Origin of the sequence: Pseudomonas sp. NS1(2017) (genome assembly GCF_002269425.1) — a bacterium.
Taxonomy (GTDB): domain Bacteria; phylum Pseudomonadota; class Gammaproteobacteria; order Pseudomonadales; family Pseudomonadaceae; genus Aquipseudomonas; species Aquipseudomonas reactans.
On the sequence record NZ_CP022960.1, the window covers coordinates 6,092,114 to 6,148,813 of the forward strand.

Annotated in this window: 54 protein-coding genes (1 of these 54 running past the window's edge); 15 read left to right on the forward strand and 39 right to left on the reverse strand. The window is 60.2% G+C overall.

Annotation, left to right across the window (positions count from 1 at the left end; translation table 11 throughout):
* Positions 1–103 precede the first annotated feature (103 nt).
* The 25 genes from CI807_RS28270 to CI807_RS28390 form a co-directional block, all read right to left on the reverse strand.
* Positions 104–448, reverse strand: coding sequence for an Hpt domain-containing protein (locus CI807_RS28270; protein ID WP_028617322.1), 345 nt, complete (start codon positions 446–448; stop codon positions 104–106).
* Between the two features lie 30 nt (positions 449–478).
* The gene (locus CI807_RS28275; protein ID WP_095017114.1) at positions 479–2,197 is read right to left on the reverse strand and encodes a fused response regulator/phosphatase; all 1,719 of its coding nucleotides are present in this window, start codon (positions 2,195–2,197) and stop codon (positions 479–481) included.
* Complete coding sequence (locus tag CI807_RS28280; protein ID WP_016975641.1) at positions 2,194–2,499, reverse strand: STAS domain-containing protein; 306 nt, start codon at positions 2,497–2,499, stop codon at positions 2,194–2,196. Before CI807_RS28280 ends, CI807_RS28275 begins: the two co-directional genes overlap by 4 nt.
* Before the next feature lie 65 nt (positions 2,500–2,564).
* The gene (fliJ, locus tag CI807_RS28285; RefSeq protein WP_016975640.1) at positions 2,565–3,014 is read right to left on the reverse strand and encodes a flagellar export protein FliJ; all 450 of its coding nucleotides are present in this window, start codon (positions 3,012–3,014) and stop codon (positions 2,565–2,567) included.
* Positions 3,015–3,017: 3 nt separating this feature from the next.
* Positions 3,018–4,376 (reverse strand): flagellar protein export ATPase FliI, encoded by a 1,359-nt coding sequence (gene fliI, locus CI807_RS28290; RefSeq protein ID WP_038847746.1) that lies wholly within the window; start codon positions 4,374–4,376, stop codon positions 3,018–3,020.
* Positions 4,366–5,130 (reverse strand): flagellar assembly protein FliH, encoded by a 765-nt coding sequence (fliH, locus tag CI807_RS28295; protein WP_095017115.1) that lies wholly within the window; start codon positions 5,128–5,130, stop codon positions 4,366–4,368. The genes fliI and fliH overlap by 11 nt, the downstream gene beginning before the upstream one ends.
* Positions 5,131–5,140: 10 nt before the next feature.
* Entirely contained in the window at positions 5,141–6,160 is a 1,020-nt protein-coding gene (gene fliG, locus CI807_RS28300; RefSeq protein ID WP_010208743.1) for a flagellar motor switch protein FliG, read from the reverse strand.
* Positions 6,153–7,931 (reverse strand): flagellar basal-body MS-ring/collar protein FliF, encoded by a 1,779-nt coding sequence (gene fliF / locus CI807_RS28305; protein ID WP_016975637.1) that lies wholly within the window; start codon positions 7,929–7,931, stop codon positions 6,153–6,155. The genes fliG and fliF overlap by 8 nt, the downstream gene beginning before the upstream one ends.
* Positions 7,932–7,947: 16 nt before the next feature.
* Positions 7,948–8,277, reverse strand: coding sequence for a flagellar hook-basal body complex protein FliE (fliE, locus tag CI807_RS28310; RefSeq protein WP_015885194.1), 330 nt, complete (start codon positions 8,275–8,277; stop codon positions 7,948–7,950).
* 132 nt (positions 8,278–8,409) lie between these two features.
* Complete coding sequence (locus CI807_RS28315) at positions 8,410–9,786, reverse strand: sigma-54 dependent transcriptional regulator (RefSeq protein WP_095017116.1); 1,377 nt, start codon at positions 9,784–9,786, stop codon at positions 8,410–8,412.
* Between the two features lie 7 nt (positions 9,787–9,793).
* Complete coding sequence (locus CI807_RS28320; RefSeq protein ID WP_095017636.1) at positions 9,794–11,005, reverse strand: PAS domain-containing sensor histidine kinase; 1,212 nt, start codon at positions 11,003–11,005, stop codon at positions 9,794–9,796.
* A gap of 110 nt (positions 11,006–11,115) precedes the next feature.
* Positions 11,116–12,591, reverse strand: a complete 1,476-nt coding sequence (locus CI807_RS28325) for a sigma-54 dependent transcriptional regulator (protein WP_016975634.1) — start codon at positions 12,589–12,591, stop codon at positions 11,116–11,118.
* Positions 12,592–12,759: 168 nt separating this feature from the next.
* A complete protein-coding gene (locus CI807_RS28330) occupies positions 12,760–13,056 on the reverse strand; it encodes a flagellar protein FliT (RefSeq protein ID WP_095017117.1) in 297 nt (98 codons plus the stop codon).
* Between the two features lie 25 nt (positions 13,057–13,081).
* Positions 13,082–13,486, reverse strand: a complete 405-nt coding sequence (gene fliS / locus CI807_RS28335) for a flagellar export chaperone FliS (RefSeq protein ID WP_095017118.1) — start codon at positions 13,484–13,486, stop codon at positions 13,082–13,084.
* A 138-nt stretch (positions 13,487–13,624) separates the two neighbouring features.
* The gene (fliD, locus tag CI807_RS28340; RefSeq protein ID WP_371857989.1) at positions 13,625–15,031 is read right to left on the reverse strand and encodes a flagellar filament capping protein FliD; all 1,407 of its coding nucleotides are present in this window, start codon (positions 15,029–15,031) and stop codon (positions 13,625–13,627) included.
* A gap of 78 nt (positions 15,032–15,109) precedes the next feature.
* Positions 15,110–15,460: a flagellar protein FlaG gene (locus tag CI807_RS28345; RefSeq protein WP_095017120.1), complete on the reverse strand. Its 351-nt coding sequence runs from the start codon at positions 15,458–15,460 to the stop codon at positions 15,110–15,112.
* Between the two features lie 75 nt (positions 15,461–15,535).
* Positions 15,536–16,987 carry a flagellin gene (locus CI807_RS28350; RefSeq protein ID WP_095017121.1) on the reverse strand — a complete coding sequence of 484 codons (1,452 nt, stop codon included), beginning with the start codon at positions 16,985–16,987 and terminating at the stop codon, positions 15,536–15,538.
* A gap of 273 nt (positions 16,988–17,260) precedes the next feature.
* Positions 17,261–18,190, reverse strand: a complete 930-nt coding sequence (locus tag CI807_RS28355; RefSeq protein WP_010208730.1) for a ketoacyl-ACP synthase III — start codon at positions 18,188–18,190, stop codon at positions 17,261–17,263.
* Positions 18,191–18,465: 275 nt separating this feature from the next.
* Complete coding sequence (locus CI807_RS28360; RefSeq protein ID WP_095017122.1) at positions 18,466–20,070, reverse strand: flagellar hook-associated protein 3; 1,605 nt, start codon at positions 20,068–20,070, stop codon at positions 18,466–18,468.
* A gap of 14 nt (positions 20,071–20,084) precedes the next feature.
* Positions 20,085–22,139, reverse strand: a complete 2,055-nt coding sequence (gene flgK, locus CI807_RS28365; RefSeq protein WP_095017123.1) for a flagellar hook-associated protein FlgK — start codon at positions 22,137–22,139, stop codon at positions 20,085–20,087.
* Between the two features lie 10 nt (positions 22,140–22,149).
* Complete coding sequence (flgJ, locus tag CI807_RS28370) at positions 22,150–23,421, reverse strand: flagellar assembly peptidoglycan hydrolase FlgJ (RefSeq protein ID WP_061449189.1); 1,272 nt, start codon at positions 23,419–23,421, stop codon at positions 22,150–22,152.
* A 4-nt stretch (positions 23,422–23,425) separates the two neighbouring features.
* Positions 23,426–24,514 carry a flagellar basal body P-ring protein FlgI gene (locus tag CI807_RS28375; protein WP_033901075.1) on the reverse strand — a complete coding sequence of 363 codons (1,089 nt, stop codon included), beginning with the start codon at positions 24,512–24,514 and terminating at the stop codon, positions 23,426–23,428.
* A gap of 27 nt (positions 24,515–24,541) precedes the next feature.
* Positions 24,542–25,237, reverse strand: a complete 696-nt coding sequence (gene flgH / locus CI807_RS28380; protein WP_033900737.1) for a flagellar basal body L-ring protein FlgH — start codon at positions 25,235–25,237, stop codon at positions 24,542–24,544.
* A 53-nt stretch (positions 25,238–25,290) separates the two neighbouring features.
* Positions 25,291–26,076, reverse strand: coding sequence for a flagellar basal-body rod protein FlgG (gene flgG, locus CI807_RS28385; RefSeq protein ID WP_005790105.1), 786 nt, complete (start codon positions 26,074–26,076; stop codon positions 25,291–25,293).
* A 62-nt stretch (positions 26,077–26,138) separates the two neighbouring features.
* Positions 26,139–26,879, reverse strand: a complete 741-nt coding sequence (locus tag CI807_RS28390) for a flagellar basal body rod protein FlgF (RefSeq protein ID WP_015885209.1) — start codon at positions 26,877–26,879, stop codon at positions 26,139–26,141.
* A 585-nt stretch (positions 26,880–27,464) separates the two neighbouring features.
* On the opposite strand from CI807_RS28390, the gene CI807_RS28395 reads away from it, so the two are divergent.
* Entirely contained in the window at positions 27,465–28,253 is a 789-nt protein-coding gene (locus CI807_RS28395) for a hypothetical protein (protein WP_095017124.1), read from the forward strand.
* A gap of 77 nt (positions 28,254–28,330) precedes the next feature.
* On the opposite strand, the gene CI807_RS28400 is transcribed toward CI807_RS28395, so the two are convergent.
* Positions 28,331–29,896, reverse strand: coding sequence for a sigma-54-dependent transcriptional regulator (locus tag CI807_RS28400; protein ID WP_095017125.1), 1,566 nt, complete (start codon positions 29,894–29,896; stop codon positions 28,331–28,333).
* A 257-nt stretch (positions 29,897–30,153) separates the two neighbouring features.
* Here CI807_RS28400 and phhA point away from each other — a divergent pair, with 257 nt between their 5' ends.
* The 3 genes from phhA to CI807_RS28415 all read left to right on the forward strand — a co-directional run bounded on the left by phhA (position 30,154) and on the right by CI807_RS28415 (position 32,622).
* A complete protein-coding gene (gene phhA / locus CI807_RS28405) occupies positions 30,154–30,945 on the forward strand; it encodes a phenylalanine 4-monooxygenase (RefSeq protein WP_095017126.1) in 792 nt (263 codons plus the stop codon).
* 97 nt (positions 30,946–31,042) lie between these two features.
* Positions 31,043–31,399: a 4a-hydroxytetrahydrobiopterin dehydratase gene (locus CI807_RS28410; RefSeq protein ID WP_010208721.1), complete on the forward strand. Its 357-nt coding sequence runs from the start codon at positions 31,043–31,045 to the stop codon at positions 31,397–31,399.
* Positions 31,399–32,622: an amino acid aminotransferase gene (locus CI807_RS28415; protein ID WP_095017127.1), complete on the forward strand. Its 1,224-nt coding sequence runs from the start codon at positions 31,399–31,401 to the stop codon at positions 32,620–32,622. Before CI807_RS28410 ends, CI807_RS28415 begins: the two co-directional genes overlap by 1 nt.
* A 78-nt stretch (positions 32,623–32,700) precedes the next feature.
* Here the strand turns inward: CI807_RS28415 and CI807_RS28420 are convergent, their stop codons facing one another.
* Positions 32,701–33,510, reverse strand: coding sequence for a UDP-2,3-diacylglucosamine diphosphatase (locus tag CI807_RS28420; RefSeq protein WP_016976547.1), 810 nt, complete (start codon positions 33,508–33,510; stop codon positions 32,701–32,703).
* A 137-nt stretch (positions 33,511–33,647) separates the two neighbouring features.
* On the opposite strand from CI807_RS28420, the gene CI807_RS28425 reads away from it, so the two are divergent.
* From CI807_RS28425 to CI807_RS28435, 3 genes are all read left to right on the forward strand, one after another.
* A complete protein-coding gene (locus tag CI807_RS28425; RefSeq protein ID WP_095017128.1) occupies positions 33,648–34,397 on the forward strand; it encodes an AraC family transcriptional regulator in 750 nt (249 codons plus the stop codon).
* A gap of 99 nt (positions 34,398–34,496) precedes the next feature.
* Positions 34,497–35,381 (forward strand): DMT family transporter, encoded by an 885-nt coding sequence (locus CI807_RS28430; RefSeq protein WP_095017129.1) that lies wholly within the window; start codon positions 34,497–34,499, stop codon positions 35,379–35,381.
* A gap of 132 nt (positions 35,382–35,513) precedes the next feature.
* Positions 35,514–35,795, forward strand: a complete 282-nt coding sequence (locus tag CI807_RS28435) for a hypothetical protein (protein WP_016976544.1) — start codon at positions 35,514–35,516, stop codon at positions 35,793–35,795.
* Between the two features lie 33 nt (positions 35,796–35,828).
* Here the strand turns inward: CI807_RS28435 and CI807_RS28440 are convergent, their stop codons facing one another.
* Complete coding sequence (locus CI807_RS28440) at positions 35,829–36,116, reverse strand: SelT/SelW/SelH family protein (protein ID WP_038849162.1); 288 nt, start codon at positions 36,114–36,116, stop codon at positions 35,829–35,831.
* Between the two features lie 84 nt (positions 36,117–36,200).
* On the opposite strand from CI807_RS28440, the gene CI807_RS28445 reads away from it, so the two are divergent.
* Entirely contained in the window at positions 36,201–38,390 is a 2,190-nt protein-coding gene (locus tag CI807_RS28445; RefSeq protein ID WP_095017130.1) for a patatin-like phospholipase family protein, read from the forward strand.
* Between the two features lie 134 nt (positions 38,391–38,524).
* Here the strand turns inward: CI807_RS28445 and CI807_RS28450 are convergent, their stop codons facing one another.
* Together CI807_RS28450 and recQ are read right to left on the reverse strand one after the other, a co-directional pair.
* On the reverse strand, positions 38,525–38,959 hold the full coding sequence (locus CI807_RS28450; protein WP_028617350.1) for a MarR family transcriptional regulator: 435 nt from the start codon (positions 38,957–38,959) through the stop codon (positions 38,525–38,527).
* Positions 38,960–39,080: 121 nt separating this feature from the next.
* Positions 39,081–41,207, reverse strand: a complete 2,127-nt coding sequence (recQ, locus tag CI807_RS28455; RefSeq protein WP_016976542.1) for a DNA helicase RecQ — start codon at positions 41,205–41,207, stop codon at positions 39,081–39,083.
* A 275-nt stretch (positions 41,208–41,482) separates the two neighbouring features.
* On the opposite strand from recQ, the gene CI807_RS28460 reads away from it, so the two are divergent.
* The 3 genes from CI807_RS28460 to CI807_RS28470 all read left to right on the forward strand — a co-directional run bounded on the left by CI807_RS28460 (position 41,483) and on the right by CI807_RS28470 (position 46,042).
* Positions 41,483–42,070 (forward strand): YecA family protein, encoded by a 588-nt coding sequence (locus CI807_RS28460; RefSeq protein WP_016976541.1) that lies wholly within the window; start codon positions 41,483–41,485, stop codon positions 42,068–42,070.
* Positions 42,071–42,090: 20 nt separating this feature from the next.
* Complete coding sequence (locus tag CI807_RS28465; protein ID WP_095017131.1) at positions 42,091–42,498, forward strand: YbaN family protein; 408 nt, start codon at positions 42,091–42,093, stop codon at positions 42,496–42,498.
* Between the two features lie 73 nt (positions 42,499–42,571).
* A complete protein-coding gene (locus CI807_RS28470; protein ID WP_095017132.1) occupies positions 42,572–46,042 on the forward strand; it encodes a PAS domain-containing hybrid sensor histidine kinase/response regulator in 3,471 nt (1,156 codons plus the stop codon).
* Positions 46,043–46,153: 111 nt separating this feature from the next.
* Here CI807_RS28470 and rmuC read toward each other — a convergent pair whose 3' ends face one another.
* Positions 46,154–47,518: a DNA recombination protein RmuC gene (gene rmuC / locus CI807_RS28475; RefSeq protein ID WP_177409647.1), complete on the reverse strand. Its 1,365-nt coding sequence runs from the start codon at positions 47,516–47,518 to the stop codon at positions 46,154–46,156.
* A 175-nt stretch (positions 47,519–47,693) separates the two neighbouring features.
* A complete protein-coding gene (locus CI807_RS28480) occupies positions 47,694–48,017 on the reverse strand; it encodes a hypothetical protein (RefSeq protein ID WP_095017134.1) in 324 nt (107 codons plus the stop codon).
* A gap of 457 nt (positions 48,018–48,474) precedes the next feature.
* On the opposite strand from CI807_RS28480, the gene CI807_RS28485 reads away from it, so the two are divergent.
* The 4 genes from CI807_RS28485 to CI807_RS28505 all read left to right on the forward strand — a co-directional run bounded on the left by CI807_RS28485 (position 48,475) and on the right by CI807_RS28505 (position 51,653).
* Positions 48,475–48,780 (forward strand): hypothetical protein, encoded by a 306-nt coding sequence (locus CI807_RS28485; RefSeq protein ID WP_095017135.1) that lies wholly within the window; start codon positions 48,475–48,477, stop codon positions 48,778–48,780.
* A gap of 443 nt (positions 48,781–49,223) precedes the next feature.
* Positions 49,224–49,448: a hypothetical protein gene (locus CI807_RS28495; protein ID WP_005790139.1), complete on the forward strand. Its 225-nt coding sequence runs from the start codon at positions 49,224–49,226 to the stop codon at positions 49,446–49,448.
* 280 nt (positions 49,449–49,728) lie between these two features.
* Positions 49,729–50,211: a hypothetical protein gene (locus tag CI807_RS28500; protein WP_095017136.1), complete on the forward strand. Its 483-nt coding sequence runs from the start codon at positions 49,729–49,731 to the stop codon at positions 50,209–50,211.
* 146 nt (positions 50,212–50,357) lie between these two features.
* Complete coding sequence (locus CI807_RS28505) at positions 50,358–51,653, forward strand: OmpP1/FadL family transporter (RefSeq protein ID WP_095017137.1); 1,296 nt, start codon at positions 50,358–50,360, stop codon at positions 51,651–51,653.
* Positions 51,654–51,718: 65 nt separating this feature from the next.
* Here CI807_RS28505 and CI807_RS28510 read toward each other — a convergent pair whose 3' ends face one another.
* The 7 genes from CI807_RS28510 to cobU all read right to left on the reverse strand — a co-directional run.
* A complete protein-coding gene (locus CI807_RS28510; protein WP_095017138.1) occupies positions 51,719–52,270 on the reverse strand; it encodes a glutathione peroxidase in 552 nt (183 codons plus the stop codon).
* A 150-nt stretch (positions 52,271–52,420) separates the two neighbouring features.
* Positions 52,421–53,620, reverse strand: coding sequence for an MFS transporter (locus CI807_RS28515; RefSeq protein WP_161630248.1), 1,200 nt, complete (start codon positions 53,618–53,620; stop codon positions 52,421–52,423).
* A gap of 63 nt (positions 53,621–53,683) precedes the next feature.
* Positions 53,684–54,088, reverse strand: coding sequence for a MarR family winged helix-turn-helix transcriptional regulator (locus CI807_RS28520; protein ID WP_038847945.1), 405 nt, complete (start codon positions 54,086–54,088; stop codon positions 53,684–53,686).
* Between the two features lie 42 nt (positions 54,089–54,130).
* Positions 54,131–54,859 (reverse strand): adenosylcobinamide-GDP ribazoletransferase, encoded by a 729-nt coding sequence (locus tag CI807_RS28525; RefSeq protein ID WP_095017139.1) that lies wholly within the window; start codon positions 54,857–54,859, stop codon positions 54,131–54,133.
* Between the two features lie 2 nt (positions 54,860–54,861).
* The gene (cobC, locus tag CI807_RS28530; RefSeq protein ID WP_095017140.1) at positions 54,862–55,437 is read right to left on the reverse strand and encodes an alpha-ribazole phosphatase family protein; all 576 of its coding nucleotides are present in this window, start codon (positions 55,435–55,437) and stop codon (positions 54,862–54,864) included.
* Positions 55,434–56,489 (reverse strand): nicotinate-nucleotide--dimethylbenzimidazole phosphoribosyltransferase, encoded by a 1,056-nt coding sequence (gene cobT / locus CI807_RS28535; protein ID WP_095017141.1) that lies wholly within the window; start codon positions 56,487–56,489, stop codon positions 55,434–55,436. Before cobT ends, cobC begins: the two co-directional genes overlap by 4 nt.
* Positions 56,486–56,700: the end of a bifunctional adenosylcobinamide kinase/adenosylcobinamide-phosphate guanylyltransferase gene (gene cobU / locus CI807_RS28540; protein ID WP_016976526.1), read on the reverse strand. Its footprint extends 307 nt past the window's final position; only the last 215 of its 522 coding nucleotides appear in the window; its start codon lies off the right edge, out of view; its stop codon occupies positions 56,486–56,488. The genes cobT and cobU overlap by 4 nt, the downstream gene beginning before the upstream one ends.

Consider the following 56,700-nt stretch of genomic DNA (forward strand, 5'->3'; position numbering starts at 1 on the left):
TGGGGCGAAGACCTTTTGCTTACTTTTGGGTCTTTCCAAAAGTGAGCCGCCGTAAGGGCGGAACCATAAGCCGCCGTTACATAAAAAACGGATATGTACTCAATCAAATCTGAAACCGCTGCCGCTCCGTCTCATACAACGGCTTCACCAACGCAAACTCATGATCAATCTGATCCACCAACGCCCCCAAATCCGCATTGGACTCAACAGACTCAACCTCCAACCGCTGACACAACTGCGCCAACCGCACCGCCCCAAGGTTCCCACTGCTCCCCTTGAAACTATGCGCAATCCGCCCCAACGCCTTCGCATCATCCCTAGCCTTGCGCAGCGCCTCGACACGCTTCTGGGAATCATCGAGAAAGGTATCCAGCAACTTCGGATACTCGCCTTCCATGACTTCCTGCAAACCCGACAACACCGCCGGGTCCAGATGTAGATCAACCACTTGCTCGCTCCTTGATCAAGAATCGGCGGATTATGCCAGAGCCTCCCAGCAAAACTCCACGCAGACACTACGCCCGCCATCCGACCAGCCTACATGGCTACTCAACTGACGGACCAGGCTCAAGCCCCGGCCAGACAAACGGTCCATATCCAGCGGCCGCGCCAGCACCTGTTCCACATCAAACCCCGGACCGCTATCCTCAAGGCGCAGGGTCATCTTCCCACCCGCCCCAACCGGCACCACCTGCACATGCACCCGTATATACCCACTGTTCAGGTGCGCGAGGCGGTCATTACGCTGACGGTAATACTCGGCAAACCCCTGGGCATCGCGCTTGAGCCGCGAATCCAGCCCCAGCACGCCATGCTCCAACGCATTCGAATACAGCTCGGCCATCACACTGTAGAGCGCCCCGCTCTGTTCACGCAGGCCATGGATCTCCAACAACAGTTGCAGCAGATAGGGCAACGGGTTGTAACGCTTCAAGGTTTCAGCCCGGAATTCGAAACTCACCGACCAATCCAGCGGGCACGACTGCCCGCTGTCAGCATACAACGGCCCAGCGGCACGCAGTTGCTGGCCAGACTGCAAGGTGATTTCCACCATGCTCACGTCATCGCGCACTTCACCGCGAAACGCCGCCAGCGCCTGCTCGATCTCTTCAAATAAACGATCAGGCTCGCGATTGGCGGCAAATACCTGCTGTAGGCGTTCGGCACCGAACAATTGATCGTTGGCATCGGCGGTATCCAGCACGCCATCGGACAGCAGGAACACCCGATCACCCAGGGCCATGGGCCAGACTTCAGTGCGATCATCAAAAGCCTCGGCCGACAGCACCCCCAACGGCAAATGCCGCGATTGCAGCGGCGTGCGTTTGCCGGTGGCGACTTCATGCACATAGCCTTCCGGCATGCCGCCGTTCCACACTTCCACCACCCGCCTCTGCGTGCTCAGGCACAACAGGGTGGCGCAGCAGAACATGTCCACCGGCAGGATGCGTTTGAGCTTGGCATTCATCTCCCGCAGGGTTTGCGCCAGGCCGTAGCCCTTGGCGGTCATGCCGTAAAACACTTCCGCCAGGGGCATGGCCCCCACCGCCGCCGGCAAGCCATGGCCGGTGAAGTCGCCGAGCAGCACGTGCATGTCACCGGACGGTGTATAGGCCGCCAGCAGCAGGTCACCGTTGAACAGTGCGTAGGGCGATTGCAGGTAGCGGATATTCGGCGCGGCATTGATGCAGCCCGAATGCGCGACCTTATCGAACACCGCCTTGGCCACCCGCTGCTCATGCAGGAGGTAGTCGTGATGCTTGGCGATCAGGTCGCGCTGCTGCAGGACCGTGGCCTGCAACCGGCGCAGGCGGTCCATGGCGTTGATTTTCGCCGCGAGAATCAGCTGGTTGTAGGGTTTTGGCAGGAAGTCATCGCCGCCGGCATCCAGGCACTGGGCCAGGGCTTCGCTCTCGCGCAGGGAGGTGAGAAAAATCAGCGGCACCAGCTCTTCACCCGCCAACTGCTTGATCCGGCGCGCCGCTTCAAAGCCGTCCATCACCGGCATCAGCGCATCCATCAACACCAGTTGCGGGCGCTCACGGGTAAACACCTCGACCGCCTCAGCGCCGTTGGTGGCCGTGAGTACCTGGTGACCCTGGCGCCGCACGATGGTCGACAGCAACAGCAAATCGGCGGCGCTGTCTTCGGCGATCAGGATCGTCAGCGGCTCAAGGACCGGGGCCAGGGCGCTCAACTGATGTCGAACAGTTTGTCGAAGTTGGAGATGGCGAGGATCTTGCGCACGTCGGAGTTGCTGTTGACCACCCTGACCTCCGACTCGTCGCCACCGGCGTGGTCACGCAGGAGCAGGAGCATGCCCAAGGCCGAACTGTCCATGTAGGTAGTGTCCTTCAAGTCGACCACGTACAACTCGGGCACCTTGTAGAAACGCTCGTAGGCATCGCGAAACGTCTGGTGGCTGCCGAAATCAAACCGGCCCTTGACGGCGATCGTCAACTTCTTCCCATCCAGGGATACTTCTGACTCGACTGACATGCGACTGCTTCCTTGTCATTGGCAATGACACAAGGTTTAGCAGGAGAAGGCGCCGCGGGCAACTTTCAATAGACGTCTTTGCGCGGCATGCGTTGGGACAATTCGTCGAGCAACTTCTGCTCACGCTTGTCTTCAAGCGCCCGCGCCTCGTCGATGTAGCGCTGCACCAGCTTGCGCAAACCTTCAACCCGGGCAAACGCCGCTTGCCAGCTTTCGCGGGCTTTATCGAGGTTGTTCTGGTGCCAGGCCAGGCTCTGGCGCTGCTGCCCGACGGCGGTTTCCAACTGGTTGAGAAAGCCTTGGTAGCCCATCAGCCATTGGCCCGACACGCCTTTGCTGCCGCGCTCGATCCACTGCTGCTGGTACTCACCGCGAAAGCGCTCCAGGTCGCCCAGCTTGCTTTCGGCCAAACGGACTTGCCCCTGGAAATAACCCAGGCGCTGCACGGCGGTTTTCTCGGCCTTTTCGGCCATGTCCACCACCGGAGCCAGGCGTGCGGCGCGGCTGTTGGCCATGGTTTAGCCGCCCGGCGCCGGGGCGAAGATCGACTGCAGGTGCGCTTCGCTTTCGCCCATGCTGATCTTGTCGTTGAGGCCCTGGCGCAGGTAGGTTACCAACTGCGGTTGCAGGGCGATGGCCAGGTCGGTGTCGCGATCGCCGCCGGCCACGTAGGCGCCGACGCTGATCAGGTCGCGGCTCTGTTGATAGCGCGACCACAATTGCTTGAACTGTTGCGCGCGGATCATGTGTTCCGGCGTCACTACCGCCGGCATTACCCGGCTGATGGAGGCTTCGATATCGATGGCAGGGTAATGCCCCTCTTCGGCCAAACGCCGCGACAGCACGATGTGACCGTCGAGCACGCCCCGCGCCGAGTCGGCAATCGGGTCTTGCTGGTCATCGCCTTCGGACAGCACGGTGTAGAACGCGGTGATCGAGCCGCCACCGGCTTCGGCGTTACCGGCACGTTCCACCAACTTGGGCAACTTGGCGAACACTGACGGCGGATAGCCCTTGGTGGCAGGCGGCTCGCCGATGGCCAGGGCAATCTCCCGCTGGGCCTGGGCGAAACGGGTCAGCGAGTCCATCAGCAACAGGACGTTCTTACCCTTGTCGCGGAAGTATTCGGCAATACGCGTGCAGTACATGGCGGCGCGCAGGCGCATCAGTGGCGCATCGTCCGCCGGGGACGCGACGACGACCGAACGCTTGAGCCCTTCTTCCCCCAGGCTGTGCTCGATGAATTCCTTTACCTCGCGGCCCCGTTCGCCGATCAGCCCGACCACGATGATGTCGGCCTCGGTAAAGCGCGTCATCATGCCGAGCAGTACCGACTTACCCACGCCGGTACCGGCAAACAGGCCCAGACGCTGGCCACGGCCGACCGTCAATAATCCGTTGATGCTGCGAATGCCCACGTCCAGCGGCACGCTGATGGGGTTGCGGTTGAGCGGGTTGATGGTGGGGCCATCCATCGGCACCCAGTCTTCGGCCTTCATGCCGCCCTTGCCATCCAACGCGCGACCGGCGCCGTCGAGTACACGACCGAGCATGCTCATGCCCATCGGCAGGCGGCCGGTGTCGGCCAACGGCACCACGCGGGCGCCGGGGGCAATGCCCGCCAAGCTGCCCACGGGCATCAGGAAAATCTTGCTGCCCGAAAACCCCATCACTTCGGCTTCGACCTGCACCGGGTGGTAGCTGTCGTCGTTGATCACCATGCAGCGGCTGCCCATGGCGGCGCGCAGGCCTTCGGCTTCGAGGGTCAGGCCGACCATGCGCAGCAGGCGGCCTTCGAGGATCGGCTGGCCAGGCAACTCAGTGGCTTCGGCGTAACCGCTCAAACGCTTGGCGAAGCTAGTGCGATCAAGGCGCATCGGGGGCGTCCAGGTCCACGCTCAGGTCGGGCTCGGCGGGGTTCAACACCTGCTCATGGGCCTGGTCCAGCAGCTTGGCCATGATCTGGCTGATGCGGGTTTCCACCGTGGCATCGATACGGCTGTGTTCGGTTTCGACGCGGCAACCACCGGGCTGCAACGACGCGTCCTCGACGATGCGCCAGGTTTCTTCATGGCGCTCGCGCAGGGCTTTGACCTGTTCGAAATCCTGCGGGTTGATGTACAGCCGTACATTGCCGACGCCCAGGGGCAGCAGCTTGAGGGCTTCGCGCATCACGCTTTCGATATGGCTGGAATCCAGCACCAGCTCGCGCTGAATCACCTGGCGGGCGATGTGCTGCACCAGCTCGACCATGGCTTTTTCGATCTGCGAGTCCTGCTCGGCGATGGGGTCGAACAGCCCGCCCATCAAGCGCTCCAGGCTGGCCAACTTGACGCTCAGCGTCTCCTCGGCTTCCTGGCGGACCTTGAGGGTGGTGCTGCGAAAACCATCTTTTTCACCGGCCGCGAAGCCCTCGTTGTAGGCCTCCTGGCGGATGGCTTCCAACTCTTCGAGGGTCAGTGGCTGGACTTCCTCCAGCGGCACTTCTTCCATTTCCGCCGGTGGCTCTTCAACCGGTTCCGGCTCGGGCTCGGGCACATGCGGATCGAAGCTGGGCAACGACCAGATGTCGAACCCACCGACGTCCCGCGCGCGAATCAGATCGCTGGGCGCCTCATCTTTGTTCGACATGAGAGGCGCCTTAGATCATTTCTTCGCCGCCCTTCCCGCCGAGAACGATTTCTCCGGCTTCGGCCATACGGCGGGCAATGGTGAGGATTTCTTTCTGCGCGGTTTCCACGTCGCTGACGCGCACCGGGCCTTTGGCTTCCAGGTCGTCGCGCAACAGTTCCGAGGCACGCTTGGACATGTTCTTGAAGATCTTCTCCTTGACGTTTTCGTCCGAACCCTTGAGGGCCAGGACCAGCACGTCGGAGGACACTTCGCGCAGCAACGCCTGGATGCCACGGTCGTCGACATCGGAGAGGTTGTTGAACACGAACATGAGGTCTTCGATCTGGCCGGACAGGGTGTCGTCGATCTCGCGGATCGAGTCCATCAACTGGCCTTCGACCGAACTGTCGAGGAAGTTCATGATATCGGCCGCGCGCTTGATACCACCCAAGGTGGTGCGCGAAGCATTCGAATTGCCGGAGAACTGCTTCTCCAGAATCGTGTTGAGTTCTTTCAGGGCAGCCGGCTGCACGGTGTTCAGCGACGACACGCGCAGGATGATGTCCAGGCGCACTTTATGGTCGAAGTGGCCGAGCACTTCACCGGCCTGGTCCGGGTCGAGGTAGGCCACCACGATCGCCTGGATCTGCGGGTGCTCGTAGCGGATCACGTCGGCAACCGCACGCGGTTCCATCCATTTGAGGCTGTCGAGGCCGCTGGTGTTGCCACCGAGCAGGATGCGGTCGATCAGGCCGTTGGCCTTGTCTTCGCCCAGGGCCGAGGTGAGCATCTTGCGGATGTAGCTGTCGGAGCCGACACCCAGGCTGGTCTGGTCGCCGACGATCTCGACGAACTCGCTCATCACCTGCTCGACTTGCTCGCGGTGCACATTGCGCATCTGCGCCATGGCCACGCCGACACGCTGAACCTCTTTGGGGCCCATGTGGCGCAGCACTTGGGCGGCGTCGGTTTCACCGAGGGACAGCAGCAGGACTGCGGCTTTGTCGACCTTGGTGAGCTTGGCAACAGCGGCTCGATTATCACTCATCTGCATTGATCCACTCTTTCACGACCTGGGCCACACGGCCCGGGTCTTCTGCCACCAGACTCTTGATTGCGTTCAACTGAGCGTCATAGCCTTCGCTCGGGCTTGGCAACAGGATGCTTTGCGGGCCGCCGAGACTGACGCGGTCGTTGGCCAGTTCGCCGTCGAGGCCGCCCATGCCACCCAACTCCACGTCGCCGCCGGCCAGGGCCAGCTGTTTCTTGCCGTTGCCGGTGATGTTGTTGAGCACCGGACGCAGCACGCCGAACACCAGCACCAGGATGAACAACACACCCAGCACTTGCTTGACGATGTCCCAGAACCACGGTTGCGAGTAGAATGAAGGTTCAGCGATCACTTCGCCACGCTCGGCGGAGAACGGCATGTTGATCACGCTGACGCTGTCACCCCGGCTGGCGTCAAACCCGACGGCGTCCTGCACCAGACGGGTGAAGCGCGCCAATTCATCGGCGGTCCATGGGGCACGGGTAACGGCGCCATCGGCGGCATTGACCTTGACCTGGTCATCCACCACCACCGACACCGACAGGCGATTGACGCGACCCTGTTGCTGCTTGGTGTGGCTGATGGAACGGTCAAGCTCGAAGTTCTTGGTGGACTGGTTACGTTTATCCGCCGGGTACGGGGCGAGCATCGGCTGGCCAGTGGCCGGGTCCATGATCTGTTGGCCGTTGGCATCCAGCAGTGGCTGGCCTGGCTGAATCGCACCCGCGCTGGCAGCAGTGCCACCGGTGGTTTGCGGCGCCGAAGCCGGGGCTGGCGGCTGGTTGCTCAGGGCGCCCGGCACACCTTGCGGCGGGCCATTGGCAGCGGTGCGTTGTTCGCTGGTGGACTGCTCGCTGCGCAGGGCAGGCTGGTCCGGGTTGAATTGCTCGGAGGTCGACTCGACGGCGCTGAAGTCTACGTCGGCGGACACTTCAGCCTTGTAGCGGTCGTTGCCCAGCACCGGTTGCAGGATGTTGTGCACACGCTGGGTGAGCATGCTTTCCACGCGACGGCTGTAGTCGAACTGCTTGCCGGCCTGGGTAAGCGCGGAGTTTTCCGCCTGGTCGGACAGCAGGTTGCCCTTCTGGTCCACCACGGTAATTTGCGATTTGCTCAGTTCAGGCACGCTGGTGGCGACCAGGTTGACGATCGCCAACACCTGGCCAGGCTCCAGGGAGCGACCGGCAAACAGTTCCACCAATACCGAGGCACTTGGCTTGCGCTCATCGCGCACAAACACCGAGCTTTTCGGAATGGCCAGGTGCACGCGGGCGCCCTTGACGTTGTTGAGGCTGGAGATAGTGCGCGCCAGTTCGCCTTCCAGGCCGCGACGGTAGCGGGTGGCTTCCATGAACTGGCTGGTGCCCAGGCCCTGGTCCTTGTCGAGGATCTCAAAACCGATGTTGCTGTCGGATGGGGTCACGCCAGCGGCGGCGAGTTTCATGCGCGCACGGGCCACGTCGTCGGCCTTGACCAGCAGGGCCCCGGAGTTGGGCTCTACGGTGTAAGCGATGTCGGCGGCGGCCAGGGTTTCCATGATCTGCTTGGAATCCATGCCCGCCAGGCTGCCGTACAGCGGCCGGTAATCAGGTTGCTGCGACCACAACACCACGGCAAAACCAATCGCCACGCTCGCTGCCAGGCCGACCATCAGGCCCACCTGACGCAGCATGGTCATTTCGGAGAGGTTTTCCAGGAACGACAGGCCAAACAGCGGCGGCTTGCCGTCTGCCTTGGCGGGTGCGTTGTCCACGACTGCTTCTGCCATGACTTAAATCTCGTCCTTAAACCGGCATCTGCATGATGTCTTGGTAGGCCTGAACCAGCTTGTTACGCACTTGGGTCAGGGCCTGGAAGGAAACGCTGGCCTTTTGCGAGGCGACCATCACATCGGTGAGGTCCACGCCGCTTTTGCCAATTTCAAAGGCGTTGGCCAACTGGCTGGAGGCTTGCTGGGTGTCACTGACTTTGTTGATGGCCTGGCCGAGCATATCGGCGAAGCTGCTTTGGCCCAGTTCCGGTGCTGGCGCGACGGATTTCGGTTGAGCCATGGCATCCATTTGCATGGAGCGCATATCCAACATCAACCGATTGAACTCAATACCCTGGCTCATGAACTTCTCTCTCCGACAACCCGCATGTTTTTTGACGCTACGCCGCAATTACTAGGGGAGGTAGCAACAAGGGTGCCAGCTCTGTATCAACTCGTAAGAAAAGGCGACAAACCTTGTCGACCTTGTTACCGGTTATGTGGCGAACAGATACGCTTCCACATCCATCCCGGCGTCGCGCATCTGCGCCAGCTTGTAGCGCAGGGTACGCGGGCTTATCCCTAAGCGTTCAGCAGCCTCTTTGCGACGGCCGCGCTCGGCGCGCAGGGTGTCGATGATCATCTGGAATTCGCGGCGACGCAGGTCGTCGCCCAAGGCTCCGGCGGTCTCGGTTTCGACCACCACGGGTGCGGGAGCCAGAGTCGGCAACGGCGCAGCACCGCTGCCCATCGCCAGGCAGAAATCCTGAGGCTGGATCAACCCGCCCTGCTGCAGGATCAGCGCACGCTGGATGGCGTTGTCCAATTCCCGCACGTTACCCGGCCACGGGTAGTCGATCAGGCAGGCCTGAGCCTCGGCCGACAGGCGTGCCTGGGCATGCTTCATTTTTTTGACGTGGTTGTTCAGCAGGCGCTCGGCCAGCGGAATGATGTCCGCCGGGCGCTCGCGCAACGGGCGCCAGGCCAGCGGGAATACCGAGAGCCGGTAGAACAGGTCTTCACGGAAACGCCCCGCCGCCACTTCGCCCGCCAAGTCGCGGTTGGTGGTGGCAACCACACGAATATCCAGCTGGATCGGCTTGCGCGCGCCGACGCGCTCCACTTCACGCTCCTGCAGCACCCGCAGCAACTTGGCTTGCAGGCCCAGGGGCATTTCCGAGATTTCATCGAGCAGGATAGTGCCGCCGTCGGCTTGTTCGAACTTGCCCGCCTGGGCCGCGATGGCGCCGGTGAAGGAACCCTTTTCATGACCAAACAGCGTGGCTTCGAGCATGTTGTCGGGGATTGCCGCGCAGTTGATCGCGATAAACGGCTGCTTGGCGCGGGTCGATTGCTGGTGGATGTAACGCGCCAGCACTTCTTTGCCCGTACCGGACTCGCCGGAAATCAACACAGTGGAATCGCTGCGCGCCACGCGGGCAGCCAGTTCCAGCAATTGTGCGCTGGCTGGCTCGAAGGCAATCGGGCCTTCGCCGTCACTAGCCGAGATCACGCCCAAGGCATGCCGCGCGACCAGTTCGATCAGTGCTTTAGGTTCGAACGGCTTGACCAGGTAATCCGCCGCGCCCTGGCGCATGGCGTCGACCGCACGCTCGACCGCACCATGGGCGGTCATCAGCAACACCGGCAACTGCGGCTGGCGCGCACGCAGCAGGCCGAGCAACTGGTGGCCGTCCATGCCGGGCATGTTGACGTCGCTGACCACCAGGCTGAAGGCCTCCTGCTCCACCGCCTCCAAGGCGTCCTCGGCAGACCCGACCGCCCGGTGGTCATGGCCCGCCAACAGCAGCGTGTCAGCCAATGCTTCACGCAGGGCGCGATCGTCTTCCACCAACAGAACCTTGATAGCCATAACCTTTCTACTCCGCGCTTGCCGCGCTGGAAAACAGCGGCAAGGTCATCAATGCACAGGTGCCACGCCCGACACGGGAATGCAGTTGCAATTCTCCCTGATGGGCACGTGCCACTGCCTTGACCACGGTCAGGCCCAGGCCGGTACCGTTGGTCTTGGTGGTGAAAAAGGGTTCGCCCAGGCGCTGCAACACGGCGGGCTCGATACCACTGCCGCTGTCGCTGATGCACAGGCGCAGGTTTTGCTCGCGGCTGTACAGGTGCACCTTGAGCCGCGCACCGGGGCCACTGGCCTGGGTGGCGTTTTCGATCAGGTTGAGCAGCGAACCCACCAGCGTGTCACGGTTGCACAGCAGCTCACCGAGGTGGCTGTCGCACTGCCAACGCACCTGGACATCCTGAATATGGGTAGCGGCCGCCGCTTGCAGGGCCTGCATCAGCTCGGCTGGTTTGATGCGGTCGGTGAGCGGTAACTCGCCACGGGCAAACACCAGCATGTCGCGCACCTGGTGCTCCAACTCATGCAGGCGCTCCTTGAGACGACCGGCAAACCGCTGGTGGGTGGCGGCGGGCAATTGCTCATCAGTCAAATGACTGGCGTAGATCAAGGCAGCCGACAGTGGCGTGCGGATCTGATGCGCCAAAGAAGCGACCATGCGCCCCAGGGACGACAAACGCTCATGGCGCGCCAACTGGTCTTGCAAGTGACGGGTTTCAGTCAGGTCATTGAGCAGCACCAGTTGGCCGGGCTCCGCGTCCAGGGAACGGGTGGCAATGGACAAGCGGCGACCGTCTTTCAAGGAAATTTCGTGACCGTCATCTTCACGCGGCGCAAAGCAGCGGGTGATGACATGCCGCCACAGCTCGCCTTCCAGGGGCAACCCAAGCATGTCGCAGGCAGCCGGGTTGGCTTCGCGCACACGGCCTTCTTCGTCGATGACGATCACACCGCCGGGCAGCAGCGACAGCAGGTTTTGCAGACGGTTGGCCAAGCGTTCTTTCTCGGCCAACTCTTCCATGCGCTGGGCACTGACCACCGCCAGTTCACCTTTAAGCTCGGAAACCCGGGCTTCGAGCAGGCTGTAGGAATCGGTCAATTGGCTGGACATCTGATTGAACAGCGAAAAGGCCTGCTCCAGGCCCTGGCGGCTTTGCTGTTCTACAGAGGGAGCCAGCCCCGCAATGGCAGGACTGGAAGAATGTTGGGCGGCGTGGGGCATCATGCTCTCTCGCTTGGCTGACCGTCAGTTAAACGGAACGTTGCGAGGGCTGTAGCAATACCCGTGCCTAAAAAAATAGGCTTAGTTTTCAGTCAGTTGAAAAACAGGCGTCAATCATCCGCCTGTTCATCACCTTCTTTGCGGCTCATGCCGTACTTGCGCATCTTCTCCACCAGGGTGGTGCGACGGATGCGCAGGCGCTCGGCGGCACGGGCGACAATGCCGTTGGCGTCGTCCAGGGCCTGTTGGATCAGGCCTTGTTCCAGGTTGCCGAGGTAGTCCTTCAGGTCCAGGCCTTCGGGCGGCAGCATCGCGGTGTTGCTGAAGTCAGGGGCATGACCGTTGATGGCAACGCGTTCTTCCATGTCGCTGCGCAGGCTGTCGACCAGTTGTTCGTCTTCGTCGTCGACGTAGCGGAATTTCTTCGGCAGCTCGACCACGCCGATCACACCGTAGGGGTGCATGATCGCCATGCGCTCCACCAGGTTGGCCAGCTCCCGCACGTTGCCCGGCCAGCCGTGGCGGCACAGGGACATGATCGCGGCAGAGTTGAAACGGATCGAACCACGCTTTTCGTGTTCCATGCGTGAGATCAGTTCGTTCATCAGCAGCGGGATGTCTTCCACGCGCTCGCGCAGCGGGGCCATCTCGATCGGGAATACGTTGAGGCGGTAGTACAGGTCTTCGCGGAAGCTGCCGACCTCGATCATGCTTTCGAGGTTCTTGTGGGTGGCTGCGATGATGCGCACATCGACGCTCTGGGTCTTGTTGCTGCCCACGCGCTCGAAGGTACGTTCCTGCAACACGCGCAGCAGCTTGACCTGCATTGGCAGCGGCATGTCGCCGATTTCATCGAGGAACAGCGTGCCGCCGTTGGCCAACTCGAAACGCCCGGCACGGCTGGTGATCGCCCCGGTAAAGGCGCCCTTCTCGTGGCCGAACAGTTCGCTTTCAAGCAGTTCTGCCGGGATCGCCCCGCAGTTGACCGGCACAAATGGCCCGTCGCGGCGCTTTGAGTGATAGTGCAGGTTGCGCGCGACCACTTCCTTGCCGGTGCCGGACTCGCCGAGAATCAGCACGCTGGCATCGGTGTCGGCCACTTGCTGCATCATCTGGCGTACGTGCTGGATGGCGCGGCTGGTGCCGACCAGGCTGCGGAACAGGTTGGGTTCGCGGTGACGGCCGCGCTCGCGGGCCTGGTCGTACATCTCGCGATAGACCTGGGCGCGGTGCAGGGAATCGAGCAATTTGCTGTAGCTGGGGGGCATTTCCAGGGTAGAAAGCACCCGGCGGCGCTGGTCTTCGGGCAGGTCGACGGAAGAAATATCGCCCATCAGCAACACGGGAAGGAACTCATCCCAGGTTGACAGTGTCTTTAACAGGCCCAAAACAGCGCCAGGAGCGTTTACCGTCCCGATCAGCACACAAATGACTTCACGGCTCGATGACAATGAGCTGACCGCCTGCTGCCAATCATGGCTGCCGCAGGGCAGATTTTCTTCGCCAAGAAAATTCAAAATCACCGCTAAATCGCGGCGGCGGACGCTATCGTCATCAATCAGCAGAATTTTGGTTTCACGCCACATGCAATAGCAACTTCCCTAGTTAACTCAAATGCCCTCGAGTCGGGGCAATCTAGATGGCTGTAGGCTTTTTCTGCCAACAGCCGTCTGAATTCTGAAAACAGCACTAGTTAAGTCAAAAAATCGCGCGCAGTCAAATTTATGACGCGCGTTCGGATTAACTGAGCCAGTTCAGCCGAACAGATGGTAAACCTTTGACGCACTTTTCGCTTGCTTGAGCTGCGCCATCTCTTCAAAAATCGCCTGGCGTTCGCCGGTCGTTACCTCAAGCAACTGCTGATAAACCACCAGCAGGCTTTCCAGTTTCTCCCGCAGCGAATCCTCATCCACCGGCGCTTCGCTGAGCACTTGCTCAATAACGTCGCGACAGCCGATGTCCAACTCGCCGATCGCGTCCCAGTCACGGTCCGCCATGGCGTGAATCAGCGCTTCACGGGTTTCATCAATGCGTTGCAGTGCGTGGCTCATGACGTGTTCCTCAAGGCCAACGGCCTTATTGTGCGGCGCCTTGCGGTGCGGCAATAGCATCCCAGCCTTCTTTGACGGTAATCAGCAAGCGAGCGACTTCATCAATCATGTCCGCGTCGTTGTGCAGATTGGCTTCCATCAAACGATTGGTCATGTAGGCGTAAAGACTTTCCAGTTGCTGGACGTACGCCGGATCATCACTTTTTTCAGCATCCAGACCGTCGCGCAGACCGATGACGATGTCGATGGCCTTGCCGAGCATCAAGCCCTTCTGAGCGATGTCGCCACGCGCCAATGCACCCTTGGCCTGCGCCATCCGGTCAAGGCCGCCTTCCATCAGCATCTGCACCAGACGATGTGGGCTGGCCTCAGAAATCTGGGCATGGGAATTGACCTTCTGGTATTGGCGAAGGGCTCTCATGGGATTCATGTTTCTACCTCGTGACAGGCGACAGCTAGAAGGATTTCAGTAACCAATATGTCGACTGGATCGCAAAAAACTTTAACGTTGACCGGCTCCACATCAAGCCCGGGCCTGCCGGCCCGGACCCGAGTTGCGGTTACGCACTCAGTTATTTTTCTGGTTATTCAGCGCGTTCAGTGTGTTCATGATGCTGTCAGACTGCCCTTTGATCTGCGTCACCAGGGTGTCCACTGCAATGTATTTGGCAGTGAGGCTCTTCTGCAGCGCGTCCATACGCTCATCGAGGGTGTCTTGCTGCTTCTTCAAGTCATTGAGCGAGTCAGACAACTCCACCGAACGTTTGGCCAACGAGCCGGTCTTGGCGGTTGCGTAGCTGTCAGTGGCTGCAGTCAAACGTGCCAGCAAGCCATCTTTGCCGCTGAAAATACTGCTGATGTCGGCCGCATTAGTCGCTACCGCCTTGTCCCATACCTTGTCGTCCAACACCAGCAGGCCGGTATCAGAATTGGTAGACACCCCGAACTGGGCCAAGGATTTAAGCTGGCCTGTACCACCCAGCGCATTCAGCTCGTTGCGGATCGCCGTTGAAAGCGTGCGCATCGATGAGTCGCCAGTCAATGTGGCCGCGACCGGGCTGCCATCCGGGGCCTTGGTCACCTTGGTCTCGGCGTTCATCGCCTTGAGCAATGCGTTATAGGTGTCGACAAACCCCTTCACCCCGGACTTCAGCGTCGTGTTGCTGGTGGTCACGGAAATGGTGGTCGGCGTCTGGTCCGGCACCGGGCCGCCCGTAGGCGTTGCCGGTCGCGGCGAAACCGACAGCAGCTTGATGCTGATGCCGCTCACCGCGTTGGCGATGGTATTGCTCTTGGATTCAGCCGCAATACCGTCGATGGTGTATTTGGCATTCTGCGGCTTTTCAACCACGGTTGATCCGACATCCAGCCCCGAAGTGCCCGACAACTTCAGGTCCGAACCATCGCCCATGGTGGTCGAGGTCAACACCATGCGGGAACCGTTCGAGTCGGTCAGGATGTTGGCGCTCAAGCCCGCCGTCGAGAACTGGGTATTGATCGTGTCGCGGACCTGCTGCAGGGTTGCACCCGGCGGCACGCTGACATCAAAATTCTTGCCGTTCTGGGAAATCGTCAGCGTCGTGGGCTTGTCGGTGCTGTTCACGACCGAATTGGCGCCGCCGGTGAAGTTCTTGGTCGATAACTTGGAAGCGACGGCCAACTGCGTGACCACCAACTTGAAGCTGCCGTTGGAAGCGCCCGGCCCGGCAGTCATGGTGGCGACTTTTTCATCCGACGAGGTGCCGGTCAAACCGGTCAGGCTCGCGTCGGTGGTCATCGTTTTCAGCGCACCGCGGAACGCGTCAAGCGCCGCCTGAATCTTGCCGATAGACGACAGCGTAGAGGTCGCCTTGAGGGATTGGGTGTTGATCTGTGCTTGTTTTGGCGCTTTTTGCGCCGCAACCAACGACGTCACAATATCCTTGGTCGCGAAGTTGAATCCGCTACCTGTAGGGCCCGTTACAATCGCCATCATCTATCTCCTGATCCGGTGTTTGCCGCTTTCTTGACGAGCAGCGCCTCTGGCACGTGCAACAACAAGTTTCGTGCCAGCTTACGCTTTACCATCAAACAGCAGGCTGCTTGCATCCGTCAGACTCTGTGCCAGCTTCAAGGCTGTCTCAGAAGGAATCTGGCGAATGACCTCGCCACTCTCGGTGGCAATAACCTTGACGACGACCTGATGGGTCGTGTCGTCAATGGAAAAATCCAGGTTGCGCTGGGCCGCTTGTACGAATTCTCGAATATCGGTGACCGCTTTTTCCAGCTCCGCCCGATCAGGCTCACCCGAGGACGGCTTGACTTCTTCCACACGCGTCTTGGCAGGCTCAGCCAACACAGGTGCGACAGCGCTTTGAGGTACCAGCGGCGGATAAGACAAGTTCAATTTGACACTCATGTCCATGACCATTCTCCTCATAAACCGAAAAGACGAAAGGGCACGTAAACGCGCCCTTCCGTCAGTTACCAAGCGCCGTTATTACTGAAGCAGCTTCAGTACAGCGGATGGCAGTTGGTTGGCTTGCGACAGGATCGCGGTACCGGCCGACTGCAGGGTTTGTTGCTTGGTCAGCTCAGCAGTTTCAGCTGCGAAGTCAACGTCCTGGATGGTGGAACGAGCAGCGGTGGAGTTCTTCTGAATGTTCTGCAGGTTGTCTGCAGTTACGGTCAGACGGTTCTGCACAGCACCCAGGTCGGAACGCGAGCTGCTGATGGTACCGATGGCCTTGTCGATTACCGCGATGGCGTTCTGGGCCTTGGTGGCGTCAGTTACGTCAGTGTTGGCGATAGTGGTCTTGACCGATACGGCTGCAGTCGCTGCGCCTGCCGCGAACAGACCGGCAACACCGGCGCCATTCAGGGAGTAGCCTTTGGCGGAGTCCAGGGAAACCTGGCCAGTTACAGTGATCGGACCGGCAGCCAGAGCAGTACCGGCTGCAGCGTAGTTACCAGCACCGTCTTTGGCGTTCACAGTCACACCAGCGATGGCAGCCGCGTCACCCAGATCGAACTTCAGGTTTTCGCCCACATCGGATTTAACAGACAGAGTGCCTTTGGCGTCATCGTAGTTAACGCTGATGCCCAGCTTGGCAGCGTTGGACTTCAACTGGTCAGCCATGCTGGCAGTGTCGGTCACGCCGACGAACTTAACAGTCTGGCCACCAACGGTCAGGCTGAAGTTGGCAGCAGGACCTGCAGCCACACCAGCGATTGCAGTCTTATCGACACCGATCTGAACTTCAGTGCTGGCAGTAGCGCTCAGGCCACCTACAGCGCCGTTCAGTTGGCTGGCAATGGTCTTGGCCGAAGCGCCAGCACCGATAGTCACAGGAGTCGACTGACCGTTACCGGTCACGTTGATCAGGCCGCCCGTAACACCACCGGCAGTCGGGGTGATCGCGGTGCTTTTGATTTGCTGCGAACCGATGTTGTTAGCCGAAACGTTGTCCAGGCTCAGGCTGATGGTTTCGTTGGCGTTGGCGCCAACTTGCAGGGCCTTGGTGCCGTACGAACCGTCCAGCAGCTTCTGGCCACCGAAAGTGGTGGTTTGCGAGATACGGGTCAGTTCCGAAGTCAGCGCTTGGTATTCGTCGTTGTTGGCTTTGCGGTCGTCGGGGCTCAGGGAGCCGGTAGCCGAGTTCAGAGCCAGGGTACGCATTTTCTGCAGGATGTCGGTCGAAGCCTGCATCGCGCCTTCAGCGGTTTGAGCGATGGAGATACCATCGTTCACGTTCTTGACTGCTTGGCCCAGGCCGTTGATCTGGCTGGTCAGGCGGCTAGCGATTTGCAGGCCAGCGGCGTCGTCCTTGGCGCTGTTGATACGCAGGCCGGAAGAAATACGCTGCATCGAAGTGGCCAGGGCGCCGCCAGCTTTGTTCAGGTTGCCCTGAGTAGTGATCGAAGCAATGTTGGTGTTTACTGTTAAAGCCATGACGAAATCCTCGTTGGATGGATACTGCGGCTTCCGGCCCTGGCAACCGCCGGGTGTGGCCTGAGAACCTACGTAATAGTTATCGTCGTGGTAGCCGGTTGCTTGAGGATTTTTTTTGATTTTTTTACTGGCGCCGTGCCACCCCTTGCAATTCAAGGGTTTACGCTAGCTCAAAACCCCGAATTCATTGGCTTTTCTGGCGCCAAATAAAAAACGCCGATGATCTCTCGATCATCGGCGTTTTTTTGCATAGAGCTTGCGCCTATTAGAGCTTCACGGCCGATAGAGAATCGCCGACCCCCAAGACAAGCCCACACCAAACCCGCTGATGGCCACGCGTTTCCAGGTGGCGTCCATCACGTGCTTTTCCAGCAACAGCGGAATGCTCGACGACACGGTGTTGCCGGTCTCGACCATGTCCTTGATGAACTTGTCCACCGGTGCATCTTCAAAGCGACGCGCCACGGCGTCGACAATCGCCGCACTGCCCTGGTGGATGCAGAACGCGTCGATCTCGTCGGCCTTGAGATCCGACTCATTGAGCAGCTCGTGCAAATGCGCCGGCACCTTGAGCAAGGCGAAGTTGAATACCTGACGGCCATTCATGAAGAACACGCCATCGCTGACCTTCAGGTGCGGCGCGCCGGAACCGTCGGTGCCGAACTTGGACTTGCCCAGCAACCACGGCGCGTCTTCGCCCATCCAGGTAGCCGTAGCGGCATCGCCGAACAGCATGGTGGTGTTGCGGTCTTCCGGGTCGACAATCTTGGAGTACGGGTCGGCAGTGATCAGCAGGCCGTTTTTCAGGCCTGCGGCTTCCATGAAGCCCTTCATCGCGTAGATGCCGTAGACGTAGCCGGAGCAGCCCAGGGAAATATCGAACGCAGCGACGTGGGTCGGCAAGCCGAGTTTGTCCTGGACGATGGCAGCCGTGTGCGGCAAGCCCTCTTCATCGCCGTTCTGGGTGACGACGATCAGCGCGTCAATCGACTCGCGCTTCAAATCCGGGTTGTTGGCAAACAAAGCGTTGACCGCCTCGACACACAGATCGGAGGTTTCCTGCGCAGCTTCCTTGCGCGGCAGGAACGCCGAACCGATCTTGCCAATGATGAACTCTTCATCCTTGGCGAATTTGGCACCCTGGGCGTAGTTATCGATCCCGTCTGCCGGCACGTAACTGGCGATGCTTTTTATGCCAATCATTGTGGCTTCCCAATACTAAATAGCTGGAGAACACCCCTGGGCCACGCCCGGAGTGCTGACAATAAAGGGGATAACCCCATAAAAATCTCGCTGAAAGCCGCCTCGCAAGGACCCTGTGACGACTTATCCTTTTCACACGATACAGTGAAGATGCGCTTTATGACTCACAGGTCACTCAATTGTGTGTGCTTTGTGCAAAACCTTCAAACAATTAAATCCCGGAAACGACAACGGCCCGCCCTGTTTCCAGGGCGGGCCGTTTGAAGTAACGCCGATTACATCTTGTTGAACAGGCTCAACTGCGAGATTTTCACGAAGGTCAGTTGCGAGGCCTGCAGCATGGCTTGCTGCAACGACAGGTTGATCGCCGCCTCCCCCATATCGATGTTCGCCAGGTCACTCATAGTGCTTGCGTTGGCAGTGCCGATGCTGGTGTTTTCTGCCGTCTGGACATCCAGCGCAGCCTGGCGTGCACCGATAGAACCGCGCACGCCATCGATCTGGGCACGGGAGTTGGCAAGGTTGCTGATGGATGAATTGAGCACATCCTTGAGCTTGACCGTCGCAGCCGGATTGCCATCAGCGGGCTGTTCCAGCGCTTTGCGCAGCTGACTCAAAGTATCCAGCGCATTCTGGGTCTTCTGAGTGCTGGCAGACACGGCGAACTGATCACCGGCTTGCGGTGTGCCACTCACATCGAACGTCACGCCGGCGGCGGTCACCGTGCTGGCACCGCCCGTGTCACCGGTGGCGATGGCCTTGCTGTTGGCGCTGTAAGGCTGGGCATAGACCTCATACGCCGTGGCGCTGGTGAACTTGATCACCGCACCGCTGTTGGCCGGGAACGTACTTGCATAGGCCGCCGGATCGGTCACTTGTGCATTGGTCAACTGCGCAGTGGACGTGTTGGTTGGCGTACGCGAGATACTGAAGGTGTCTGGCTTGGCCGACAGACTGAACGAGCGATCCTTGACCAGCGCATCGGCTTCCGGGCCCGTACCCATATCCTTCAGGTTCACGGCGATATCGAAATTCACGCCGCGCAGGCTCACCGTGGAATTGCCTTCCTTGGTGGGGTCGAAGGTACCGTTGCCGGGAAGCTCCGACGTAATGTCGTTGCCGTTCTTGTCAGACACCTTGTACTGCGTACTGCTGGTGAACGTCAGCTTGTAGGGCTGACCCTCGGCGAATTTATTGTTGTAGTCAGTGCCCGACGTCACCAGGCCAGCCGACACCGATACTTTATTATCGTTGGGCACCGGAGCTGTTGCCGGCGGCACGATAGGCGGCGCGATCCAGGTCGCCTGGGTACGCCCCGAGTTGACGGCGCCGCCCATGATGCTCTTGCCGGTGTCACCCGCACTGACTTTCAGCGTGTCGGAAACCTGCAGGCTCAGCGGCGTTTCATCGCCCTGGTAGCTGTAGGTACCATCGCTGTTGCGGCTATAGGGTGGCGTGGAGGTCTTGGAGCCGGAAAACAGGTAATTGCCCGCAGAGTCCTTGCTGTTGAGCAAACCCAGCACCTGATCCTCAATCGCCCCGATCTGACCGGCAATCGACTTGCGGTCTGCATCACTGAGCGAGCCGCCAGCCTGCAGCGCCAAGGTACTGGCCGCCTGCAGCGCGTCGTGGATTGAGCCCAGCACGCTTTCTTCGTTGGTCAGGGAGTTTTTCAGGCTGGTGATGTTGCCATTGAACTGCCCCAGCATGTCTTTCTGTTGCTGCAGCATCAACAAGCGCGCCGCAGCGATGGGATCATCGCCAGCCGTCTGCACACGCACACCGGAACTGGCCTGCTCCTGCGCCTTCACCACGGCGGAATAGTTTTCGGTGTACTTGGAGGAGCTGGTTTCGAAATATTGCTGTGTAGAGATACGCATCGTCCCAGACTCCTTTAAAGGGCATTGATCAGTGTGCTGAAGGTTTCTTGCGCAGCCTTGATGATCTGCGACGACGCCGTGTAGTACTGCTGAAACTTGATCATGTCGCCCGCCTCTTCATCCAGGTTGACCTGGGAAACCGAGTTGCGGGCGTTCTTGTTGGCCGTGAGCAGCGAGTTGGTCGCGGTGCTGTCGGTAGCGGCCGACGCCGCCTTGGAACCCACTGTGGACACCAGCTTGCTGTTGGCCCCCACCAGACTGGTGCCACCCGTGCCGTCCGCCGCAGTGCCCACGGTCGCCTTGGTCTGCAGACTCAATAGTTCCTGGGCGTTGCGGTTGTCGGACTTGCCGGAGGCGTTGAAGGAAAAGGTGGTGCTATCACCGCCAGCCGGCGAGCCGCCCACGGTGGTGTCGAAGCTGAAACTTTTGGCCGGCGTCACCAGCGCACCGTTGGCATCGCGCATAGGGACGTTGATCGTAATTTTATTGGCCTGCCCCGGTACGATGCTGCCGGTGCCGATCGGGTTACCCTGGGCATCGTTGACCGTGTAGGACTGCGTGCCATCCGCTGCCGGCTTGCCGAACACCATCTTCACCGGCATCGAATGCTCGATGCCCGTACGCAACTGAGCCGAGTTGGCACCGCCGTAGATGTCCACGGGCAGGGTCAGGGTCGGTGGCGTGAAGGTACCGGTGCCTGAGTTGTTCTTGCTGCCCTCGCCCAGCAACGGCGCTGCAAAGGCCACCTTGCTCGGGTCGGTGAGCACCGTGCCAATGTCCTTGGCACCGTTGGCGGTCGGGCTGACTTTGAAGCTGTCACCCGTAGCCATCGGGCCCTTGCCGTCGAGCGCCAGGGTAAAACCATCGATCACTGCCGGTGGGGTGGCGTTGATGTTGAATGTGCCCATGGCCTTGCCATCGGAACGCACCACGGTGACGTTGTTCGGGTTGGAGCTGTCGCTGAAGGTGACTTTGTAATCGAAGTTGGTCAGCTTGCTGCTGTCCTTGATCGTCACGTTCAGGTTGCCGGAGCCGGCACTATTGCCAGCCGACGCCTGGCTGCGCTGGGCAATGGCGACGGCGCTGTTGATGTCCTTGAACAGCGAGGCGCCAAACTGGCCGTTGAGGTCCAGGCCCTGGCCCAACTGCTTATTGATGGTGTCTGCAGTGACGATGGCAAGACGCCCCAGGTCATTGATGGCTGGCATCAGGACGTCACTGCGATAGCGCAACAGACCGCCGATGCTGCCGCCACTGATCACGTCGCCCAGGTCGAGCGATTCACCGCCGCCCACGTTGAGCTGGATGGTGAACTGGCTGGTGTCGTTCTTGCTCGGCACTGCGGAGATGGTGTTGGACTGATCACCCAGCACCAACGACTGGCCGGAACCGGTGCTGACACTGAATACACCGTTCTTTTCCGTGGCGGTCACGCCGACCAGTTCATTCAGCGAGCGCACCGCCTCGGTACGCGCATCCAGCAGGTTGGCTGGGGCCGTGTTGGACGACCCCTGGACCTGGGCAATCTGCTTGTTAAGGGCCGCGATTGAGGAAGTCAGTTTATTGACCTGCTCGCTCATCGACGTCAATTGACTGTTGATGGTCTCTTTCTGCTGCCCCAACTGGTTCGCAATCGAATTGAAGCGGTTGCTCAGCGTCTGGGCGCTGGTGAGAAAGACCTGACGGGCCGAGGTATCGCTCGGCGTGGCCGACGCGGTCTGGGCGGCGGCGAAAAAGGCGCTGAGCACCGCCGACATACCGGTGGTCTTGTCCGACAAGGTCTTGTCGACAGCATTGACCTGATCCAGGTACGCCTTGGCATCGCTGTTGAGCGCAGTGCTGTTCTGGTAAGCCGTATCAAGGAACTCGTTGTACACCCGACGCACATCGGACAGGGTAGTGCCGCTGCCGATGAAAACGCCGCCGAACTGGTTCGCCGCACTCGAGTTCTGAGTGGTCTGCTGGCGCGAATACCCTGGGGTATTCACGTTGGCAATGTTGTTACTCAAGACCGACAACGATCCTTGAGAGGCGTTGAGCCCCGACATCCCGATACTGAGCAAACTCATGGTTCAGACCTTATAAATGTGTGGTTGCGCCAGCGGCAGCGTAATTCTGGTAACTGTCCATCGTTTTGGCGATCTGCGAAATCTTGCTGGCATAGGCCGGGTCGGTTGCGTAACCGGCTTTTTGCAACTCGCGAACAAACTGTTCCGGGTTGTCGGCCGACTTCACAACTTCTTTATAGCGATCATTGCTTTGCAGCAACGTCACCAGGTCATGGAAGCTGTCCTGGTAAGAGTCGTAGGAACGGAACTGCGCCGTTTCCTTGACCATCGCCCCATCACGAAACTCGCTGGTGATCGCGCGAGCCTGACCGCCCTGCCAACTCTGGCCGGCCTTGATGCCGAACAGGTTGTGGCTGCTGCTGCCGTCCTCGGCGCGCATCACCGATTTACCCCAGCCGGTTTCCAGGGCAGCCTGGGCCACCAGGTACTTTGGATCGACACCAATACGGGCGGCGGCGGCCTTGGCCATCGGCAGCATGGTGGCGACAAATTCATCCTGCGAACTGAAGGCTTTCTTCGCCGGCGCCAACGGTGGCTGGGCCACGGCGCGGCCGTAGACTTGCATGCGCCCGCTCGGCACGGCGAAGGTACGCGCCGCACTGTTGACGACGTTGTCGTCAGCGGCACTATTGCGCAGTGGCGCGGCCTTGGCTTCGCCGGTCACCTGGGTGCTTGGCACAATGCCGGCAAGCAGGCGATCAGTCAGCTTGCTCGGCAAGGCGATGCGCCGCTGATTCATCAATTCCATGTCATTGCTATGGGCCGACGGCGCACCCGCCTGAGGCTCAGCCACGCGGTAAGCCCACAGCGGACGCTGGCCATTGGAGCGGCCCAAAGGCCCATCAGCCTGGGTGCCCGCGGCGATTTCTGTCGGCACATCAACTTTCTTTACAGGCTCAGCCGCCGCCGGGCCTTGCAAGGTGGCGGCCTGGGCCTCCACCGGTTTGTTCTTCTGCATCTGGCGCATCAGCACGTCGGCCAGGCCGATACCACCGCCTTCGCGGGACATCGAGACCGCCAACTGCTGGTCATACATTTCCTGGTACTGCTTGGCGGCGGGCGTGTTCATCGGGTTGTCCTTGCCCAACGCCTCGGTGGCCGAACGCATGGACTTGAGCATCTCGCTCAGGAACAGCGATTCGAACTCCTGCGCCACCTTGCGCATGTTGCCTTCGCTGTTCTTGTCGGCACCGACCTTGAGCTGGTTAAGCCGGTTCAAGTCGGAGTAAGACCCCGAGTCCGCCGTGCTGCTGATCCCGCTCTTGCGCATATCCATGGCCATGGCCTCAGATCACGATCAGGTCGGCTTGCAAGGCGCCGGCCTGTTTCAATGCTTCGAGGATCGCCATCAAGTCGCCGGGCGCAGCACCCACCTGGTTCACCGCGCGGACAATCTCATCCAGGGTGGTGCCGGGGCCGAACTTGAACATCGGCTTGGCTTCTTGCTGGGCGTTGACGCGCGAACGCGGCACCACCGCCGTCTGGCCGTTGGACAACGGCCCAGGCTGGCTGACGATCGGGTCTTCGGTGATGGTGACGGTCAGGCTGCCGTGGGTCACCGCTGCCGGCGACACCTTGACGTTCTGACCGATCACGATGGTGCCAGTACGCGAGTTGATGATGACCTTGGCCACGGCCTGGCCTGGGTCGACCTCAAGGTTTTCCAGGATCGACAAATAGTCGACGCGCTGGCTGGGGTCCAGCGGCGCGGTCACACGGATCGAGCCGCCGTCGATGGCCTGGGCCACGCCAGGGCCGAGCATGTCGTTGATCTTGTCGACTACGCGCTTGGCGGTGGTGAAGTCGGAACGGTTGAGGTTCAGGGTCAGGCTGTTGCCCTGGTTGAAGCCGCTTGGCACGGTGCGCTCAACGGTGGCACCACCCGGAATTCGACCGGCTGATGGCACGTTGACGGTGATCTTCGAACCGTCGCGACCTTCGGCGTCAAACCCGCCCACCACCAGATTGCCCTGGGCAATGGCGTAGACGTTGCCGTCGATACCCTTGAGGGGCGTCATCAGCAAGGTGCCGCCGCGCAGGCTTTTCGAGTTACCGATGGACGACACGGTGATGTCCACCACCTGGCCCGGCTTGGAGAACGCCGGCAAGTCAGCACTGATCGACACCGCCGCGACGTTTTTCAACTGCACGTTGCCCGAACCCGCCGGCACCTTGATGCCGAACTGCGAGAGCATGTTATTGAAGGTCTGCAGGGTGAACGGGGTCTGGGTGGTCTGGTCACCCGTACCGTTGAGCCCCACTACCAGGCCGTAGCCGATCAACTGGTTGGAACGCACGCCGGAGATGCTGGCGATGTCCTTCAGGCGTTCGGCCTGGGCGACAGCGCTCAAGGAAAGCAGGAGTGCGGCCGCCATCAGCTGTTTGAAGTTCAAAGTGGCCACCTAGAAAGGGAACAGCGGGCTAAGGAAGAAACGGTCGAACCAGCCCGGCTGGCTTGCATCAGCGAACGAACCTGTACCCGAGTAGGTGATGCGCGCATCGGCAATCCGCGTCGACGGCACAGTGTTGTCGGTGGAGATGTCATCGGCGCGGACCATGCCGGCAATGCGCACCAGCTCGTCGCCAGTGTTGAGGGTCATCCACTTTTCACCGCGCACGGCGATGATGCCGTTGGGCAATACGTCGGCCACGGTCACGGTAATCGAACCGGTCAGGCTGTTGCCCTGCCCTGCCGCACTCTTGCCGTTGGTGGCGCGGTCGCCGCTGTAGCCGGCGCTGAGGCTGAGGTCGCCATCACCGAGCGGGTTGTTGGTGTTGGGCACCGCACCGAACAACGACGTCAGGCCGATGTTGGCCTTGCTGGTCTTGCCGATCTGCGAGTTGGCGTTCTTGCTCGCCTGGGTACGCTCGTTCAGGGTGATGGTGATGATGTCACCGACCCGGAACGCCTTGCGGTCGCTGTACAGGTTCTGTTCGAAACCGGCCTGGTAGATCGAGCCGTTGTTGGCGGCCGCTGGCAACGGCGTGCGTGGCAACACCGGCGCGTAGTACGGGTCATTGGGTTTTGGCGTCGGGGCGACACAGCCCGCGAGCACGGCAATCCCACTCAATGCCAGAACAGAAACATAGCGATTCATGACCCTTACCTCACGGTGTTGCAGGCGCCCTCAAGAGCGCCCCATAGACTTGATTACAGATTCTGCGTTACGAACGAAAGCATCTGGTCGGCGGTGGAGATCACCTTGGAGTTCATCTCGTAGGCGCGCTGGGTGGTGATCATGTTGACCATCTCCTCAACCGTGCTCACGTTGGAGGTTTCCAGGGTGCTTTGCAGCGTGGTGCCGAAACCGTTCAAGCCAGGGGTGCCGATTTGCGGCGCGCCGCTGGAGGCGGTTTCCAGGAACAGGTTGTTACCCATGGCTTGCAGGCCAGCCGGGTTGATGAAGTCGGCGGTCTGCAGGTTGCCGATCACTTGCGACGCGGGGTTGCCGGCCACGGTGATGGACACGGTGCCGTCGTTGCCGACGGTGAAGGTCTTGGCGTCGGCGGGAACGACCACGGCCGGCTCGAGGGCGAAACCGTTGGCGGTGACGATCTGGCCGTTGGAGTCCAGGTGGAAAGTACCGTCACGTGTGTAGGACGTGGTGCCATCCGGTTGCAGGATCTGGAAGAAACCACGGCCGTTGATGGCCATGTCTAGCGGCTGGCCGGTCTGCTGCAGGTTACCGGCGCTGAAGTTCTTCTGGGTGCCGACGATCTGCACACCGGTACCCAATTGCAGGCCGGACGGCAGTTCGCTGTCCTGGGTCGACTGGGCGCCTGGCTGCTTCTTGATCTGATAGAGCAAGTCCTGGAACTCGGCACGGTCACGTTTGAAACCCGTGGTCGACACGTTGGCCAAGTTGTTGGAAATGGTGGTCAGGTTGGTGTCCTGGGCGGACAGGCCTGTTTTGGCAACCCATAGAGCCGGAAGCATGCTGTTCTCCTCTGCGCGCCTGTTTGTTGGCGCTACATCACAAATTAATTAGTGGGCTGCAATCAGCTCATCTGCATGACGCGGGTCATGGCCTGGTCGTCTTCCTTGGCGCTGTTCATCATCTTGATGTGCAGCTCGAACTGCTTGGAAAGCGCCAGCACTGCGGTCATTTCTTCCACCGCGTTGACGTTGCTCGCCTGCAGGAATCCCGAGGTCAGCGTGACTGTCGCGTCAGCCTGGGCCGGTTGGCCATCCTTGGTGTGGATGGTGCCGTCGAGGCCTTTATTCATGTTCTTCAGGTCCGGCTGGACCAGCTTGATGCGGTCCACTTCAGCCATCACCCGCGGGCCTTCGCCCATGGCGCGGATGCTGATGGTGCCGTCGGCACCCACTTCGATTTTCTGCTGGGGCGGCACGGCAATCGGGCCACCGTTGCCCATAATCGGCATGCCGTTGCCGGCGCGCAGCACGCCCAATGCATCGACGTTCATGCTCGCACTGCGTACGTAGGCTTCGCTGCCGTCCGGGGTTTGCACGGCCATCCAGCCATTGCCGCTGACAGCAACGTCCAGGTCACGGCCGGTCTCGATCATCGCGCCAGGAGAAAAGTCAGTGCCCGGGCGCTCAGTCAAGGCAAACGCCCGCGCCGGAAAGCTGTCACCGAACACCGGCATCGAACGCGCCTGCTCCAGGTCACGTTGAAAACCATTGGTGGAAATGTTCGCCAGGTTGTTGGCATGGGCCTTCTGCGCCAGAGCATTCTGGCTGGCGCCGGTCATTGCCACATAAAGGTACTTGTCCACGCTCTTTCCTCTTTCTGACGGACGCTTGCCGCCCACCGCTGTACTGAGGAGGCTTAAGCAATTTGCGAACCAACTTTTGAAAAGAGGGTGAAGTGCAGGCGGAGCGGGGGTTTGCGGGCGGGTTTCAAAAAACGGGTTCAGGGAGAGAGTCGAAAAAACGGCGGACTTATGCCGCTGACGGCAAAAAACAACTCGTGGTGATGGCGCCTAGCTGCCGCCTACAGGGCTAATCTGATGAAACACATGACAGGGTGGGAATCGCCGGCCTTTTTTCTGGCGGGTGCGGGATAGCCTTTTCATGTTCTTTTGTATTCAACTCTTTCAAGTTTGCTAAACGCCCTGAGCGCCGCCAGCCTCACGGCTGGTAAAAACACGTCAGCATATATGTTGTTCTATTGATTTTTATCAGCACCAGACAAATCCGCTTTCTGGCCAGATAAGTCCTCTCCCTACTTTACATTTACTGATCAAAACCCACTTGGCGAATAAAATCGACCGTCTTATTTTCCACTCATCGCAAAGCCGTCACGACTTCTTTTCGATAGTTCGCCACGCCCCCTCTATTAACTTGCCAGGAACACTGAAATGTCTGGAATTGGAAACGCACCTATGCAGCCTCCCGCACACTGGGAAACACATTTTTCTTACAATGACATGCTAGACCGTTTCGAACCGTTAGCGACGCTGTCACCCGCACAGCGTCGCCAACTGGAATCCCACCCGGAACTTAACCCTAATAACGAGCAATACTGGAAGAGTCGATTCTCGGCAGACGATTTTAAAACAGACCCGGACCATTTTGATTTGAACCCTTCGGTATCGGCGTTTCATGAGCTGCTCAGCACCATTGCGGGCAGAATCATTGAAACCGACTTGGGTGTCTCGGCGAACGATGTGCGCGCCGGCAAATATGGCGCACTGACACGCGGCGCTCTAAGGGAACTTGAAAAACTGGATAAGAACCAGGACTACCGATTGATCACAATCACTAGAGAGGATAACGACTCAATGATTGGGTCACATGCATGGGCCCCAGTCAGTGGAGGAACACCCGTTGTCATCGAGACATGGAGTGATAACTTTCACTTCCCTCCCGATGGCGCCGAAGTACTGCACTCCATAGACCTGAGCATGCTTGAAGAGCGATATATCGACGAAGGGCTTTCTGCCAATGAGCTGAGATCCGGAAAATACGGGCGCCTGTCCCCGGAAATCATGCTAAGTCTCGAAGCGCTGCAAAAAGACAAGGACTACGCACTGACTACATTTCCCAGCCAACCCCCAGGAGGCGATCCTTATATGGCGTGGGTAGAAAAAGGCACAGGCCATTCCGTAGCCATTGGCCCGGATAGAGAGCATCTGATGTACGGATAAAGCGTTCCAATGCACGAACACCTTCATCACCGCAAACACCTGAACACTGCACCCATCAAGCACCGTGTTCAGGTGCTTTAACCCGTGCCCTCCTTGCTGACGCCATGGTCCCGCAACTTGTTCGCAATCGTTGTATGGGAGACCCCCAGGCGCTTGCCCAACTGCCGACTGCTCGGATACTCGGCATACAGGCTTTCCAGCACCGCCTTCTCGAAGCGACCAACAATCGCCTCCAAGCCTCCCTCCAGGGAAAAATCGCCAAGCGGCTGACGCACACCGTAGTCAGGCAAACGAATATGCTCAACCTTGACCGTACCGCCCTCGCACAACGACACCGCTTGGAACAACACGTTTTCCAACTGCCGTACGTTACCCGGCCAGTGGTAGTGGCTCAGGCGATCCATGGCCGCTGGAGCCAGTTTGGGCAACGGGCAGCCGATCTGGCGACTGGCCTGGTCGAGAAAGTGATCAACCAGCGGCGCGAGCCCGTCGAGACATTCACGCAGCGGTGGAATATGCAGCGACAGCACGTTGAGACGGTGATATAGGTCCTGACGGAATTCGCCACGCGCGCACAACTCGGACAAGTCCACTTGGGTGGCGCAGATCACCCGTACGTCGAGGTACACCTCTTCATCGCTGCCTACGCGACGGAAGCAACCGTCCTGCAGGAAGCGCAGCAATTTCACCTGCAGCCGCGCGCTCATTTCCCCGACACCATCGAGAAACAGCGTGCCGCCCGCCGTCAATTCCAACAGCCCCAACTTGCCCTCAACCCGCGCGCCTTCGAACGCGCCAGGGCCGTAGCCGAACAGCTCGGTCTCGGCCATCGACTCGGGCAGGCCGGCGCAGTTGAGTGCCATCAACGGCGATTGCCCACGCGGGCTGGCCAAGTGACAGGCGCGCGCCAACAGCTCCTTGCCGGTGCCGGTTTCGCCTTCTATTAATAGCGGTGCATCCAGCGGCGCCATGCGTCGGGCTTCGCGCACCACAGCGGCCATGACTTTGGAGCTTTGGAAGATACTGTCAAAGCCACGCAGCTCCTGCTTGCGCACGTTGTAAATGCGCTCACCGACGCGGTCGGCGCGGTGCAGGGTCAGCACGGCACCGGCCATGGCCTCGCTGTCGTCATGTTCGGAGGACTGCAGCGGCGCGATGTCCGCCAGGAACACGTCACCCTTGACCTTGACCCGCAGGCCGTTGATCCGCGATTTGCTGGCGCGCACCAGTTCCGGCAAGTCGAAGTCCTCGGCATACCGCGACAGCGGAATGCCTGGCACCTCGTCCACCCGCACGCCGAGCAACTGCGCCGCTGCACGGTTGGCGGCGACGATGGAGCCGCCCATGTCGATCGACAGTACCGGAAATTCCAGGGCGCCAAGCAACGCATTGAGCTCCATATGCCGACGCTCGCTGGGCATCAGCCCTACCCTTTTGACGCCGAACACTCCGGCAATCGCCTCGAACTGCGGGCGCAGCGCCTGGAACTGCATGTTCACCAGGTTCGGGCAAAACAGGTAGATGGCATTGCCATGCTCACCGCCCACCTCGCCCTTGGCGACGTTGACGCCGTATTCCACCAGCAGGTTGAGAATGTCCCGCAGTATGCCGATGCGGTTCTGGCAGTGCACTTTGATACGCATGAAGAGGCCCGAAAAGTGGGGAGACGCTGCGTCTTTTTGTCGCCGGGCGCAGATAGTCGTCAAGATTATGTGACAGCGTGCAGGCTTTTCCCAGCCCAAGCCAGCGGACAGCCTCACAATCGTAACGAATACTTTACGGAAAGTGGTAAGTTTTCCTACGTAAAGGCGTTTTAAACAGATGGAATCTGACCGCGCACGGGTTATCAATAAGCACATCGAAGGACATAACAAGAACGAAAGCCTAGCAGGAGAGCCGTATGAAGCAGACGCAGTACGTGGCCCGCGAGCCCGATGCGCAAGGTTTTATCCACTACTCGCCGGAAGAACATGCGGTGTGGAACACCCTGATCACTCGCCAGTTGAAAGTGATCGAAGGTCGCGCCTGCCAGGAATACCTGGATGGCATCGACAAGCTCGGCCTGCCCCATGACCGCATCCCGCAACTGGGTGAAATCAACCAGGTGCTGGCCGAGACCACCGGCTGGCAGGTCGCCCGCGTGCCGGCGCTGATCCCCTTTCAGACGTTCTTCGAATTACTCGCCAGCAAGCAGTTTCCAGTGGCGACGTTTATCCGCACCCGCGAAGAACTCGACTACCTGCAAGAACCGGATATTTTTCACGAGATCTTCGGCCACTGCCCGCTGCTGACCAACCCTTGGTTCGCCGAATTCACCCACACCTACGGCAAGCTCGGCCTGGCGGCCACCAAGGAGCAACGCGTGTACCTGGCGCGCCTGTACTGGATGACCATCGAATTCGGCCTGGTGGACACGCCCGCAGGTCGACGCATCTACGGTGGCGGCATTCTGTCGTCGCCCAAGGAGACGGTGTACAGCCTGTCGTCCGAGCCCGAACACCAGGTGTTCGATCCGCTGGAGGCGATGCGCACGCCGTATCGCATCGACATCCTGCAACCTTTGTACTTCGTACTGCCAGACCTCAAGCGCCTGTTCGAAGTTGCGCAGGAGGACATCATGGGCATGGTGGAACGTGGCATGCAGTTGGGTCTGCACGCACCGAAGTTTCCGCCCAAGCCTAAAGCTGCTTGAACCTTACATCTTGAGGCCAGGTGAGTCTGTTCCCTGGCCGCGCGTTGCTTTAGGGTGACGCTACTGATCTTCAATCATTCGAATTCAGGACACCACCATGACCACCTTGAACCAAGCCCACTGCGAAGCCTGCCGTGCCGATGCCCCGCAAGTCAGCGACGAAGAACTGCCGGTGCTGCTCAAGCAGATCCCCGACTGGAACATCGAAGTCCGCGACGGCGTGATGCAACTGGAAAAGGTTTTCCTGTTCAAGAACTTCAAATTCGCCCTGGCCTTCACCAACGCCATGGGTGAGATCTCCGAAGCCGAAGGCCATCACCCAGGCCTGCTCACGGAGTGGGGCAAGGTCACCGTGACCTGGTGGAGCCATTCCATCAAAGGCCTGCACCGCAACGACTTCATCATGGCCGCGCGCACCGACGAAGTGGCCAAGGACGCCGAGGGCCGCAAGTAATGCATTTCGATGCCATTGGCCGCGTGCCCGGCGACCCGATCCTCGGGCTGATGGACCTGTATGCCCAGGACAGCAACCCGAACAAATTCGACCTGGGCGTGGGCGTCTATAAGGATGACCAGGGCCTGACCCCGATTCCGCACTCGGTGAAGCAGGCCGAGCAACGCCTGGTGGACACGCAAACCACCAAGACCTACATCGGCGGCCACGGCAATGCGGCGTTCGGCAAGCTGATCAGCGAGCTGGTGCTCGGCGCCGATTCTGCGCTGCTTCGCGACCACCGGGCCGGCGCCACCCAGACCCCAGGCGGCACCGGCGCCCTGCGCCTGAGTGCTGACTTCATTGCGCACAACCTGCCCGGTCGTGGCGTCTGGTTGAGCAACCCGACCTGGCCGATCCACGAAACTATCTTTGCCAAGGCCGGGATCCCGGTGAGTCATTACCCTTATGTGGGTGCTGACAACCGCCTGGATGTGGCAGCGATGCTCGCCACCCTGTCCAGCGTGCCCAAGGGCGACGTGGTGCTGCTGCACGCCTGCTGCCACAACCCGACCGGTTTCGACCTGTCCCAGGACGACTGGCGCCAGGTGTTGCAGATCGTACATGAGCGCCAGTTGCTGCCATTGATCGACTTCGCCTACCAAGGCTTCGGCGATGGTTTGGAGCAGGACGCCTGGGCCGTGCGGTTGTTTGCGGCCGAACTGCCGGAAGTGCTGATCACCAGTTCGTGCTCGAAGAACTTTGGCCTGTACAGCGACCGCGTAGGCGCGTTGATCGTGTGTACGGCGAATGCCGAAAAACTGACGGATGTGCGCAGCCAACTGGCCAACACGGCGCGCAACCTGTGGTCGACGCCGCCAGACCATGGTGCTGCGGTAGTGGCGACCATCCTGGGGGATGCCGAGCTGAAAAAGCGCTGGAGCGACGAAGTCGAAGCCATGCGCTCGCGGATCGCACACCTGCGTTCGGGCTTGGTGGAGGCGTTGGCGCCGCACGGTCTGTCGGAGCGGTTTGCGCATATCGGGGCACAGCGTGGGATGTTCTCCTACACCGGCTTGAGTGTCGAGCAGGTCAAGCAACTGCGCGAGAAACACAGCGTGTATATGGTGAGTTCGGGTCGGGCCAACGTGGCGGGCATCGATGCGACACGCCTGACATTGCTGGCTGAAGCCATCGCGGATACCTGTAGGAGCGAGCTTGCTCGCGAAGGACATCAACGATAACGCGGGTTGCCTGACTGAACGCGGTGCCCTGTAGTTTTTCGCGAGCAAGCTCGCTCCTACAGGGTGCCACGCGCTGTATCAGCCTGTGACCATCTCTGCTTTCAGCAGTGCCTCTTTGGCCTGCGCATCCGCCAACCGATACAACTCGATACTCCCATCCCAGTGTTCGATCAACGCCGTGCACGACTCCACCCAATCCCCGCAGTTGAGGTAATCCACCTCGCCCACCTTGCGAATCTCCGCATGGTGGATATGCCCGCACACCACGCCATGCAACTCGCGCTTGGTCACCTCGTGGGCGATGGCTTCTTCAAAATCACTGATGAAGTTCACCGCCGTCTTGACCTTGTGCTTGAGGTACGCCGACAGCGACCAATAGCCATAGCCGTAACGCGCACGCCAGTGGTTCAGCCAGCGGTTCAACGTGAGGGTGAACTCGTAGGCCGAGTCACCGAGGAACGCCAACCAGCGGTGGTAGCGGGTGATCACGTCGAACTGATCGCCGTGGATCACCAGCAGATGCCGGCCATCGGCAGTCACGTGAATTGCTTCGTCGACCAGTTGGATATTGCCCAGGATCAGCTTGGAATAGCGGCGCAGGAATTCGTCGTGATTGCCGGTGACGTAGATCACCTCGGTGCCACGCTTGGCCATGGTCAGCAGGCGGCGGATCACGTTGGTGTGGGCCTGGGGCCAATACATGCCACCGCGCAGTTTCCAGCCATCGATGATGTCACCGACCAAGTAGACCTTATCGGCGTGATAGCCCTTGAGGAACTGCGACAAATGTTCAGCCTGGCAATCCCGGGTGCCCAGGTGCACATCGGAAATCCACAGGGTACGAACCCGTTGCTTGCGGCTGGGCTTGGCGAACTCGGCACTGGTCATGGGCATCCCTCGACGGTGTTTTCGCGAGCTTGCGCCCTGGCGATTAATAGCCCATGACAACTGTGCGTCAGTCTGATGACAGCGCTCAGGGCGCACAAAGCGTTGTAGACTGCCAGCTTGCCGCCCAGGAGACCGCAATGGGACCCACCCTCACCCTACGCCACTACGTCGAAGCGCCCCTCGCCCACAGCCATGACCATGCGCAGCTGGTGTTCGGCCTGTCCGGGCACCTGGACCTGGAAGTGGACGGCCGTGGCAGCCAGGTACGCGAAAGCAGCGTGATGGTACTGCCCTTCTCTGCCCACCATGCGTGCGGCAGTCGCGATGGCAGCCGTTGCCTGGTGCTGGATGTGCCGACCGAGCATTGGGTGCTGCAATCGCTGGGCGAGCATGCCGATGCCAGTCGCCGCCTGCTCGACCAGCCCGCGCGGCTGACTTTGGACTCGCGGCAAAGCCAGCTAGTGCAATGGCTGGCGCACAGCCCGGTGCATGACCCGTTGATCGTGCAGCAAGGCGCGGTGCTGTTGCTGGCCAGCCTCAATCATCCGCTGGCCCCACCGCAGCCGGGCCGACGCCTGCCGTACGCAGCCTTCAATCAACATATCGAGCGACACCTTGCGCATCCGCTGCAAGTGGCTGACCTGGCGCGTATTGCAGACTTGTCGGTGGCGCGACTGCACGCACGGTTCATGGCGGAATGCGGGCAAACACCGATGGACTATATCCGCAGCCGTCGCCTGCACATGGCTTTGGACCTTCTGCGCCAAACACCTCTGCCCATCGGTGAAATTGCCGATCGCGTCGGTTACGCCTCGCAAAGCGCCTTCGCCGCCGCGATGCTGCGAGAGTTTGGCGCCTCGCCGGGCGCTTTGCGTCGCAACCCGTAGGAAGAGTTTCGCGATAAACCTCGCGAGCCGGACGACAGACACCCACGCGGGCGACCCACTAGACTGCGTTGCTGTCACCCCCATGACTCAAGGATCGCAATGACTCCCCGTTCAGCCCTCGGCGCCCTGCATATCGGCGCACTGATGTTTGGCCTCACCGGCGTATTCGGCAAACTGGCGGCCGCCTCCCCGGCCATCATCGTCTTTGGGCGCGCCGTATTTGCCGTGGTAGCACTGGCAGTCTTCGCACGGTTCGCCAGCAGCACCGCCTGGAAAACCCTGGAGCTGCGCGACTGGCGCCGGCTGCTGATCAGCGGCGTGTTGCTGGCGGCGCACTGGGTGACCTTCTTTATTGCAGTGAAGGTGGCCGGCGTGGCGGTTGCGACCCTGGGCTTCACCGCATTTCCGGCCTTTACCGTGATCCTCGAAGGGCTGATTTTCCGCGAACGCATTCGCGCCAACGAAGTCGTGCTTGTCGTACTGGTCAGCGTCGGCCTGGTGTTGGTTACCCCGGACTTCAACCTTGCCAGCGAAGCCACTGGCGGATTGCTCTGGGGGATCGCCTCGGGGTTGCTGTTTTCCCTGCTGTCACTGAATAACCGCGCCAGCTCCGGGCGTATCCCGGCGGTGCAGGCAGCGCTGTGCCAGAACGTGGTGGTCGCTGTGTGCCTGTTGCCCGTGGCGGCGCCTGGCCTGACAGAGGTGCGCGCAATTGACTGGTTGTGGATCGGTTTGCTCGGCGTGTTCTGCACCGGCCTGGCCCATAGCCTGTTTGTCGCCAGCCTCGCGGTGATCAAGGCACGTACCGCCTCGGTGGTGTTCGCCATGGAACCGGTCTACGGCATCACCGCGGCTTGGCTGCTGTTTGCCGAAACCCCGACGCTGCGCATGCTGTTGGGCGGCGTGTTGATCATCGTCGCGATCGTGCTGTCAGGGTTGATGGGCGGTGCCAGCCAGGCCAAGCAGCCCGCAGCCACGGCCTGATCTATACTTTCAATATCCGCAACAGTCTGCAGTCGTTCAACGGATAACCGACAGCTCGATGACAGCCTGGGTATTTTCTGAAGTTGCTGCACGCGAGTGGTCACAACCTCAACGCGATGCGGGAGCTTTACCATGGAAATGCTCATCAATTTGTTAGTGCAGATCATCAGCGGGGCCGTCGGCGGCAACATCGCCGGCATGACCAAACAGAGCCTCGGGACCGGGCTCAATACCCTGATCGGCGGTGTCGGCGGGCTGGTGCTCGGCCAAGTCGTCGCGGCACTCACGGGCACCTCGGGCGGCGAAGCCCTGGACGTGGCGGCAGTGGGCAGCAACATTGTCGGCGGTGGCGTCGGCGGACTGGTGCTGACGTGGGTGATTGGCTTTATCAAGCAAAAGATGGCGGCCAAATAACCACCGTGTCACCGCCCTACGGGGCGGTGACTTTCACTGAGTGCGGTCGTTATGCCCCAGGTCACGCTGCGGGTCGATCTGGTCACGTACGCGCTGCTTGAGCACCTTGGCCTCGGGAAAACCGCCGTCCGCCTTGCGCTCCCAAATCTGCACACCGTCGCAAGTGATGCGAAACGCGCCGCCCGTGGCCGGTTCCAGCGACACCTTGCCCAAGTCATCGGCAAACGTACTCAGCAGTTCCTGCGCCAACCACGCGGCGCGCAGTAGCCACTGGCACTGGGTGCAATAGGTGATGACGATCTCGGGTTTGATCGAAGACATAATTTGAGAGGCTCCAGGCGTAACGGGCTCAGCGGATCGAGTGGCTATAATAGCGGCCTTTATCGCCCAGCCTCGAGATTCATGATGCGCCGCCTGCTGTCCTGCCTGTTTCTGTGCCTGCTCCCCCTTATCGCCGACGCCGTTGAACCGCCACGCCCGAAAATCGGCCTGGTGCTGTCTGGCGGCGCCGCCCGCGGGCTGGCGCATATCGGCGTGCTCAAGGCACTGGAAGAACAAGGCATTCAGATCGATGCCATTGCCGGCACCAGCATGGGCGCGGTGATTGGCGGGCTGTACGCCTCGGGCTACAAGATCGACGAGCTGGAAAAACTCGCGCTGAGCATCGACTGGCAACAGGCACTGTCCGACGCACCGCCTCGGGAAGACGTGCCGTTCCGGCGCAAGCAGGATGACCGGGATTTCCTGGTCAAGCAGAAACTCAGCTTCCGCGACGACGGTAGCCTGGGCCTGCCACTGGGCGTGATCCAGGGCCAGAACCTGGCGCTGCTGCTGGAAAGCATGTTCGCCCATAGCAGCAACACGCGTAACTTCGACAAGCTGCCGATCCCCTTCCGCGCGGTGGCGACCGATATCACCACCGGCGAGAAAGTGGTGTTCCGCAAAGGCCACCTGCCCCAGGTGATCCGCGCCAGCATGTCGATCCCGGCGGTCTTCGCACCAGTGGAGCTGGACGGCCGGCTGCTGGTGGACGGCGGCATGACCGATAACATCCCGCTGGATGTGGCGCGGGAAATGGGCGTGGATATCGCCATCGTCGTCGACATCGGCACGCCACTGCGCTCGCGTAAACAACTGGCGACGGTGGTGGATGTGCTCAACCAGTCGATCACGCTGATGACCCGGCGCAACTCTGAAGAACAACTCAAAGCCCTGCACCCCAAGGACGTGCTGATCCAGCCGCCCCTTGCTGCCTATGGGGTAACCGACTTCGGCCGCGCCAAGGACATGATCGATGCCGGTTACCGCGCCACCCGCGCCCTCGATGCGCGCCTGGCCCACCTGCGCCCCGCCGAGCCGATCGACCCACAACTGGTAGCCGCCCGCACACCCGGCGAACGCACGCCGGTGATCACCGCCATCAATGTGGAAAACGACTCGAAAGTCAGCGACGACGTGATCCGCTACTACATCCGCCAACCCCTGGGCGAGCCGCTGAACCTGGGGCGCCTGCAAACCGACATGGGCACCTTGTACGGCCTGGATTACTTCGAACAAGTGCAATACCGCGTGGTAAAAAAGGGTCAGGACAACACCCTGGTGATCAGCGCGCGCGGCAAACGCAGCGGCACCGACTACCTGCGCCTGGGCCTTAACCTGTCCGATGACATGCGGGGCGACAGCGCCTTCAACCTCGGCGCCAGCTACCGCATGAACGGCATCAACCGCCTCGGCGCCGAATGGCTGACGCGCGTGCAGATCGGTGATCGCCAAGAGCTGTACAGCGAGTTCTACCAGCCAATGGACACGGGCTCACGTTACTTTGTCGCGCCGTACATCAGCGCCCAGGCACAGAACGTCGAGCTGATCCTGGACAACGACCCCATCTCCGAATATCGCTTGGAGCGCTACGGTTTCGGCTTGAACGTCGGACGGCAGATCGGCAACAGCGGCGAGATCCGCTTTGGCGTCGGTGAAGCCTGGGGCAAGGCGGACGTGCGCATTGGCGACCGGGATCTGCCCAGCGTGAGTTTCAGCGAAGGCTTCTATGAACTGAAGTATTCCTTCGACTCCCTGGACAATGTGTACTTCCCCCATACCGGCGAAGACATCGGCCTGGCCTATCGCGAATTCGAACCGGGGCTGGGCTCGGACCAGCGCTACCGCCAGTGGGAGTTCAAGCTCGACAAAGCCATGAGCCACGGCCCGGATACGCTGGTGCTGGGCGGGCGTTACGGGCGCACCCTGGATGATTCGGATGTGGTGATTTCCAGCTTCCTGCTGGGCGGTGCGCGGCAGTTGTCGGGCTTCCGCCAGGACGCGATCTCAGGGCAGAACATCAGCCTGATGCGCGCGGTGTACTACCGCCGGCTCACACCGCGTTCGTACCTGCCGCTGGATTTCCCGCTGTACCTGGGCGCGTCACTTGAGCGTGGACGGGCGTGGAACAACGACAATGAATTCGACAGCGGTTATATCAACGCCGCGAGTATTTTCCTGGGGTTCGATACACCGCTGGGGCCGCTGAATTTCAGCTATGGGTTCAATGATGATAATCAGAAGGCGGTGTACCTGAACCTGGGGCAGACGTTCTAAAAACGTCGTTCGCAAAACCAATGTGTGAGCTTGCTTGCCTGCGATGCAGGCACCTCGATTTTTTCAGTTGCTCCGAGGTGACGCTATCGCAGGCAAGCCAGCTCCCACATTTTCGACCTGCGGCGTATGCAAGGTCAGGATTTTTCCAAGTTAGCCAGTATGTGCCCATGCACGCGCATGCACACGCTCAAGTCGGCTTCGTCCACGCCTACAAACAGCTCATGCCGTAGCGCGGTGGCGATGGTTTCGATCTGTTCGATAAGCGGGCGAGCGGTGTCACACAGCAGGATGCGCTTGGCACGACGGTCTTCTACCACGGCCTGGCGTTGCACCAGGCCCTGGCCTTCAAGGCTGTCCAGCAGGCGGGCCAGGGTTGGCCCTTCGACGCCGACGCTTTGCGCCAGCTCACGCTGGGTGGGTGCTTCTTCAAAACGAGCGAGGTGCAGCAGCACCAGCCAGCGCGCCTGGGACAGGCCTAGCCCGGCCAGGCGACGGTCCAGTTCTGCACGCCAACCACGGGACATTTGCGCCAACTGCATGCCAAATCGGTGTTGATCGGTTAACGGCATAAAAAACTCATGTTTTAGACTGAAAATAAAGTGTGGCTAATTATTAGTCAGCTAAGCATGAGCTTCGCAAGTAGGCAAGAGTTGCTATGTACTGATTCGTTACATTGTCATAATTGGCGCACTAAATTTCGAATTCAGACTGCAAAGCCGCCCGCACGCAGTACAAAACACCTTCAGGAACACGCCCGGTAAACAGCGGAGCAATCTCCGCCACAGGTGGCAATTCGCCCTCCCCGTCCAAGAAAGCATCCTGGATCTCGCCGAGCAGATCCTCCGGCAAATCAAGGGCTTGTTCCAGGGACAACTGCTGCTTGCCGATGGATTCGGCAAGCAAGGTGTAGACGTTCTTCTCCGAGCATTGCAACTGGCCGGCGATCTGGATCGGGGTCATGCCAGCACGTGCCAGGCTGATCAGTTCGTGGCGAATATCGGCGACTTCCTTCGGTGCTTCGGCCTGCCCGCCGAGCACTTCGAGGAACGCCTGGCCGTAGCGCTCCAACTTGCGTGCACCGACGCCGCTAACCCTGGCCATTTCCGACATAGTCGTAGGTTGCTCGCGCAACATCTCCAACAACGTCGAGTCGGGGAAAATAACGTACGGCGGCACGCTGTGTTCCTGGGCCAGTTTGCGGCGCAGGGTGCGCAGGGCTTCCCACTGTTCGCGTTCTTCGCCACGTACAAGCTGACTGGCCTGGCTGGTGCTGGTCTTGGCGGTGGTCTGCGGCTTGAGGTCACGACGCAGCTCCAGCGTCACTTCACCCTTGAGCAGCGGACGACAACTGTCGTTCAAGCGGAGGCCGCCGTACCCTTCGATGTCGATATCCACCAAGCCGCGCGCCACCATCTGCCGGAACAGCGAGCGCCACTCGCCTTCGGCGCGGGCCTTGCCGACGCCATAGACCGAGAGTTTTTCATGGCCGAAGCTGCGTACCTTCTCGTTGTCCTTGCCCAGCAACACATCCACCAAGTGACCGACGCCATAACGCTGCCCGGTGCGATAGATGGCGGACAAACCCTGGCGCGCCGGCTCGGTGGCGTCCCAGGTCTGCACGCCGTCGGTGCAGTTATCACAGTGGCCACAGGGTTCGGGCATGTCTTCGTCGAAATACGCCAGCAAGGTCTGGCGGCGGCAGCGAGTCTCTTCGCACAGCGAGAGCATGGCGTCGAGTTTGTGCTGTTCCAGGCGCTTGTGGCGCTCGTCGCCTTCGGAGTTCTGCAGCATCTGCTTGAGCATCACCACGTCTTGCAGGCCGTAGACCATCCACGCATCCGCCGGCAAACCGTCACGGCCGGCACGCCCGGTTTCCTGGTAGTACGCCTCAAGGGATTTGGGCAGGTCCATGTGCGCAACGAAGCGCACGTTGGATTTGTCGATGCCCATGCCGAACGCGATGGTGGCGACCATGATCAGGCCTTCCTCGTTGAGGAAGCGTTTCTGGTGAGCCGAACGCGTGTCGTTAGGCAGGCCGGCGTGATACGGCAACGCCGGATAGCCTTGCTCGCAGAGAAACGCAGCCACTTCATCGACCTTCTTGCGCGACAGGCAATAGACGATGCCCGCATCGCTGCGCCGCTCGGAAAGGAACGCCAGCAACTGTTTGCGCGGCTGCTCCTTGGGCACGATACGGTAGAAAATATTCGGTCGGTCAAAGCTCGACAGGAAGCGCTCGGCGTTCTGCAGATGCAGGCGCTCGACGATTTCTTCGCGGGTACGCTTGTCAGCAGTGGCGGTCAGGGCAATGCGCGGCACATCGGGAAACAGCTCCGCCAATTGGCCAAGCTGCAAATATTCGCGACGAAAGTCATGGCCCCATTGCGACACGCAGTGAGCTTCATCGATCGCGAACAGGGCGATTTCCAGGCTCTGCAAAAAAGCCAGCATGCGCGGCTGCACCAGACGCTCGGGGGCCAGGTACAGCATCTTCACTTCACCGCGCTTGATGCGAGCGGCGAGGTCACGCTGCTGTTCGGCACTGAGGGTGGAGTTCAACGACGCGGCGGCGACACCCAGCTCTTCCAGGGTTGCCACCTGGTCGTCCATCAATGCAATCAAAGGCGACACCACCACGGCCAGGCCATTGCGCAACAGCGCCGGCACCTGGAAGCACAACGATTTACCGCCGCCGGTAGGCATCAGTACCAGGGCGTCACCGCCACTGGCCACGCGCTCAATGATCGCACCCTGGCGGCCACGAAAACTGTCGTAGCCGAAGATGTCCTTGAGGACGCGTTGTGCCTGTTCGAGCATGTAAAACTCCAAAATAGTGCCGAAATCCCTCTGTACAGGCTGGCCGAAAAAAACCGCTTTCACGGGAAATAATCCGTAAGCGAAGTTTTCGCGCACTGGGCTTGGCCTGCAAGGGCATCACAAAACGCGGCAGTATACCCGAGCGCTCCCCGCCAAAGGGCGCCACTGACGAATAGCGGGCGCTATCTAAAACCTGGCAAATATGCAGTGCGGCTGGCCTGTGCGCTCAAGAAAGCCTAGAATTCAGCATCGTTTATTCCCAAGGTAGTCCTTCAATGTCCTTCGCTGAGCAACTAACCCGCCTGCAAGCCTTCCTCGACGCCGATGAGCTGCATGACGAGGCGCTGGACTACGTGGCCGCCCACGGCTACCTGACCGCCCTGTCGATCTGCTCCGACGTCGTCCCCGACCGTGAATGGATCGACGCGCTGTTCGCCGAAGAGCCGCACTACACCGATGCCGCCCAACGCGAAGAAATCGAATCCACCCTGCTGGCCCTCAAGGCCCACATCGGTCGCCAACTGGCCTCCGACGAGGAATTCGAGCTGCCATGCGAACTGGACCTGGGCGAAGAACCGGATGACTCCGACCTGCGCGGCTGGTGCATCGGCTTCATGGAAGGCGTGTTCCTGCGCGAAGCCGCCTGGTTCGAAACCGCCGAGGAAGAAGTCAGCGAAATGCTGCTGCCGATCATGGTCGGTTCGGGCCTGTTCGACGACCAGCCGGAGTTCGCCGACATCGCCGCCGACGCCAACCTGATGGACGACATGATCGTTCAGATCCCGGAAGCCCTGACCGCGCTGTACCTGCTGTGCAACGCACCTGACGAAAAACCGGCGATCCTCAAGCCACGTCACCACTGAGTCGCTTGCCCGTGACACCCATGGGCAATCGCTCTCTACTCCTGCGCTACCTGTTGCTGGCCGTCGGCTGGCTCAGTGTGGCGTTGGGGGTGATCGGGATTTTCCTACCGGTATTACCGACTACGCCCTTCCTGCTCCTTGCTGCCGCCTGCTTCGCCCGAAGCTCCCCGCGTTTCTACCATTGGCTGGTGCAACACCCGCGCCTGGGGCCGTGGATCCGTGATTACCTGGATGGCAATGGCATTCCCCTCAAAGGCAAGGTCTACGCCATCGGCTTGATGTGGCTGAGCATTGGCGTGTCCTGTTACTTGGTGCCACTGCCGTGGGCGCGGGGTTTCATGCTGACCAGCGCGGTGCTGGTGACGATCTATATCCTGCGCCAAAAGACCCTGCGACATAAGAACCCACACGACCTTGGTCGACACTGACTAACTCCAGGCATTCTGCGAGACTGTCCAACCGGGCCTGGAATGCCTGGGTGTTCTTATGTGCGGAGTTACCATGACGTTGTCCAGCGGGCTGATCGCCGCCGTTGCCCTGGCCTATATGGCCATTATGTTTGCCATCGCCTTCTACGGTGACCGCCGCCGCGCGCCATTGCCGCCGCGCATGCGCGCCTGGGTGTACAGCCTGTCGCTCGCTGTTTACTGCACCAGTTGGACGTTCTTCGGAGCTGTAGGCCAGGCAGCCGAACAGTTATGGGCTTTTTTACCAATCTATCTCGGGCCCGTGTTGCTGCTGGTATTGGCACCTTGGGTGTTGCAGAAGATGATCCTGATCAGCAAGCAGGAAAACATCACCTCCATCGCCGACTTTATTGCGGCACGCTACGGCAAATCCCAATCCCTCGCCGTGGTCGTCGCCCTGATCTGCCTGGTCGGCGTGCTGCCGTATATCGCCCTGCAACTCAAAGGCATCGTGCTGGGCGTCAATCTGCTGATCGGTGCCGGGGCCGACACCACGGGCACCCGCGCCCAGGACACCGCGCTGATCGTGTCGCTGGTGCTGGCGCTGTTCACCATTGTGTTTGGTACGCGCAACCTCGATGCCACGGAACACCACCGTGGCATGGTGCTGGCGATTGCCTTTGAATCGCTGGTCAAGCTGTTCGCGTTTCTGGCGGTCGGCGCGTTTGTGACCTACGGCCTGTACGACGGCTTCGGCGATCTGTTCAGCCAGGCCATGCTCGCGCCACGCTTGGAGGAATACTGGAAAGAGACCGTCAACTGGCCGTCGATGGTGGTGCAGACCGGTGTGGCCATGATGGCGATCATCTGCCTGCCTCGACAGTTTCATGTCACGGTGGTGGAGAACATCGACCCCCAGGACCTGCGCCTGGCCAAGTGGGTGTTTCCCGCCTATCTGATTCTTGCCGCACTGTTTGTAGTACCGATCGCCTTGGGCGGCAAGATGATGCTGCCCAGCTCGGTACTGCCGGACTCCTACGTGATCAGCCTGCCGATGGCCGAAGCTCATCCCGCGCTGGCCGTGTTGGCATTTATCGGTGGCGCATCAGCCGCCACCGGCATGGTCATCGTGGCAAGCATCGCCTTGTCGACCATGGTGTCCAACGACATGCTGCTGCCCTGGCTGCTGCGTCGTTCCAGCGCCGAGCGGCCGTTCGAAGTGTTCCGCCACTGGATGCTGTCGGTACGCCGCGTGAGCATCGTGATCATTCTGTTGCTGGCTTATGTCAGCTACCGCCTGCTGGGCTCCACCGCGAGCCTGGCGACCATCGGCCAGATCGCCTTTGCCGCCGTGACGCAACTGGCTCCGGCCATGCTCGGTGCGTTGTATTGGAAACAAGCCAACCGGCGCGGGGTGTTCGCCGGGCTGGCAGCCGGTACTTTCCTGTGGTTCTACACCTTGGTCCTACCGGTGACGGCGAAAAGCCTGGGCTGGTCCCTCAGCCTTTTCCCAGGATTGACGTGGATGCATTCCCACCCGCTGGGTCTGTCCGTCACCTCATTGACCTTGGGCACCGTGTTCTCCCTGGCGGGTAACTTCACGCTGTTTGTGTGGGTGTCGATGCTGTCGCGCACGCGGGTTTCCGAGCACTGGCAAGCCGGCCGTTTCATCGGCCAGGAAATCAGCCAACGCGCCAGCGCCCGCTCGATGCTGTCGGTGCAGATCAGCGACTTGCTCAGCCTGGCGGCGCGCTTTGTCGGTGAAGAACGCGCCCAGCAAAGCTTTATCCGCTTCGCCTATCGCCAAGGCAAAGGCTTCAATCCTAACCAGAACGCCGACAATGATTGGATCGCCCACACCGAGCGATTACTGGCGGGCGTTCTAGGTGCTTCTTCGACACGCGCGGTCGTAAAAGCCGCCATCGAAGGGCGGGAAATGCAGCTGGAAGACGTAGTCCGCATTGCCGACGAAGCGTCGGAAGTGTTGCAATTCAACCGCGCATTGCTACAAGGCGCCATCGAGAACATTACCCAGGGCATCAGCGTGGTCGACCAGTCCCTCAAGTTGGTGGCCTGGAACCGGCGTTATCTGGAGCTGTTCAACTACCCGGACGGCCTGATCAGCGTGGGTCGACCTATCGCCGACATCATCCGCTACAACGCCGAACGCGGCCTGTGCGGACCCGGCGAGGCCGAAGTGCATGTGGCGCGACGGCTGCATTGGATGCGCCAGGGCCGCGCGCACACCTCCGAGCGCTTGTTCCCCAATGGCCGGGTGATCGAGTTGATCGGCAACCCGATGCCCGGCGGCGGTTTCGTCATGAGTTTCACCGACATTACCGCGTTCCGCGAAGCCGAGCAGGCGCTCACCGAGGCCAACGAAGGTTTGGAACAACGGGTGACCGAGCGTACCCATGAACTGTCGCAGCTCAATGTGGCGCTCACCGATGCCAAGGGCGTGGCCGAGTCCACCAGCCAGTCAAAGACTCGCTTCCTGGCGGCCGTCAGCCATGACTTGATGCAACCCTTGAATGCCGCGCGGCTGTTTTCCGCCGCTCTCTCCCACCAGAACGACGGCCTCTCCAGCGAAGCCCGGCAATTGGTGCAGCACCTGGACAGCTCGTTGCGCTCCGCCGAGGACCTGATCAGCGACTTGCTGGATATTTCGCGCCTGGAAAACGGCAAGATCAATCCGCAGCGCCAGCCGTTTGTGCTCAACGAGCTGTTCGACACCTTGGGCGCGGAGTTCAAGGCACTGGCCCAGGAGCAAGGTTTGCGTTTCCGCCTGCGCGGCAGTCGCTTGCGCGTCGACAGCGACATCAAGTTGCTGCGGCGCATCCTGCAGAATTTTCTCACTAACGCTTTCCGTTATGCCGACGGCCCGGTGCTGCTTGGCGTACGCCGACGCAAGGGCGAGCTGTGCCTGGAAGTATGGGACCGTGGCCCCGGTATCCCGCTGGATAAACAGAAGGTGATCTTCGAAGAATTCAAGCGCCTGGACAGCCACCAGACCCGCGCGGAGAAAGGCCTGGGGCTGGGCCTGGCAATCGCCGACGGCTTGTGTCGCGTACTCGGCCATCGGTTGAGCGTGCGTTCATGGCCCGGCAAAGGCAGCGTGTTCAGCGTACGCGTGCCGTTGGCGCGCAACCAGGCCAGCCCGCAGGTCAAGACGCCACAGGAAACCGGACTGCCGTTGAGCGGTGCACAGGTGCTGTGTGTGGATAATGAAGAGAGCATCCTGATCGGCATGCGCAGCCTGTTGACGCGCTGGGGCTGCGAGGTGTGGACCGCCACCGACCAGGCGCAGTGTGCGGCATTGCTCGCCGACGGTGTGCGCCCGCAACTGGCTCTGGTGGACTACCACCTGGACCATGGCGAAACCGGTACTGAGCTGATGGGTTGGCTGCGCGCGCAATTGGCCGAGCCGATTCCCGGCGTGGTGATCAGTGCCGACGGTCGCCCGGAGATGGTGGCCGAGGTGCATGCGGCGGGGTTGGATTACCTGGCCAAGCCGGTGAAGCCGGCGGCGTTGCGGGCACTTTTAAGCAGACACCTACCTCTGTAGGAGCGAGCTTGCTCGCGAAGAACGCACAGGCAACACGGTCATTCAAAATGCCCGCGTTATCGTAGACGTTTTTCGCGAGCAAGCTCGCTCCTACAAAAGGCGATCGTTTATTTATTCAGGCAGATGGGCCACGCCATCTGAATCCGTCATCGCCCGCTCCAGCAAATCAGCCGGCAGGCTTTTACTCGCACGAGCCCCCAGCAAGCGCAATTGCTCGGTGCGGCTGACCAGATTTCCGCGTCCATCTGTCAGCTTGTTTCGCGCCGCGCTGTAAGCCTTATCCAACTGCTGCAAGCGGTTGCCCACTTCGTCCAGGTCCTGGATAAACAGTACGAACTTGTCGTACAGCCACCCGGCGCGTTCGGCGATTTCCCGGGCGTTCTGGCTCTGGCGTTCCTGCTTCCACAAGCTGTCGATCACGCGCAGGGTCGCGAGCAAGGTGGTCGGGCTGACGATCACGATGTGGCGGTCAAACGCTTCCTGGAACAGGTTGGGCTCGGCCTGCAATGCAGCAGAAAACGCCGCCTCGATCGGCACGAACAGCAACACGAAATCCAGGCTGTGCAGGCCTTCCAGGCGTTTGTAATCCTTGCCGGCCAAACCTTTGACGTGGTTTCGCAGCGACAGCACATGCTGCTTCAGAGCTGCCTGGCCGATCACTTCGTCATCCGCCGCCACGTACTGCTGATACGCAGTGAGACTGACCTTGGAGTCCACCACCACCTGCTTGTCGCCGGGCAACATGATCAACACGTCGGGCTGGAACCGCTCGCCATCCGGGCCTTTGAGGCTGACCTGGGTCTGGTATTCACGGCCTTTCTCCAGGCCTGCATGCTCCAGCACCCGCTCAAGGATCAACTCACCCCAGTTACCTTGGGTTTTCTGGCCCTTGAGCGCGCGGGTCAGGTTGGTAGCCTCGTCCGACAGGCGCAGGTTCAGTTGCTGTAGGCGCTCCAGCTCTTTAGCCAGGGAAAAACGCTCGCGCGCCTCGTTCTGATAGCTTTCTTCCACACGCTTCTCGAAGGATTGGATGCGCTCCTTCAGCGGGTCGAGCAATTGGCCCAGGCGTTCCTGGCTGGTTTCGGCGAAGCGCTGTTCGCGCTCGTCGAAAATCTTTCCGGCCAACTCGGCGAACTGCGCACGCAGCTCATCGCGCGAGCCTTGCAGGTCGGTGAGGCGTTGTTGATGGCTGTCCTGTTGTTCACGCAGTTCGGCGCGCAAGGCGGCCGATAAGGCATCGAGGCGGCGCAGCTCGGTCTCTTTTGCGCTGCGGTCGAGGTTCCAGGCATGGGCGGCGTCGCGCGCATTATCGCGGTCGATCTGCAATAGCTCGACTTCGCGGCGCACAGCGGCCAGGTCAGCCTGCTTGGCGGCATTGGCCTGGCTCAAATCGCTGATCTCATCGCGGCTGGCATCCAACTGCGCAGTGAGACCTTCCTGGGCCAATTGCGCGGTGGCCAGGCGTTCTTCGAGCAGTTCCCAGCCGGACATGCGTGAGCTCAGGCGTCGCTGAAGCTGCCAACACACGGCCAATAAAGGCACGGCCGCGCCAGCGAGGCCCAGGGCAATACTGGTCCAGTCAAAAACCATAGACATGTCTGCCATCACCGAAAAAAACCAAGGTTAGCGGAGCGCAGGGCCTGAGGACAGCTCAGTCTTCGACCTGGCCCAGTTCGCGCTGTGCGCGCCGGTCACCGGCGCGGGCGGCCTGGCGCAGCAAGTCGTGACCGATGCGGCGGTCGCGGGCATTCCCGCATTCGCGGCACATCAGTTGGCCCAGGCGGCTCTGTGCAGCGACCACCCCTTCACGGGCCGGCTGCTTGAGCAAACGCCCTGCGAAATGCTTGACGTTGGGGTTGTGACCCAGGCGCGGGCTGTCGAGCAACCACAGGGCAACTTTCAAGGAGAAGCGCTTGGGAGCGGTAACAGTTTGAGGGGCGTCGGTAACAGAAGGTGATACTGAGCGAAACTTCATAAAGCACTGTGGGACAGAACGGAAGGCGCGCCACTCTACTCTTTTTTTCGTACAGGTAAAGCTGAAAAAACTCTGCACGCCCGTTCTAGAGCAAGCGCTCGGGACAATCCACAGAAGCTGTGGATAACTCAGTGGACAACCCCCCTTGAACTCGCGCAAAGCCCCATGGAATGGGGGCCGCAGTCAAACTGACGATTTTTTCACCAATAAAAAAAAGCCAGATTTTTCATTGACTTAAATTTCCATTGCAGGCAAATGGTGGTCACATCGCACAGTTGACAGTACGGTTACACACCCTGCAACCAATGTGCACAAGTACCCATCCGATGGTTATATCGTCGGCTTTTTTTGAAGCCACCCGCTACAGGAATGTTACCGCAGGGGCAAACCAGGGACTTTTCAAATCTTTCCCGGCTCGCCACACTCCCCAACCTACAACGCAACAGTGGGTGGGTTGATGAAAGGGATTCTGCTATTCGCCGTGTTGCTGCTGGCCATCTGCGCCGTTTCCTTGGGGATCAATGCAGTACTGCCGTCACCGGACGGCGCACTGTTCGCCATCGCGATCCTGCTGTCGGCGGCGTTCACTGCCGTGAGCCTGTGCATCGAACTGGGCGAAGGTCGGATAAATGACATGGGCGACGTGATGAAGGTGGTCGAGACCGGCCGATCCCTACGCCTGACCCTTGCCGCCTACGGGCTGGGCTGTTCACTGGCGGCGGCGACTACAGTGCTGGTTTATCGGGGCCTTCTGGGCGGCTGATGAAAGTTTTTTAGCCAACACACTTCCCTTACCTGTTTCAATCCGTTACTATCCGCGGCGTTAGTACCAAGCTGAAAGTCAATTCTGGTCGAACAACTCCCCTGTCCAACACGGGATCGACCACCTCGATGGTTTCCAGGTATCACTTGCGACGACACTGCCTTTGAACAAGCAAAGGGTGTTGCGAAGTTTCCATACTCTGACCGAACCAACCTGCAAATTGATCAGGATCTTCACCCCGGGCCCAGAACCTTTGCCCCTGTTGTGTTGCCTGCCCTCCTAAGTACCTACCTGCCAGCCCAAGCGCGCCTAACTTATCAGCGCTTCAAACTGGCTGCTTTGTTCCAGTCGGTTTCTTCGTTCGATCAATCGTGGTCAACGTCGCTGGAACGTTTTAATACGGCACGGTTCTTATCTGTGTCATTTGTAGGAACACCAATAATATGAACGCTCAAATCCATACTCAGGATGCCATTCGCACCCTCACCAACGCTTTTGCTCCAATGAACTGCCTGATCATGGCCGCTCGCAAAGGCTGCTTCAGCTTCACCCTGGTCAACGAACATGGCATCGCTCGTCACAGCGAACGCCTGTACCCCGATCAATACTCCAGCGCAGAACCGCTGCAGGCCGTGATCGAGCGTACCCGTCAGGCACTGACTGCCTGATCGACCCGAGTCGCTGAAACACAAAAACCCTGTTTAAAAAACAGGGTTTTTTATTGCCCGAAATTTGCCAATTGAGCTTTTGCACTAAGTTCAAATAGGTATAAACGTTATAACTAAATGAAGAAGATGTTTTAAAAACAGTCCTTTACATCACAAATATGACACTACACTTCAACTCAAGCGGCATGATCCGCTTCCGGCGAGCCTGAGATCCGATCCACTGCTGCCAAGCCCCCACCTTCTCAGGCTTCGTCGACCACTTTCACGGATTGAGGCTTGTATGGGTATCGCTGCCAGCGAATTGTGTCGTTATGTGATCCGGCCGACCTTGATATACCTCGGCCGCCATAACCCGACGGCCGAGTCCCTGCTGCTGGGTATTGCTGCCAGTCAGTCGGAACTCGGTTCCGCACTGCACGACCGCCGTGGGCATGGCCTGTACAGCATCACCGAACCGCGCCACCGCGCCTTGTGGGATGACTACCTGGCGCTGGACCCCGAGCGCGCCAGCCTGGTACGCGGGCTCGCAAGCCAGCACGCGTTCCTCAGCGCCCCGCAACTGGAGCTCACCGTCAACCTGCGTTACGCCACGGCCATCGCATGGTTGTTGGTGGAACAACACACCCCCGCACTGCCTCCGCCCGGTGATGTGCTGGCAATGGCACGTATCTGGAAAGAAATTTTTCACCCACAAGGACGGCTGCGCGATTTCACTCAAGCCTGGCAAACCTGTGTTTCACCCATGAATCACGTGGTTTGCTGACCGGGCAATTTGCAAGACTCGCCAAAAAACCTGAATTTTGGTCGGATTGTCCTACAAAACCGCTCTATCTCCTGCATTACAGCCTATAGCGCGATCTTAAATTTATTGTTACTTTCCGCAGCGGTGATCACCACGGAGTTCTAATAATGAAAAAAGTAATGCTCAAGACCACACTTAGCCTCGCCGTTGCCATGGCATCTTCCCAACTGTTCGCAAGCGGTTTCGCACTGAACGAACAGAGCGTCAGCGGGATGGGTACGGGTTTCGCAGGTCGCTCTTCTTCTGCCGATGATGCAAGCACTGTTTACGGTAACCCGGCCGGTATGGCTCGCCTGAATGGGCAGCAAATTACAGGCGGTGTTGCTGCGATTGACGCTTCGACCGATATCAGCCACGTCAGTGGCAACACCAACACCAGCGGTAGCAACAAAGGTGACATGGTGCCTTTCACAGCCGTTCCATTCGGCTTCTACACAAACAAGCTCAATGAGCAGTGGGCCGTCGGTTTCGGCGTCTATGCTCCGTTCGGCTTGGTGACTGACTACGAAAGTGGTTTCCAGGGCCGTGGCTTTGGCAGCAAGAGCGAAGTGAAGGTCATCACCTTCCAGCCGACCGTCAGCTACGCGTTCAACGACAAGGTTTCCATCGGTTTTGGCCCGACCATCAACCGGATCTCTGGTGTATTGGAGTCGGACGTCTCGTTGCCTCAGGTTCCAGGCAGCGGCCCGAACAACATCAAGATCAAGGGTGACGATACTGCCCTGGGCTTCAATTTCGGTGTTCTGGTTCAAGCCACCGACACCACCCGCGTGGGCCTGACTTATCACTCGAAAGTGAAGTACAAGCTCGAAGGCCATACTGAAGTGACCCCGGGTACGGGTGTTCCAGGCATTGCGCTACGCGGGAATCGTTACGATGCTTCGCTGAAGATCGACACCCCTGAATCCTGGGATCTGTCGGTCACTCAGGACATGAACGATGCATGGAAACTTTATGCGGGCGCTACCTGGACTCGTTGGAGCCGCCTGAAAGACATCACCGTCAACAACGAAGGTGTAACCGCTGCCAACGGTGGCGGCGTTGCCCCGGCGCTGGTCGGTACCATCAAAGAAGATCAGAACTGGCACGACACCTGGGCATATGCAGTCGGTACTTCGTACCAACTGACCAAACAGGTGGTACTGCGTACCGGCCTGACCTTTGACCAGTCGCCTACCAACAATACTGATCGCTCACCACGCATCCCGACAGGCGACCGTACGATCTTCAGTGTGGGTCTGGGCTACGCGGTCATGGATAACATGACCATCGACCTGGCTTACTCGTACCTCAAGGAAGAAGACGTCAAAGTACAGCGCACCAATGCCCTGCGCCAGACGTACAACGCCAAGTACGAAAACAGCGCCAACGGTTTCGGCCTGGGCCTGACCTACAAGTTCTAACCCACAGCCGTATAAAAAAGCCCCACTCTCCTGCAAAGGAGGCGGGGCTTTTTATTGGCAGACGATCAAGGCTTGGACGCTATCGCCTCCTTCACCGCCTTGATCATGTCCGGACTGTCCGGCTTGGTGAGGCTGGAAAAGTTGGCAATCACCTTGCCCTGCCGATCCACCACGTACTTGTAGAAATTCCACTTCGGCGGCGCGTCGGTCTGCTGCGCCAACACCTTGAATAAATGCACCGCATCCGGCCCCTTGACCTTCTGTGGCTCGGTCATGGTGAAGGTCACGCCGTAATTCACGTAGCAGACCTTGGCGGTTTCTTCGCCGGTCTTGGCTTCCTGCTTGAAGTCATCCGACGGCACGCCGATCACTTCCAGCCCTTCGCCCTTGTAGCGTTGATACAACGCTTCGAGACTTTTGAACTGTGGGGCGAATCCGCAAAAGCTGGCGGTGTTGACGATGACCAGGGGCTTGCCGGCAAAGCGCTGGCACAGGTCGATGGATTCCTTGGCGCGCAGCTTGGGCAATTGGCCTTCCAGCAGCGGCGGGCAACTGGCAGCCAGCGCAGCACTGCCAATAGTCATCAGGACGGGTACAGCAAGCCAACGCATCTGCATGTCGTGTGTCCTTGAAATTATTCGGACCACGAACTTAACAGATCGACATACCCAGTTGCATCAACGCCAGCCCGCCGTTTTGCCAGCCCCACCAGGCCAGCAACATCAACACTAACATCGCAGCGAGTATCAACCCGCGTATCGCTATGCTCATGCCGCCTCCATCTGCGCCTGCAATCGCGCCACTGGCCGCTCGCGTACCGGCCAATTCAGGGCCGCGGCGAGCAGGCTCAGCAGGATCGCGACCTGCCAGATCAAATCGTAGTTGCCGGTTCGATCATAAACCACCCCGCCCAGCCAGCCACCCAGGAACGAACCGAGTTGGTGAAACAGGAACACGATCCCACCGAGCATGGAGAGGTTTCGTACGCCGAACAATGTGGCGACGGTGCCGTTGGTCAGCGGAACGGTAGACAGCCACAGGAAGCCCATCGCCATGCCAAACAGATAGGCGGTGACCTCAGTGACCGGCGCCCACAGGAACAGCACGATCACCACCGCACGCAGCAGGTACAAACCGGTCAACAAGCGCGGCTTGGACATGCGCCCACCGAGCCAGCCGGCGGTGTAGGTGCCGAAAATATTGAATAGGCCAATCAGCGCCAGCACCGTGGTACCGACGGTGGCCGGCAAGTGCTGATCCACCAGGTAGGCCGGCAAATGCACGCCGATAAACACCACCTGGAAACCGCAGACAAAAAAACCGAAGGCCAACAGCCAGAAACCGGAATGGGAACAGGCTTCCTTCAAGGCTTCGCGCAAGGTTTGCTGACCCGCCAGCACCGGCAATGGCCGATCCTTGAGCATGGCCACCAGCGGCAGAATCAGCGCCACCATCAGGCCCAGTGCCAGCAATGCCGCAGACCAGCCCAGCCAACTGATCAAGCCCAAGGTGCCGGGCACCATGGCGAACTGACCAAACGAACCCGCAGCACTCGCAATCCCCATGGCCATGCTGCGTTTTTCCGGCGCCACGGCCCGACCGACCACACCAAGAATCACCGAGAACGAGGTGCCGGACAGGCCGATACCAATCAACAAGCCAGCACTTAAGGACAACGACCACGCCGAATCGGACATGCCCATCAACACCAGGCCCGCCGCGTACAGGACGCCGCCGACGAACACCGCTTTAGTCGCGCCAAAGCGGTCAGCCAGGGCGCCGGTGAACGGTTGCGCCAGGCCCCAGATCAGGTTCTGCAAGGCAATGGCAAAGGCGAAGGTCTCACGGCCCCAGCCGAATTCGCTGCTCATCGGTGCCAGGAACAGGCCGAAACCATGCCGCACGCCCAATGACAACGCCAGGATCAGCGCACTCCCTACAAGAATCCAACCACTGGTGCGCCACATCGAGGTCATTTCTTATTCTCCGCTCGCGGGTATATACCCGCTTGTATTCGAACAAATCCGCGCTCAGGCGAGTTCGTCCAGCAAGGCCAACAAGGTTTCGCGTTTTTCCGCGCCGAGTTGATCGATCAATTTTTGCTGCGCCGCTTCCCAGGCGGGCAATGCCGCGGCCAGTCGTGCTTCACCGTCCTCGGTCAACATCACCAGGCGGTTGCGCAGGTCATCGCCTTCCACCAACCGCACCAGGCCCTCGCCTTCCAACACCCGCAGGTTGCGCCCCAAGGTGCTGCGATCCAGGCCCATGGCTTCCGCCAGGCTGGAAATGCTCGGCTGATCGAGGCGCTGCAAGTTACACAGCAAAGAATACTGGGCGACGTTGATCCCGAAGCCATCCAGGGCGCCGTCGTAATGCCTACTGACGCCACGGGCGGCACGTCGCAGGTTGGTACACAAACATTGGGAAGCAAGCATGGAAGGTGTATATACCCGCGATTAATGAAATGCAAGAAAGTGTTACAGCGCCAGGCCGACCAGAACCGCGACTTCCAGCAGCTCCAGCAAGGCGCCTGCGGTATCGCCCGTGGTGCCACCCAGCCGATTGACCATCAGCTGGCGCAGCCCTAGGAAGCAGATCACAGCGAGCAGTACAGCCATCCCGCCACTGAAGCCGCCAATGAGGATGCAGGCCAAACCACTGAGGATCAGTACCTGTTGGCCGACGATTCTCGGTAAATGATCCGACAATGCTTGGCCCAACCCTCCGGCACGTACATAGCGCGTGGTGAGAAACAGCGCCAGCATCGACGCGCGGCCGATCAGCGGCGCCAGGATCAATGCGGCGCCGTTGCGCTGCTCGATCAAGGCCACCAACGCGGTGAACTTGAGCAGCAGCACCAACCCGAGGGTGACTACGGCAATCGGCCCGCTACGTGGGTCCTTCATGATCGTCAGCGTGCGCTCGCGGTCGCCAAAACCGCCGAGCCAGGCATCGGCGCTGTCCGCCAAGCCGTCCAAGTGCAGGCCACCACTGAGCAACACCCAGGCCGCCAGCAGCAGTGCGGCATGCAGCAACAACGGCGCGCCCATCAAGACCGCGTTCAGCCCCCACAACAGCACGCCGAACAACAAACCCACCAACGGATAAAACAGCAGTGAGCGTCCCAACTCCTGAGGCTGCGGCATACCCGGCAGACGAATCGGCAGGCTGCTGAGAAATTGCAGAGCGATCCAAAAGGGCAGCATGTCTACACGCCTTCCGTCAGTGTGCCGTCAGCATCGACGTGCAGGCTGAACAAGCCGCCATGGCCCACTTCGACATTCAACAGTTGCTCCCTTGGCAGACCACGCGCCCGCGCCAGTAACAGACGCATCACACCGCCATGACTGATCAACAGCACACGCTCACCGGCATAGGCCTGATGCAAGCGTGCGACAGCGCCCAGGACCCGGTCGGAAAAGGCGCTGACAGGCTCGCCCTCCGGCGGTGTAAAGCGGTAGGGATCAGCCCAGAACAACCCCAGCCCCTCGGCGTCGGTCTCCATCAAGGCCGCTGCACTGTGCCCTTCCCAGGCACCGAAGTGCAGCTCTTGCAGATCGTTTTCCAGGGTCACCGGCACATTGAGTTGAGCCCCCAATTCCTCGGCAAACCGCGCGCAGCGTTGCAGCGGTGAACTGACCAGACGGTCCCACGGCCCCTGCGCCACCACAGCCGCGCGCATCTGCGCCCAGCCGTTGGCGGTGAGGGCATCGTCCAGGCTACCGCGCAGGCCGCCGCCCAGCTCGGTTTCGCCGTGACGCAGCAGGTCCAGGCGCAAGGTCATGCCGGGCGGTCTGCCACGGCGGCTTCGGCGAAGGTCGCCATCTGCCCGTGTAATGCACACGCCAGACGCAACAACGGAACTGCCAGCGCCGCGCCGCTGCCTTCGCCCAAGCGCAGGCCCAGTTCCAGCAGCGGCTGCGCGTCGAGGCTTTGCAACACATGACGATGGCCGGTCTCGGCACCGCGATGGCCGAACACCAGCCATTCACGGCAGGCCGGGTTCAAGCGTGTCGCGACCAGCGCCGCAACGGTGCAGATAAAGCCATCCACCAGCACCACGATGCCGTCCTGGGCGCAGGCCAGGTAGGCGCCCACCAGCGCGGCAATTTCAAAGCCGCCCAGATTGAACAGCGTCTGCAACGCATCACCACGCTGGCCGGCGTGCAGCGCCAGGGCGCGCTCGATCACGGCCACCTTGTGGCTGACGCCTTGGGCATTCAAACCCGTACCGGGCCCCGTGAGATCACTGACCCGGCAATCGAGCAAGGCGCACGCCAGCGCACTGGCGGCGGTGGTGTTGCCGATGCCCATCTCGCCACCGATAAATAGCTGCGCCCCGCTCGCCAACGCACGCCGCGCACTGTCGCGGCCGGCCTGCAGGGCGAGCTGCCCCTGAGCCACGGTCATCGCCGGGCCGTTGACGAAATTGGCAGTGCCCGCGCCGATGTTCAGGTGACGCACACCGGCCAGCTCCAGGGACGGCGTGACCGTGCCGAGGTCGACCACCTCCAACTGCGCCTCCAACTGCCGCGCCAACACACTGATAGCCGCGCCACCGCTGACAAAGTTGAGCAGCATCTGCCCGGTGACTTCCTGAGGAAACGCCGACACGCCTTCCGCGACCACGCCGTGGTCACCGGCGAAAATGGCAATCCACACGTGATCCATCAACGGTTTGACTTGGCCCTGCAAGCCCGCCAATTGCACCGCCAGCGCCTCCAACTGTCCGAGGGAGCCGGCCGGTTTGGTCAATTGCTGCTGGCGCGCCAGCGCGTGTTCGTACGCTTGGGCGTCAATCGCCTTACAAGGGTTGAGCCACCAGGTGTCAGTCATAACGCAGTACCTTTCAAAGTCAGGGGCAGGCCGGCAACCGTCAGGACAACACGCTGACAGCGCTCGGCCAAGGCTTGATGCAGCCAACCGGCTTCATCCACATAGCGGCGAGTCAATTCGCCCAGCGGCACGACACCTAGACCGGTCTCGTTGCTGACAAAAATGATTTCACCCGGCAGCGTGGCGAGGGTTTCCAGCAGTTGATCGCGTT

Excerpts from the sequence above, each read along its gene's own strand:
- CI807_RS28435 (WP_016976544.1), top strand. The coding sequence starts at position 35,514 with ATGGAAATGCTCATCAATTTGTTAGTGCAGATCATCAGCGGGGCCGTC.
- CI807_RS28465 (WP_095017131.1), top strand. The coding sequence starts at position 42,091 with ATGGGCAATCGCTCTCTACTCCTGCGCTACCTGTTGCTGGCCGTCGGC.
- CI807_RS28430 (WP_095017129.1), top strand. The coding sequence starts at position 34,497 with ATGACTCCCCGTTCAGCCCTCGGCGCCCTGCATATCGGCGCACTGATG.
- CI807_RS28505 (WP_095017137.1), top strand. The coding sequence starts at position 50,358 with ATGAAAAAAGTAATGCTCAAGACCACACTTAGCCTCGCCGTTGCCATG.
- fliF (WP_016975637.1), bottom strand. The coding sequence starts at position 7,931 with ATGGCAGAAGCAGTCGTGGACAACGCACCCGCCAAGGCAGACGGCAAG.
- CI807_RS28400 (WP_095017125.1), bottom strand. The coding sequence starts at position 29,896 with ATGCGTATCAAAGTGCACTGCCAGAACCGCATCGGCATACTGCGGGAC.
- CI807_RS28485 (WP_095017135.1), top strand. The coding sequence starts at position 48,475 with ATGAAAGGGATTCTGCTATTCGCCGTGTTGCTGCTGGCCATCTGCGCC.
- CI807_RS28525 (WP_095017139.1), bottom strand. The coding sequence starts at position 54,859 with ATGCTGCCCTTTTGGATCGCTCTGCAATTTCTCAGCAGCCTGCCGATT.
- phhA (WP_095017126.1), top strand. The coding sequence starts at position 30,154 with ATGAAGCAGACGCAGTACGTGGCCCGCGAGCCCGATGCGCAAGGTTTT.
- CI807_RS28315 (WP_095017116.1), bottom strand. The coding sequence starts at position 9,786 with ATGGCTATCAAGGTTCTGTTGGTGGAAGACGATCGCGCCCTGCGTGAA.
- flgK (WP_095017123.1), bottom strand. The coding sequence starts at position 22,139 with ATGAGTTTGCTCAGTATCGGGATGTCGGGGCTCAACGCCTCTCAAGGA.
- flgG (WP_005790105.1), bottom strand. The coding sequence starts at position 26,076 with ATGCTTCCGGCTCTATGGGTTGCCAAAACAGGCCTGTCCGCCCAGGAC.
- cobC (WP_095017140.1), bottom strand. The coding sequence starts at position 55,437 with ATGACCTTGCGCCTGGACCTGCTGCGTCACGGCGAAACCGAGCTGGGC.
- fliE (WP_015885194.1), bottom strand. The coding sequence starts at position 8,277 with ATGAGCCAGGGTATTGAGTTCAATCGGTTGATGTTGGATATGCGCTCC.
- CI807_RS28410 (WP_010208721.1), top strand. The coding sequence starts at position 31,043 with ATGACCACCTTGAACCAAGCCCACTGCGAAGCCTGCCGTGCCGATGCC.
- recQ (WP_016976542.1), bottom strand. The coding sequence starts at position 41,207 with ATGCTCGAACAGGCACAACGCGTCCTCAAGGACATCTTCGGCTACGAC.
- fliG (WP_010208743.1), bottom strand. The coding sequence starts at position 6,160 with ATGAGTGATAATCGAGCCGCTGTTGCCAAGCTCACCAAGGTCGACAAA.
- CI807_RS28375 (WP_033901075.1), bottom strand. The coding sequence starts at position 24,514 with ATGGCGGCCGCACTCCTGCTTTCCTTGAGCGCTGTCGCCCAGGCCGAA.
- CI807_RS28450 (WP_028617350.1), bottom strand. The coding sequence starts at position 38,959 with ATGCCGTTAACCGATCAACACCGATTTGGCATGCAGTTGGCGCAAATG.
- CI807_RS28445 (WP_095017130.1), top strand. The coding sequence starts at position 36,201 with ATGCGCCGCCTGCTGTCCTGCCTGTTTCTGTGCCTGCTCCCCCTTATC.
- CI807_RS28395 (WP_095017124.1), top strand. The coding sequence starts at position 27,465 with ATGTCTGGAATTGGAAACGCACCTATGCAGCCTCCCGCACACTGGGAA.
- CI807_RS28460 (WP_016976541.1), top strand. The coding sequence starts at position 41,483 with ATGTCCTTCGCTGAGCAACTAACCCGCCTGCAAGCCTTCCTCGACGCC.
- fliH (WP_095017115.1), bottom strand. The coding sequence starts at position 5,130 with ATGTCGAACAAAGATGAGGCGCCCAGCGATCTGATTCGCGCGCGGGAC.
- CI807_RS28440 (WP_038849162.1), bottom strand. The coding sequence starts at position 36,116 with ATGTCTTCGATCAAACCCGAGATCGTCATCACCTATTGCACCCAGTGC.
- CI807_RS28470 (WP_095017132.1), top strand. The coding sequence starts at position 42,572 with ATGACGTTGTCCAGCGGGCTGATCGCCGCCGTTGCCCTGGCCTATATG.
- flgH (WP_033900737.1), bottom strand. The coding sequence starts at position 25,237 with ATGAATCGCTATGTTTCTGTTCTGGCATTGAGTGGGATTGCCGTGCTC.
- CI807_RS28280 (WP_016975641.1), bottom strand. The coding sequence starts at position 2,499 with ATGTCAGTCGAGTCAGAAGTATCCCTGGATGGGAAGAAGTTGACGATC.
- fliI (WP_038847746.1), bottom strand. The coding sequence starts at position 4,376 with ATGCGCCTTGATCGCACTAGCTTCGCCAAGCGTTTGAGCGGTTACGCC.
- CI807_RS28415 (WP_095017127.1), top strand. The coding sequence starts at position 31,399 with ATGCATTTCGATGCCATTGGCCGCGTGCCCGGCGACCCGATCCTCGGG.
- CI807_RS28510 (WP_095017138.1), bottom strand. The coding sequence starts at position 52,270 with ATGCAGATGCGTTGGCTTGCTGTACCCGTCCTGATGACTATTGGCAGT.
- CI807_RS28320 (WP_095017636.1), bottom strand. The coding sequence starts at position 11,005 with ATGCCCCACGCCGCCCAACATTCTTCCAGTCCTGCCATTGCGGGGCTG.
- cobT (WP_095017141.1), bottom strand. The coding sequence starts at position 56,489 with ATGACTGACACCTGGTGGCTCAACCCTTGTAAGGCGATTGACGCCCAA.
- fliJ (WP_016975640.1), bottom strand. The coding sequence starts at position 3,014 with ATGGCCAACAGCCGCGCCGCACGCCTGGCTCCGGTGGTGGACATGGCC.
- CI807_RS28350 (WP_095017121.1), bottom strand. The coding sequence starts at position 16,987 with ATGGCTTTAACAGTAAACACCAACATTGCTTCGATCACTACTCAGGGC.
- CI807_RS28360 (WP_095017122.1), bottom strand. The coding sequence starts at position 20,070 with ATGCGTATCTCTACACAGCAATATTTCGAAACCAGCTCCTCCAAGTAC.
- CI807_RS28325 (WP_016975634.1), bottom strand. The coding sequence starts at position 12,591 with ATGTGGCGTGAAACCAAAATTCTGCTGATTGATGACGATAGCGTCCGC.
- CI807_RS28500 (WP_095017136.1), top strand. The coding sequence starts at position 49,729 with ATGGGTATCGCTGCCAGCGAATTGTGTCGTTATGTGATCCGGCCGACC.
- CI807_RS28425 (WP_095017128.1), top strand. The coding sequence starts at position 33,648 with ATGGGACCCACCCTCACCCTACGCCACTACGTCGAAGCGCCCCTCGCC.
- CI807_RS28480 (WP_095017134.1), bottom strand. The coding sequence starts at position 48,017 with ATGAAGTTTCGCTCAGTATCACCTTCTGTTACCGACGCCCCTCAAACT.
- CI807_RS28345 (WP_095017120.1), bottom strand. The coding sequence starts at position 15,460 with ATGGACATGAGTGTCAAATTGAACTTGTCTTATCCGCCGCTGGTACCT.
- fliS (WP_095017118.1), bottom strand. The coding sequence starts at position 13,486 with ATGAATCCCATGAGAGCCCTTCGCCAATACCAGAAGGTCAATTCCCAT.
- CI807_RS28355 (WP_010208730.1), bottom strand. The coding sequence starts at position 18,190 with ATGATTGGCATAAAAAGCATCGCCAGTTACGTGCCGGCAGACGGGATC.
- CI807_RS28515 (WP_161630248.1), bottom strand. The coding sequence starts at position 53,620 with ATGTGGCGCACCAGTGGTTGGATTCTTGTAGGGAGTGCGCTGATCCTG.
- CI807_RS28495 (WP_005790139.1), top strand. The coding sequence starts at position 49,224 with ATGAACGCTCAAATCCATACTCAGGATGCCATTCGCACCCTCACCAAC.
- flgJ (WP_061449189.1), bottom strand. The coding sequence starts at position 23,421 with ATGGCCATGGATATGCGCAAGAGCGGGATCAGCAGCACGGCGGACTCG.
- fliD (WP_371857989.1), bottom strand. The coding sequence starts at position 15,031 with ATGATGGCGATTGTAACGGGCCCTACAGGTAGCGGATTCAACTTCGCG.
- CI807_RS28520 (WP_038847945.1), bottom strand. The coding sequence starts at position 54,088 with ATGCTTGCTTCCCAATGTTTGTGTACCAACCTGCGACGTGCCGCCCGT.
- CI807_RS28330 (WP_095017117.1), bottom strand. The coding sequence starts at position 13,056 with ATGAGCCACGCACTGCAACGCATTGATGAAACCCGTGAAGCGCTGATT.
- CI807_RS28420 (WP_016976547.1), bottom strand. The coding sequence starts at position 33,510 with ATGACCAGTGCCGAGTTCGCCAAGCCCAGCCGCAAGCAACGGGTTCGT.